The following is a 57,671-nucleotide window of genomic DNA, read 5'->3' on the forward strand; positions in this document are numbered from 1 at the left end:
TCGCTGCTGTCGGTACAGGAAACCGAATCGGTCTGGATGGGCGCGATAAAGGCCCGCGGTGGTGACGTAATACGGAAGGTGGTAGAATCCACGCAGCCACGGGCATCCGTGAGGATGAGGACGTAATTCGTATCCGGCTGTAGGTCGCCGATGAAGTTCGTGTCCACTACCAGGCTATCGAAGGTCATCAGGCTGTCGACCGGGTCGGGCAGGCTGTCGTTGCGGAAGCGAAAGGTGTAGGGGGCCGTACCGCCGCTCGCCACTACCGTCGCCGTTCCGAAGGTGTCCGGGCAGGCGAAGTTGGTGATGATCAGGTCCTCGATGAAGAGGCTATCGGGCTCGACGATCTCGAAGGTATCGGTGGTTACACAAACGGCGGGGTCCTGGTCGCGGACGGTAATGAGGTAGGTACCTTCCGTGAGGTTGTCGTAAACCAGGGGATTACCTACCGGGATGTTCGTAAAGTCTTGAATAACCGTACCATCTAACGAGGACAGCCGCGATTCGAACGGCGGCGTAGCACCCCGCGTACCTACCACGCTTCCGCTCACGGATAAACGGCCGTCTACCTCACCAAAGCAGCTAATGTTGCTGACGTCGACGACCGGAACGATTTCCTTATCGGTCTGAATTACGAATTCCCCCTCCAAAGCGCTCGAGGAGCAGCCCACGGAGTCGGTGGCGATTACGGTATAGGTTCCGGGTTCCAGGTCGGCCCGGTTGACGGTCCGGCCGGTAAGGGTTACGCCGTCAGAGAATTCGAAAGTGTATCCGGCCGCTCCGGGTACGCCGCCACGGGCTTCCAGCGTAACGGTACCATCGGCTGAACCCCGACACGAAGCGTCGTCGGTGGCCGGGGTACCGGCAATGATCACCTCACTGCGTGCTACCAGGCGGAACGATTCCGAAGGTTCCTGGCAGTTCGTGGTGTTGTTGGTAACCGTGACCGAATAGAGGTCGCCCGGCGTAACGTTGCGAATGGTATCGCCCGTCTCGCCGGTGCTCCATAGCACCGTGTAGCCATTTTCGGTGGGGTTCGTGATGATGCTCGAACCGGCGTTGATGTTGATCCGCACGGTGAGGGCATAATCGATACCACCGGCACACGATCCGTCGGTCACGTCCACGATGAAGGGAATGAATTGGTCGTCCTCATCAACGAATAAAAGCCGGGGGTTGGAGTTGACGACGGTGCCGCTAGCGTCCGTGGCCTCGATCTGGTAATTGCCGCCGGCGAGGTTGTCAAAAACGATGGCACCACCGTCGGTGGCCACCGTCAGGGTTTGCAGGAGGTTGCCGCCGCCGGAAATCAGGCGAACGGTGTAGGGAGCGGTCCCGCCGCTCACCGAAGCGGTCAGCATGCCGTCGGCCTCTCCGGGGCAGCTCACGGCCGTAATCTGTACCGTGCCCACAGTCAGCGAATTGGATGGCGGGGGCGTGGTACAGGCGGCGGTGTGATTAACCGTCTCCAAAACACCGCAGCCGATGCCGTCCTCGATGATGATGTCGTATATGCCGGGCTCGGGTACGCTATAGGTTACGGCGTCTCCGTTTGCTGGATTGCCGGAAGTGATGCTACCGGTTGCCCCGGATACCTGATTTTCAATCCTGATATTGTACTCCCGTGTAGCCCGCAATTCGCTGATGCCGCCGGATATATCGAAGCTTCCGAAGCAGTCGGTAGTGCTCTGAACGGCGTTTTGGACTTCGATTGGATTGAGGAATCCGAGCGCGACGTACTGATCCGTGCGGACATTCAGGCACTGTTCGCCGGTACCGGGCGTGTTTTCAAATAGGTACGATCCGTCCGGCCGAATGCCATTTACGGCTATCGGTGCCACATAAACCACCACCGGACCCGGGTCGCCACTCGGGGTGGGGAAATTTTCCTGTACGAACGGGGGATTAATGTTTTCAACTCGGAGATCGTAGTTGCCACCCGCAAAATCGACCGGGTTTGCTATCAGGGTAGTATCGCCGTTGAAGGGGGGCAGTCCGTTATCGAAGTTGCTTGGGTCACTGTAGAGATCGGCCACCGTTGGGCCGCTTTCGGTGGGGGGGGCCTTGTACAAGGCCCAAGCAACACCCGGAGGAGTGGCCGGATTGGGATCGTCGGGCACGATGACCGCCGAACTTTCATCGTGGTCTATCGTCAGTTCATCGCCGCGGCAAAGAAAAATGGTGTCGGAAGGAGAGGCCGTATAGGGAGCGGTTCCGCCAGGGGCAACCCCACCTAGACTATTATTCGCTAAATTGACGTTAGTGAAGCCAGCAATGTTCCCCGCGTCCGAGTTACAGGCGGCCTTGGCTAGCGCGGTCTTTCCCGCTGCGTTTCCGTCCTGGACAATTGGCGCGAGACGAAACTGAGCGGAGACCGAGTTACTTGCCGTCATCACGCCTCCTACCATCAAAATGACGTAAAGGAAGCGTTGCAGGCGTGTTGGTGTGATGTTCATAAGCATAGAAAGGGTAAAGCCGCCGGGGGCATCTGGCGGGTGCAACTCCGTAGCAACGTCGGTTTTTGGGAAATCATTGCACCTGCGCACCGCCGCAATTGATTAATGTCGCCAATAGGCGAATGGGCTAAAACATGATGCCCAGGATAATCACGATGTTTTTGAGCTTGGCGCTGCTGCTGTCCTCACCCGCCGAACGGCCGCTGCGCATAACCTCCGTGTTTTTGTCGGTGGTCACGTCCAGGAAGCCGGACTGGAAGCCGATCCCGCCAACCAGCGAAGAAGTCGTCGAGATGGCGTACTCGACACCACCGGCGAATCCCCAGCTCAAATTCAGCGGGTTGACCTCGGATCCGATCTTGAAGTTTTCACTGCGGTCGATACCGGGCACGCCTTCCAGGCTGCCCTTGGAACTGGTGTTGATGCCCAGCGCAAGGGAGGGGCGTACGAAGTAGCGGATGTAGCCGAACTCCCGGGTACGCAGCGTGAGTCCCAGGGGAATCTCGACGTACTGCAAGGAATAGTCGAAGGTCGCGCCCGTCAGGCTTTCGCGGCTCGGGGGGGTGGGGAAGGTTTCGTCCAGCGATTCCCGCCAGATGTCCACGTAGTCGAAGCCGTTGTCGCTGTCATCGTACCGTAGCGCTCCGCCGGAGCCGAAGTGAATGTTCAGGCCCGTATGAATGCTGTAGTTGTCCTGAAAGTAGTATTCGGCCATCAGGCCCAATTTTAGCCCCAGATTCGTACCGTCGCTCTCGATCAGGTTGTTGTCGGTGGTAAGGTAGCTGAAGGTCGGGCTCAGCTGAATACCCAGTTGGATGGGATTGTACTGGGCCGCGGCGGTCAGGGATGACAACAGGAAGAGGCAAGAGAGGATACGCTTATTCATTCGGTAATAATTGGGTATGCTAATCGTTGTCAAACGAGCGTGTTCACCCGGTGTTTATATATTCGATGAAAGTTAGCCTCACCTCCGTCCTTCTTTACTGCTTGGTCTGCTTCCTGTCAGCTTGTACCCCCGATGAGCCGCCTCCCCCCGACGTCAGCGATATTTCCGTCGATCTTGAGGTCCTCCGCTTCGACCGGGAGATCGCCGAATTGGATACTACCCGGCTCGGGGAGGAGCTACAGCGGCTCGACCAATCTTACGGGAGCTTCTCCGACGTCTACTTCACCCACCTGGTGCCCGTGCGGCGTGGGGATTTCAGTCCGGCGGAGGGCGAGCGCGTCCTGCAGGCCTACCTCGAGTACCCGCTCACCCACTTCGTGGATTCCCTCGTGGCCGAGCGATTTCCGGCGGGACAGGCGGGCGGCGGCGCGCAGGTAAAGGAGATGATCGGGAACCTGGAACAGTCGCTGCGCTACTACCAACATTACCTCCCTGACGCCCCCGTACCCGACACGCTCGTACTGTACGACACCCACTTCGAACTGGCCGCCTTCCTCTACGGCGACGGCGAGCTGGCCGCCGGCCTGGATTTCTTTCTCGGTCCCGACTTTGACTACTCCCAGGTCAACCCCGAAGAACCCATCTTCTCCAACTACCTGGCCGAAAGCTATACGCCCGCCCACTTCACCGGCAAACTGCTGCGCGTCCTCCTCGAGGACCGCTACCCACCGCCCCGCACCGGCCGGATGATCGACTACCTCCTCTACGAAGGCAAGAAACTCTACCTCCTGGAGCACCTGATGCCCGAAACGGACGACCGGATCGTCTACGAGGTCACCGCCGAGCAGATGGACTGGCTGCGGGAAAACGAAACGCCCATCTATGCCTACCTACAGCGCGAGGAGCTGCTGTTCACTACCGACGTCAACATGATCAATAAGTACACCCGTCCGGCACCCTATACGCCGGGCATGCCCCAGGAGTCGCCCGGCGGCGCGGTCAATTACCTGGGCCGGCAGATCGTAGGTGCCTACCTGCAACAGCATCCGGAGGTGACCCTACCCGAGCTGATGGCGATGGAGGACGGGCAGGCTATTCTGCGGGGGGCTCGGTATAAGCCTAGGTAGAAGGGTGATTTACGATTGACAATTCACGAATTACGATTGGGCTGCCGCAAGTGGCAGCTCGCTCCGCTCGTTACGGCTTGCCACGGACACCCTCAACCGGGGTATTCGGCCCTGGAAGGGACGCTTTCAACTGAGCGAGGTCTGTAGGGAGCGCACGCGACCGGAGGGCCTCGCGGGTTGATTTACGATTTGGCTGCCGCAAGTGGCAGCTCGCTCCGCTCGTTACGGCTTGCCAGGGACACCCTCAACCGGGGTATTCGGCCCTGGAAGGGAAGCTTTCAACTGAGCGAGGTCTGTAGGGAGCGCACGCGACCGGAGGGCCTATCGGGTTGATTTACGATTTACGATTGGGCTACCGCACGGGGATGCTCGCCTGTGGCTCGTTTTACACCGCAGAAGTTGCCTGGAGATGAGGGAGTAAACGAATGGGGAAGGGTAAATCTCTGTGGCACCTCTGTGATGCACGCAGTGCCGTCTGAATTCTGCAAGTATTTCAAACAGGTTTCCGCGACAATTGGTGTCCCGCTGTGCCTTTGCGGTTAAGTGATCGTCGCGCAGCGATTCCTGCGCCTACAAATTCACCTAACGGCACCACCCGGTTGCGACGAAAAAGCAAAAACCCCGATTACCCATATACTGTTAGGTGGAAGCAAACTAACCGCAAAATCACAGCTATGTCCGTTTCCGCCTCCCGTACCATACCCCTAGTCAACCTGAGCCAGTTTGAGAAAGGCGATAAAGAACAGCGCCAGGCGTTCGTCCAGGAACTGGGTACGGCCTTCCATAATATCGGTTTTGTAGGGGTGACGGGGCACGGCATCAGTAAAGACCTGATTGATGACTTCTACGTGGCCGCCAAGAAATTCTTCGCGCTGCCCGTGGAAACCAAGCGGAAGTACGAAGTAGAAGGGGCCGCCGGACAGCGGGGCTATACGTCCTTCGGTAAAGAACATGCGAAGCAGTCGCAGGTAGCCGATCTGAAAGAATTTTACCAGATCGGCCAGGAGATCAAGGACCGGAGCAGTAACCTGTTCGTCCCCAACCCGGAAGTGACCGAAGTGCCGGACTTTATGTCGCTCGGTACGCAGCTGTACCGTTCCTTCGAGGCGGCGGGGGGAAGCCTGCTACGGGCCATCGCGCTCTACCTCGGGCGGGAGGAAAAATACTTCGACCAGTTCCTGGAAGATGGTATGAGCATCCTGCGGGCCATTCACTACCCGCCCATCACGCAGGAGCCGAAGAGTGCCATCCGTGCGGAACAGCACGAGGACATCAACCTGATCACGCTGTTGGTCGGCGCCAGTGCCGGCGGGCTTGAGCTACAGAACACCGCGGGGGAATGGCAGGAGATCGTTCCCGAAAACGACGAGATCGTCATCAACGTGGGTGATATGCTGCAGCGATTGACGAATAACTACCTGAAGTCGACGACCCACCGCGTAGTTAACCCACCCCGGGAGCAGTGGCACGAGCCGCGTTTATCTATTCCCTTCTTTTTGCACCCCCGGCCCGATATGCGCCTTGACGTGCTGCCGAGCACGGTGACGGCCGATCGGCCCATCGCCTACGAACCCATTACCGCGGGTGAGTACCTGGACGAGCGGCTGCGGGAGATCGGTTTGAAGAAGTAGCCACCAACCGGTCCGCTTCCGGTGATCGTTGCTTAGGATCCTACTCCGGCGACCTTTCCCGGTTTGCCCTGTCGTTTACTATTCTTTTGCCGCTTAGCCTTTGGGTTCTTCTCTGATGGTGCCCTAGCCGGTTGGCTTTCAGTCTTGGGTGCCTCCGTATCCGCAAGTACGGGTTGTATCTCGCGTGTGGCTACCGGTCGCCCGGCTTTGACTTGCGGCGTCCGTACGGCGAAGATCGCCAGGCCCTTTTCCCTTGCGGAGAGGAAGGGTTCCAGGATGATGGGCTTCAGTAGCTCCTGGGAGGGCAGGTATGTGGGCCAGTCCCAGGTATTCACGTAGAAAAGCACCTGTAGCTGACGGCAAAAGCGATCTAACTCTTCATCCGCCAGAATGAGGTAGTCGGTAGGTTTCTTGTAGAGCAGGTCGGTCAGGCCGCCAAACCATCCTTTCGGTGCGTCTTGCAGACCGTAGCGTCGCCCGTCCCCGGCGAAGGCAGTAAAGATGCTGGAATCCTTGCCGTTACGGTCGAGGTAAAAGCGGAGCAGGTTTTGCCAGTTTTCCGCCGAGCCGGGCGTCTCGCTTTCCGCTTCGGCGGGCATGACGTCGCGGACGTAGAGCCGGACATAGGCGTCCAGTAATTTCCAGTGTTTCTTCGGCAGCGTATTGTAATCGAAGTTGCCTTTAAGGAGAATATCCTGCACCTCGGGGGTCAGCACTTTTCGTTCGGGGCGGTCTCCCTGCGGATCCGAGAGGAAGTTACGCAGTCTACTGACACCGATATGGGGGTCAAAAGCTCCCTTTTCAAAGCGGGCGTAATCGAAGGAGTACAGGGACCAGGAGGTAGTCATGGGCGAAAGTTCGATGGACCGTAGTGCGCGGCAAACACCGCAGCATCCGATCGCGGACACGGAAAGCTTCTATGCAGCTTACCATCAAGATGAAGGGGAGCTGCCCGGGAATAACGCAGAGCGACCGGTGGCTTGGTATCCCAGCGCGACGGAATTCAAAAGGAGGGAGTAGAATTAGCTGGGCGACTAGCGCCACAATATGTGTCAGATGACCAACAAACTGAGTCATAGCGTCTCTCCCCGGGAAAATTTACTTGCAATAACTAAATCGATTTAGTATCTTGTTTAGGCTTTACAGAAACTGGATCAATTTTAGTCGATATGCAAACATCTAATCCCCGTAAGGGGCGCCGTCTGCCCGGGCGGACGCTACCGGAGCGCACCGCTAACTTCCTCAGGCGCACCGCCTGTTGCATCGCTCTCTCCTTTCTCGCATGGCTTCCCCTTTCCGCTCAGGACGGTTCCGGCTTTCCGGTTAGCGGCACGGTAGTGGACGGCGACGGATTGGGCCTGCCGGGCGTCATCGTATATGAGGAGGGGACGAATACCGGTACACAGACCGACATTGACGGAAATTATAGCTTGGAGGTCAGTTCGGAAGACGCTATTCTGGTATTCTCCTTTATAGGAATGGAAACCATCGAGCGAACCGTAGACGGTCAGTCCGTTCTCAACGTCACACTCGCCGAAGGCGTTTCCACGCTTGACGAGGTAGTAGTCGTCGGTTATGGTACCCAGGCGCGCTCCCGGGTGGTGAGCGCGGTAGACCAGGTTTCCGAAAGTGCCTTCGAGGGGCGGCCGGTCTCCAACACGACACAGGCCCTGCAGGGGCAGTCGGCCAGCCTGGTGATCCAGCAGCGCAACTCCGAGCCCGGCGCGGGAATCAACATTAATATTCGCGGCATCAGTACCCTGGGTAACAACAGCCCCCTGGTTGTCATAGACGGCATCGTGGGTGGCGACATCAACTCGCTGAATCCGGCGGACATTGCGAACGTTTCCGTGCTAAAGGATGCGGGCAGCGCCGCCATCTACGGCTCCCGGGCCAGCAACGGCGTCATTCTGATCACGACCAAACGGGGCCGGAAGAATCAACAGCTCTCCATACAGTATAACGGACTGGTGGGTATCAATACACCGACCTACTTCACGGAACCGGTATCTGCCTTCCAGAATGCCCTGCTCCGCAACGAAGCGGCCTTCAACAGCAACGAGAGCGCAGCCGTCTATTCGCCGGAACAGCTACGGGAGATCGCCGAACGCGGCGACCAGGAGTGGTTCGCGAATGAGATAGTACAGGACGCCCTGCAGCAGAATCACACCCTATCCATCAGCGGCGGCAATGCCGCGACTACCTATCTGGTCTCGGCCGGGTACCTCGATCAGGAGAGCAACTTCGTCGGACCGGACCGCGGCGTTCAGCGGTACAACTTCCGCGTCAACCTGTCTACGGAGGTCGATCGCTTCAAACTGGCATCCACCCTGTCCTATGCCAAGCAGCGCATTCGCGACCATTCCTTCAACACGGCCACGCTGATGGTGGATGCCTTCCGCACCCCCCTCTACTACAACCAGAAGGATACGGCCGGGAACTACCTTACGAACGATGTCCTGCAGCAGTTCAGCCCGCTCGGGATTCTCGAGGCCGGCGGCTTTCGGCAGTACGACAATGACGATCTCTTCGGTACCGTATCCGGTGAGCTGGAGGTGGCGCCCGGTTTGCGGCTGCGCGGCGTCTTTGGCGGGCGGCTGTACATCAATAGCCAGTACGCCCGTACCCTGCGGGTAGATTTCCTCCCTAAAGGAGTGTACGGCGAAGACCAGAATACCTACGACGAGGTACGCCGTAACCTGGACCTCAACACCCAGCTAATTGCGGAGTACGGAACCACCTTCGGAGGGAACCACAATCTGGACGTACTGGTGGGCGTATCCAACGAAAACCACCAGGACCGCGGCATCGGCCTCTACCGCCGGTACACCGACCCCGACCTCGGTACGCCGACCACCGCGACGGAGATCGAGGACCGTAGCTACAATTCCAACCAAAGCTCTTCCCGTAACAGCCTGAATTCTGCCTTCGGGCGCCTGTCGTATTCCTTCGGCGAAAAGTACTTCGCGGAGTTCAGCTTCCGCTACGATGGCTCTTCCAAGTTTCGGGAAGACCTCCGCTGGGGCTTCTTTCCTTCCGTATCGCTGGGCTACAACCTTGCCAACGAAATCTTTATGGAGGGCTACCGGGAGCGCTTCGGTAACGTAAAGCTGCGCGCGTCCTATGGCGTACTCGGGAATCAGAACGTGGACAATTTCCAGTATCAGACCACTTATTTCACCTTTCAGAACGCCTACGTCTTCAATAACACCGGCGTTAGCGGGACCGGCTACAACTTTGCCAATCCGGATCTGCTATGGGAAAAAGCCGCCACCCTCAACCTGGGCGCCGACCTTGACTTTTTCGATCGTGGCCTGACCATCTCCGCCGACTACTTCAATAAGGTAACCTCGGATATTCTCGTGCCCCCGGCGGTCCCGGGTGTTTACGGCACCGATCTGCCCGATTTCAATGCGGGCGAAGTCCTGTCCCGCGGTTGGGAAGTAAGCGCGACCTACCGCCGCTTCGGCGATATTTTTCAGCACACCTTTCGCCTCAACCTGGGCGATACCAGAAACGAGGTACTTAATTTCCAGGGCGGCGAACGGCTGATGGGCGTGGAAGAACTGCAGGTGATCCTGCGGGAGGGCCTGCCGTTCAACTCTTACGTCGGCTTGCAGCGGGATGGATACTTCCAGAACGTGCAAGAGATCGAGGAGAGCGCCGTCCCGGAGGGCCTGACTCCGCTACCCGGCGACAATAAATACGTGGACCTGAACGAGGACGGCGTCATCAACGACCAGGATAAGTTCGTATTCGGCAATCCCTTCCCCCGCTTCACCTTCGGCGTGACCTACGCGGTCGAGGTGGCCGGTTTCGACCTGAACGTCTTCGTCCAGGGTGTAGGGAAGCGCACCATGATGATCCGCGGCGAACAGGTGGAGCCGTTCCACTTCAACTACGGGGCGACCATGTACACCCACCAACTCGACTACTGGACGCCCCTGAATACGGATGCACGCTATCCCCGCCTGGCTAACAACGGTACGCAGTCCATCACGAATAATTTCCGCCGCGGCTCCGACATGTACCTCTTCGACGGCGCATACGCTCGGCTGAAAAATCTACAGCTGGGTTACACCATCCCGCAATCCGTCACCCAGCGGATCGGCATGGAACGTTTCCGCGTCTACCTCTCCGGCCAGAACCTGCTCACCTTTTCCAAGGTCGGTTTCGTCGATCCCGAGCTATCGGAATTTGACGGAAACCTCAACAATAACAACGGAGCGAACAGCGGGCGCGCCTATCCCACCCTGGTCTACTACGGTGTAGGCATCGACGCAACCTTTTAAAAGCAAGTCATGAAGATCAAGCTATCCACCTATCCACAGCTTCTGCTCCTGGCTGCCTTCCTGGTAGTGTCGGGCTGCGAAAAGCTGGACCTCATACCGGAAAACACCTTTACGGACACCAGCTACTGGACCAGTACGGAGAAAGCCCAAACCTTTCTTAATACGGCCTATTCCCAGCTATTCAGCAGCGAACATTTCTTCTACAATGAGGCCTTATCCGATAACGCCTACAACGGTCGCGGCGACAATGCGGGCGCGGCCTCCATTGCCTCCGGCACCTACGACGCATCCCTCAACCGGATTCAGAACGAATGGAACGATCGCTACGCGGGCATTAAAACCTGTAACCTCTTTCTGGATAACGTCGATCGGGTTCCCGAGATGGACGAAGCGCTGCGCGAGCGAATGAAGGCGGAGGCCCGCTTTCTCCGGGCCTGGCAACACTTCATGCTGATGACCTGGTTCGGGGATATCCCGCTGCTCGACAGCGACCCTTCGATCGAGGAAGCACAGAATATCACCCGCACGCCCCGTAGTGAGGTGCTGGCCTTCGTGCTCTCGGAAATGAATGCCGCGGCCGATGTGCTGCCCACCAAGGAGGAATACGACGAAGCCGATCGAGGCCGGATCACGGCGGGCGCGGCACTGGCCACGATAGCACGCGTTCATCTGTACGAAGGCAATTGGCAGGAAGTAGTCAACTACACGCAACGGCTAATGAACGGCGAGGCCGGCAATTACACCCTGTTCTCATCCTATCCCGGTCTTTTTCTCCCCCAAAACGAGTACAGTGTCGAGGACATCCTCAGCATCCAGTACGTACCCGAATTACGCACGTGGGGAGAGTTTTTCGACATGGCCCCCCTCTCCGCCGGTGCCCGCCTCAATGCCCTGGCTCCGACGCAAGAACTGGTCGACAGCTACCTCACGCTGAACGGCGAACCCATCGACGATCCCGCCTCCAATTACGATGAGGACGACCCCTATACCAACCGGGACCCCCGCCTGGAAGCCACCATCGTTTATCACGGTTACGAATGGGAAGACAACAGCGGCACCCATACCATCTACATCGAGCCGGGTTCCGATCCGGACAATGCGGTAGATGAATACGCACCGGGATCCTCCGCCACGCCGACCGGCTATTATACCCGCAAATACTTCGACCCGACCTACCAGTCCGGGCTGAGCTCCGGCCTTAACCTCATGCTTATCCGCTACGCGGACGTTCTGCTGATGTACGCGGAGGCAAAAATGGAGCTCGGCGAATTCGATCAGTCGGTATGGGATCAAACCATTCGTCCACTGCGCGAGCGGGCTGGCTTTACCGATGCCCTGGCCCTGAATTACGACGGTTCGCTGGATCAGGTCGCCCTGCGGGACGTGATCCGCAACGAGCGCCGGGTCGAACTGGCAATGGAAGGTCTGCGCATCTTCGATATTCGTCGCTGGCGGATTGCGGAGGAGGTACTTAACGGCTGGGCGCACGGCGCGCGCTTCGGGCCGTCTTCCACTGACGATGGTTACTTGCGGGCCGATCTGCGCACCTTCGACCCCGCCAGGCACTACCTCTGGCCCATCCCCCGGGACGAGCGCCTCATCAACGATAACCTGGGCCAAAACCCCGGCTGGTAGACCGGCCACCCTATTTTATCTCTACAATTAACGATCATGAAACTGACAATACTCAAACTGCTGCTCCTCCTTCCGGTCTTCCTGTTCGTCAGCTGCGACGACGAGGAAAGCTTTACGCTGGCGGAGGTGTCCGAAGTAGCCGATCTCTACGCTCCGGAGGATAACCGGTACTTCAATTTAGGCGCTCAGGGGTCCGCTCTCTTCGAATGGCAGGCCGCCAAGGCGGCGGATAACGGCGTAGTCCTGTACGACGTAGTCTTCGATGAGGAGGGAGGCGATTTCTCCGATCCGCTTTACGTTGTCGCTTCCGACGGCCGCGGCTTCGAAAACCAGCTCACCATGTCCTTTACCGAGCTCAACCAGGTCGCCACCATGGCCGGCATCGAATCGGAGAGCACGGGCCGCCTGATCTGGACGGTGTGGAGCTCGAAGGGGCTTAACGTCAAGCCATCTTCCGTTTTCCGTACGATCGAAGTGGAGCGCCCGGGTGGTTTCCCCACGCCGGACGAGCTCTTCCTATACGGTTCCGCTACGGAGGCCGGGGAAGACATCAACGCTGCCCTGCCGCTCGTGAAGACCGGTGCCACCAGCTATGAAATTTACACCTCGCTCAAACCCGGTACCTACCAATTCGCCACCCGTAAATCGGAAACGGCCGAAACCTACTACATCGACGGCGACGACCTGCGGGCCGACGGCGAAACCACCGTCACGGGCGAAGAACAGGTCTACCGGATCCGGATGGATTTCAGCGACGGATCGGTAAGCATGGCCACGATCGATATGGTCGAAATCTGGTTCCCGCCCCGGGGAGAATACCTTTTCGCCTTCGACTACGTCGGTAACGGTACCTGGGAAGCGGCCGAGGAAACGATCGAGTTCAAGGAAGAATCCTGGGGCCGCGACGAGCGCTACAAGTTCAAGTTCACGGTGACCAGCGGCGGAGACACCAGCGAGGAATGGTACGGCAGTACGAACGCCGACAACCAGCGGCCAGAGGCGGATACCGGTGAGTCCTACTGGTACATGGTGCCCGTGTCCGATGATTACTGGGCCAACAGCTTCAAATTCCCTACGGAAGCCGACGGTGCCACGGCAACCATGCAGATCATCTTCAACGCTGAGGTGCCGGAATACACGCACCGCATCAACGTCCTTTAATCGCCAACCGCCAAATGAAAACCTACCTCCCTATGCCCCTTATCCGTCTTTCCTTTCCTACCCTATTGGCGGGTCTCTTCGTACTCACCCTGGTCGCCTGTGAAAAGGACGAGCCGATCCCCCTGCGGGATCCCGATCGAGGTGGGGAGGCTGCAACCTACGACTGGGCGGCAACGGCCGATTCCGTCCAGGACGCCACGTATACCACCTACCTCGGCGAGCAGGGAACCTTCGTGGAGAATAATCAGGGCAGTAATACTTTCCATTACTGGCCCAATGCCCACGTTCTACACACGCTGGTAGATGCCTACGAACGTACTGGAGACGCGGCTTACCGCAACCGGATGATCGACCTGGTGCGCGGCATTAAAACCCGGAACGGGGGAACGTATTCCAACGTTTTCAACGACGATATGCTCTGGCTGGGGAATGCCAGCGTGCGGGCCTACGAAGCTACCGGCAACGAGGAATACAAGGAAGTGGCGGAGATTCTCTGGAACGACGTCCTCGAAAGCTACAGCGACGTCTTCGGCGGTGGGATCAGCTGGAAAAAAGACACGCCCTACTCTAAGAATGCCGTTTCCAACGGTCCGGCTATCGTGCTGGCCATGCGGCTGTACAATTTGGATCAGGACAGCAGCTACCTGAACTGGGCCAAGGAACTGTACGACTGGCAGCAGGCGAACCTCGTGGATCCTTCTACCGGGCTGGTCTGGGATAATATCTCCGAAGAGAACGGCGAAGTGACCGTCAATAAGGACTGGATATTCACCTATAATCTCGGTACCTGGATCGGAGCCGGACTCCGCCTCTACGATGCCACCGGCGATCAAATGTACCTGGATAAAGCACTACGATCCTGCCGGACCCTGCTCACCAGCCCGAAACTCACCACGGAAGGCGTGCTGCGGGACGAAGGGCAGGGTGACGGCGGGCTCTTCAAGGGTATTCTCGTTCGCTACTTCACCGAGCTGATCATGCACCCCGCTATCAGCGATGCGGACCGGCAGGACTTCGTTGACTTCCTAAGCTTTAACGCCCGGACGCTGTATAACCGCGGGTTGAAGCGTCCGGAAATGCTGGCCGGACCAAACTGGGCCGCCCAACCCGGTGACCGGACCGACCTGACCACCCAGATCAGTGCCGTCATGCTCCTGGAAGCCATGGCCGAACTGGAAGCCGGCGGATATCTGTAGCTTGGTCGCCAGGCAAAACAAACACGATGAAAAGAAGAGCCTTTGTTCAACACTCCGCGCTGGCCGGTAGCTTAGCGTTCTTGCACCCCCTCACCGGTCAGGCCGGTCGTCAGGCGGTGGGCAAGGATTTTCCGGTAGTCCGGGTCGCAAAGGGGCAACGTAACTTCGAAAGCCAGGCCATAGAGTCCGCCATCGAGGAATTCGCTGCGAATGTCAAGGATGAGGAACTGGTATGGTTGTTCAACAACTGCTTCCCCAATACCCTCGACACCACCGTCACCTACACCGAACCGGAAGGCCGTCCGGATACCTACGTCATCACCGGCGATATCGACGCGATGTGGCTGCGGGACAGCTCCGCCCAGGTGTGGCCGTACATGCACTTTGCCGACCGGGATGAAAAACTGCGCAAACTGATCGCCGGCGTTATCAACCGGCAAACCCGCTATGTCCTCAAGGATCCCTACGCGAATGCCTTCTACGACGACCCCGAAAAGCGCGGCGAGTGGGCTTCCGACATGACTGATATGCAGCCCGGCGTGCACGAACGGAAGTACGAGATCGATTCGCTCTGTTACCCGATCCGGCTGGGCTACAACTATTGGAAGACGACCGGCGACAAAAGCCCATTTGACGAAAGCTGGCAGCAGGCCATGCAAAGTATCCTGACCACTTTTCGCGAGCAGCAGCAGAAGGACGGCCCCGGCCCTTACCGCTTCATGCGCACCACGCCCCACGCTACCGACACCCGCTCGCTGCGGGGCTATGGCTACCCCGTCAATCCCGTTGGGCTTATCTGCAGCGCCTTCCGGCCGAGCGACGACGCTACCGTCTTTTCTTTCCTCGTCCCGTCCAATTTCTTCGCGGTGGTCAGCCTGGAGCAGGCCGCCGAGATGTTGGAAGCGATCGCCGGGGACAGCGCTACCGCCGGTGAAATGCGGGACCTGGCCGAAGAGGTTCGTACAGCCCTGCGCGAGCACGCCATCGTCGACCACGTGGAGTACGGCGAGATCTACGCCTTCGAGATCGACGGATTCGGCAACCGCCTCATGATGGACGACGCTAACGTACCCAGCCTGCTTTCCCTGCCTTATCTGGACGCGGTAGCCGTCGACGATCCGGTTTACCAGCGGACCCGCGACTTCGTCTGGTCGACCGACAACCCCTTCTTCTTCAGCGGCGAGGCGGCCGAGGGTATCGGTGGTCCCCACGTAGGTATGGATATGATCTGGCCGATGGCCGTCACCATGCGCGGCCTCACCAGCATCGACGACGAGGAGATCCGCTCCTGCATCCAAAGCCTGAAGGCGACCCACGGCGGCACCGGCTTCATGCACGAATCCTTTCACAAGGACGACCCCGAAAACTTCACGCGCTCCTGGTTCGCCTGGGCGAATACCCTGTTTGGGGAATTCCTGTGGAAAACCTACCGGGAAAAGCCCGGCCTGCTGAGTTAAACTTACATCTATGCCAATGCTGACGACGGAACGATCGGTCATTCATTTACCGGTACTTCCGGCGCTCTTATTACTTCTGCTGGCCATTTCCTGCCGAACCGCGGGCGAGCCATCCGATGACGAGCTAAGCGCGACCGAACCGGGTTACGTGACCGATCCCCTTCCGTACGTCAACCCCTTTCTCGGCACCGCACCGCTGACCGATCCCGACTTCATCGGGTACACGCCGCCGGAGGGATGGCGCGTCTGGGCGGGACTGACCTTCCCCGGCTCCTCCCTGCCGAATGCGATGGTCCAGTTAAGTCCCATCACCGAGTACGGAAGTGGCGCGGGCTACGAATACGAAGACGGGGAGATCATCGGGTTCACCCACACGAATAAGGGCCACTGGAACCTCTGCAACATCCCGGTACTGCCGGTATCGAATGGCGGCGGTCATCCCTTCAGCTCCACCTTCGCCAAGGACTCCGAATCCGCCTCTCCGGCCTACTACGGCGTGACGCTTGAGGACTATGGGGTGGCCGTGAGGCTCACTTCTACGCTGCGCGCCGGTTTCCATGAATACACCTACCAAAACCCGGCCGAACGAAAGGTGCTGTTTGACCTGGGGCGTTCCAATAACCGGGTCCGGGACTGGATCATCACCGAAGCGGGCGACGACCGCGTGGAAGGCTACCAGCAGATGGGACGGGAAAAGATCTTCTTCTCCGCCCGCTTTAGCGAACCTGTCAAATCGATCACCCGGGAGCTCCCCGGAGAGCAGGAAGGCTACGCCATCGTGGATCTCGGTACCGGCAACGAGGTGGTCACCCTTCGGATCGGGCTGTCCTTCGTCAGTGCCGACAATGCCCGCGAAAATCTCGAAGTCGAAATAGGCGATCGGGATTTCGAAAGCGTTCACGCGGCGGGCGAAGAAGTTTGGTCCGAATTGCTCAACCGCGTGCAGGTCGATGGCGGCACCGCCAGGGAGAAGGAGCTGTTCTATTCTTCCCTATACCGCGCCTTCCTCTGGCCCGCCCTCCGCAGCGACGGCAACGGGGAATTCACGGACGAAAGCGGAACCGTTCGCCAGGAGTCCCGCGGCTTTTACACCAACCCATCGCTCTGGGATACCTACCGCAATAAGCTCGTTCTCCTCGGCATGCTTCGTCCCGGGGTGACCGGCGATATTATCCAGAGCATGATTGTCAGGGGGGAAGAGAGCGGCTTTATGCCCACTTTTTTCCACGGCGACCACGCTGCCCCCTTCGTGGCCAACGCCCACGCGCAGGGCATCGACAATTTCGACCTGCAGCGTGCCTACGACCTGCTGCTGAATAACGCCTATAAGGAGGGCGGCACCCGTCCCCACATCCGCGAATACATCGAACGGGGCTACATCTCCGAGCCGGTGGTGGAAAACCCGAAAGTGGAAACCGTGACCAGTGCCGGCGTCTCCAAAACGTTGGAATATGCGCACGACGATTACGCGCTATCTCTGCTCGCCGCTGATTTGGGCGACGGAGCGCAGGTAGAAAAACTTGGCCAACGAGCCGGTAACTACCGCAACGTCTTCGATCCTTCCACCCGCTTCATGCGTGGCCGGCTCGATGACGGGACCTGGGTCACCCCCTTCAACCCCCAGTTCCCCTACTACGAGTATATGTACCGGGAGGCCAACGGCTGGCAGCTATCGTTCTACGCCCCCCACGATATGGAGGGACTGGTCGAACTCTACGGCGGGGCGGAAGCCTTCGAGGAAAAGCTGGACTCCTTCTTCACCGTCCCCTGGAACCCGGAATATATCGCCCGCAATATCTCCAGCTTCATCGGGCAGTATTGCCACGGCAACCAACCCGACCACGAAGCGCCCTACGCCTACTACTTCGCGGACAAACCGGAGAAGTCGCAGGCCATATTGGACACTATCCTGCAGCATTACTATGGCGTTGGCGACGATGGCCTGGCGTTGTGCGGTATGGACGATGCCGGTGAAATGAGTTCCTGGTTCGTATTTGCCGCTGCAGGCATGTATCCCCTGTCTCCGGCCGACAATGAATACCTGGTCAGCATACCGATCTTCGACCGGGTGAAGTGGACACTTCCCGCCGGCAAGGTATTTACCGTCAGCCAGGACGGAAATTCCCGCGAGCTACAATCGCTCGAGCTGAACGGACGGGCAATGGACGGCTATTTTCTTCCCTACCAGGCCATCGTAGACGGCGGAGAATTGCGTATCACTACCTGGTGATCTTAGTACTTCTCCTTCAGTAGCTTGATAAAGTAACCGCCTACCACCGACCGTGCCTTGAAGCCGATCCGGCGGGCGTCTACCGTATCGTGCCAGTCGGTCAGGGGTACCCGATTAGGGGTCGTATTGACGAAGGACCAGACAGGTTCCATAAGTGCGGTAAAGTCATCTTGGTCCTCGGCGATGGCGGCGGTCCAGAGAATCCAGTCGGACTTCGTATAGGTTTCGCGGCTGTCGAGCGGTAGGCCGTAGTCGTTCTGCCGTTGCAGGTAGTAGGCGACCTCCGTGGGGGCGACCTCGTCGGGGAAAATATTCAGGTCCAGCAGGTCATCCCACACCAGGTTGTACTTCTGACTCCACGTTCCCGGCTGCCCGAACGCCAGGGTATAGTGGTCGTTGTCATCGGCCAGTTCCATCCATCTACGGGCCATTTCGCGGGCGGTCCGGGTGTAGCTTTCTTCGGTCGCTTTATCTCCTAGCATGCCGGCCAGCTTACCGTAGCTGGCCAGTCCCATGATGGCTTTCACGGACAGGTTTGCGTTCCGGGCCAGGTGCCCCGAGAAATCGTCGGTGGATAGCTGGTTGGCCGGGTCGAATCCACTTTCCCGCAGAAATTCCGCCCAGGTGGTCAGTACCTCCCAGTGCTCCCGGGCATAGTCCGCCGTCCCTTCCCGGTCGGCGATGGCCGCGGTGAGAATGATCATATTCCCCGCTTCTTCCACCGGCATATCCTCCCCGTAGGTTTGGCCGGTAGCGACCGGATAGGTGCCCAGATCGTGGGCGGGGAAGGGTTTTTCCCACTTGCCACTCTCGCTGTAGTAAAAGATGCCGTTCAGCATGCCTTTGAGCAGGTCGGGATTGTAGATTAGAAAGAGCGGTGCCGACGGATAGGTTACGTCGACCGTATTAATCGAGCCGTTGCTGTTATTCTCTTTCGATAGGAACAGCAACTCTCCTTCAGGTGACTCCACCAGGGTATGCGCGGCAATGGCCTGCCGGTAGGCCAGCACGCAGAGCTCGGCGTATTTAGGGCCACCCACGTCGAGGGCATCGGCGTAGAGTTGCCGGTCGAAGGCCTCCACGCGGCCCATCACCTTGTCGTGCTCCTCCACGGCGGTTGCCAGGAGGTCGACAAAGTCTTCCGATTCCTTTTTGTAGAAGGGTTCCAACGATTCCCCGAAGTAATTAACGGAGCTTAGCTCATCGTACCCGAGTGCCAGCGTATAGGAAGTCGCTTTCGTCACCGATCCCAGTTCGGCTACGCTGCTCAGGGTGATCTCCCGTCCCGTTGCCGGGCTATTGGAAAAATTCTCCTGCCTTACAAAGTTGGACCAGGAAGCATCGGTGGCAGTCACGTCAAGATCAACCTGGGGTTGGGCGGAGGCCAGGTAAAAGTATCCCCAGTCGACGCGCAGATCGTCGCCTTTCTTCTCGAGTACGGGCTGCTCGCTCGTGCCTACCCGTAGGTAGTTAAGGCCATCTTTTCGGCCCCGGCTCGTGCTTAGTTCCTGGGACGGCATATTCCTGGCTATATCGCCCGAGGCTCCTACGTATATGGCAACATCGTGCGCCGCTCCGTCCGTCGGTTCAACGCTAACATCCAGGTAGCTGATCGGCCGGGCGTACAGTTCCAGATCGTCGATGAGCAGGGGGGAGGTGAAGGTCGTGCGGAGTTGCACGCCGCCACAGTCGAAGGTGTACGCCGTTTGGTTGGCGGTAAGCGTGAGGTCGGTTTGCTCCGCTTTAGTGATTTGAGCCTGTTCGGGTAGGGAGACCTTCCGTACGATCCCGGCGTCCAGCCACTGCCCGCCCGCCGTATTGCGGATGTGGATGGCCAGGACGTTGCCGGTAGGCGTTAGGGATTCGGTTGCAGCATCAGGAATCGGCAGGTACTTATAGCTGTGTTGCCAGCCATTGATAGCGGCTATTTCCACGCCGTTCAGGTATACCGTTACATTGTCGTCGTGCCGCAGTTTTAGCAGCAGATCATGCAGCTCCGTTTCCTCTAGGTCGAACGTATTGCGGTACCATAGATCATCCGTGGTCCAGAGAGTGGCCGCCTGCTTCTTGTCTTCGGAGAAAGGAGCGGCACCGCGCTGCCAATGGGCGTCATCGTACGCCACGGATGTCCAGTTTTGACCCGGGTCCGTAAGGGTAAAGGCAACGGGTTGCTCGCTTTCGTCGGACGCAGGTAGGATGGTTTGGTATAGGGTAGGTTCCATGCCCATGAACCGGTACACCTTCTCGTCCACCCGCACCAGCCCCAGTAAGTCGTGATTCGTTTCCGTCCAGTGCTTCGTTGGCGATGTATTCAGCTCATCGCCCATCGACCAGATGCTGAAGTTGGGGTTATGCGTGACCAGGGGGTAGGCGGGCGCCCGTAGCTTATCCTGCGCCCTACCTGCAACGGAGGCCAGTAACAAGAGTGCGATGAGTACACCACGGAATAATAGCGTAAAAAGTATGTTAGTGCGCATGACAACTGATCTGGGAACGATTACTGATAGTGAATAACTACTTAAATAGTAAATCGATTTAGTAAATAATCAAAATAAAAGGTTTAGACGTTCACCTTCGCTAGGGAAGAACCCCTCGGAATAAGCTCAGCGGAGAGCGTTACCTGCATCGTTTCTTCGACGCTGTTCTTCTGTTTGAGCAGATGAAGCATTATGCGCATTAATTCCTGCGCAATTTCCTCCATTGGCTGGGCCACTGCGGATATGGTCGGCGTATTGATGCGGAAGAGTTCGTTATCGTCGAAGGTGACTATACCGAGTTGGAAGATCAGCTTCTCATCGATTTCCTTAATGATCTCCAGCCCGCTACGGGTGAGGTAATTGGTGGAAAAATAGACGGCGTCCAGCTCTTTATTACGGAAGAAGTCTCGCATCAATTCCCGGCCGGAACCGGAATCCGTATCTCCGAAAGGGATTTCCAGTACCGTCGCCTGCAGACCTTCCTGGGCTACGGCGTCCGTATACCCTCGCCTACGGTCCAACATTTGTACTTGCTGCACATCGGTTGTTACGAAAGCGATGTTTTGGTAGCCGTTATCGATCAGGTGCCGGGTCGCCTTGCGCGAGGCGTCGTAATTATCGATCACCACGTAGTGCGTATCGAGATCCGGGAAAAAGCGATCGAAGAGGACTACGGGAATGTCGTTCTTCATGAGCTCCCTAATGTCATCCCGTATGCCGGTCGACGGAATAATAATGAAGCCATCCACCTGCCGCTCGTAAAACAGATTCAGCAGGTCTCGCGACCGCTTATCCTCATTTTCGTTACTGCAGAAGAGTACGCGGTATCCCTTTTCATACGCGATGTCCTCGATGGTCCGCGCAATCTTCGAAAAGAAATGATTGCTGATGTCTTCGACCATGAATACGAGGATCTTCGTCCGACCCGTTCGCAAACTCCGGGCCAGCATATTGGGCTTGTAGTTGATGGATTTCGTGTAAGTCAGTACCCGATTGATTACTTCATCGGATATCTTCTTCTCCTTGCCCTTCCCGTTGAGGACGAACGAAACGGTAGTGGGAGAGACATCCAGGGTTTTGGCAATGTCTTTAATGGAATGTCGCTTGTTTCGCATGATTTTGCTTGAGGTTATGGTATTCGCAAAAGCGAAGAAATACGGTTTCGTAAAATAGCTAATTTTACCAAGAGCCACGGGCTTTCAGCGGTTGCCACCACCAGTTTTCTTCCCGAGGGCAAATCCTTGAAACACTGTCGACCCCCGTGATCAGGTGTCCGGTTGCAAGGGGATCGGGCACTCGTGAATCCCACGAGATAGCGGTGTCATTCGAGGATCTACCTAGCCATATCCTCACCCAGTCGCCGTTCTTTGACTATTCCAAGCCGGGCGGTTTGCGGTGGCCCGTTCCCTGCTCGTAAGCGTACGTAAGTTTGATGAGGGTGGGTTCCGCGTACATCCTACCCAGAAACTGGAGTCCGGCGGGCAGCCCCTCTGCGGTAAAGCCCATCGGTACGGTAAAACCGGGCTGCCCGGTATGGGGCGAGATGATCTGGCTGTTATCTCCCCGGTAATCCTCCTGAAAGCGGTCGATACGCGCGGCGGGATGGTTCCAGCTGGGAAATACGATGGCGTCCAGGTTCAGGCTGTCCATCGTGGATTTGATCGCCTCCCGGAAGGCGATCCGGCGGGGATCGGTGTAGGCATCGCCGCAGGGTTCTTCGGCCTCGCCGTAGCGTCCCTCCGTGGTGCGCGATTCTTTGAGGCCCTCGCGGGCGTAGTCGCTGTCGGTCCCTATCCGGATGATATCTTCCAGGGTAGCGAGGGTATCGTTCCCGACGTAGGTAGCCAGGAAGTTTTCCAGGTCGTTGCGGAAGGTATTGCACCATTGGTTCCGGCGCAGCTCGGCGAAGCGCGGCACCACTACCGGATCGACGACGGTGGCGCCGAGGCGTTCCAGATCGCTTAGCGCCCGCGTAAAGAGCTCCGCGATCTCCGGGTCCGGTTCGTTGTCGCTCAGTTCGCGCAGCACGCCGATGCGGGCACCTTGCAAGCCTTCCCCATCGAGGTAAGTGGTGTAGTCCGCCGCGGCTTTTCCTTGCCCGTAGCTGGTGATCGGGTCAGCGGGATCGACGCCCGTCATCGCGTTCAGTACCCGGGTGGCATCGGCTACCGTGCGGCACATCGGCCCGACAACATCGTTGCGGAGGTACAGCGGCACGATGCCTTCCCGACTGATTAATCCCAGGGTGGTGCGAAAGCCGACCAGGGCGTTGTGCGAGGAGGGACCACGGATGCTGTTGCCCGTATCGGTACCCAGTCCGACAGTGGCCAGGTTGGCGGCGACGGCGGCGGCCGTGCCGCCGCTGGAACCGGCCGGAACGTGGTCCAGCTTATAGGGATTGTGGGTGGTGCCGGCCGTCGTGCTTTCGGTGTGCATCGCACTGAAGGCCCACTCGGCCATATTGGTTTTGGCGATCAGGATGGCTCCGGCCTCGCGAAGTTTCTGGATGATGAAAGCGTCACGCTCCGGAACAAAGTCGGCCAGGGCCCGCGCCCCGGCGGTGGTGGGCATACCGGCGGTGTTGATGTTATCCTTCACCAGCAAGGGAATGCCGTGGAGAGGCAGTAACTCCCCGGTTTCCGCAAACTGTTCGTCCAATTGGCGTGCCGTCACCAGAGCTTCCGGATTGCGGTAGGTGATGGCGTTGAGCTGGCCGTCGAGGATGTCCATCCGCGCGAAGTATTCGCTGACCAGGTCTTCGCTGGTGTAGTCGCCGGCGCGGTAGGCGGCGTGGATCTCGGCGATGGTTATTTCGGTTAGGTCGATGGGGGTGCTGGCGGAGTCGGTGGGGGGATTTGTCGCGCAGGCAAGGAGCAAGAGGGGGAGTAGGCGGAGCATGGGGGTAAGTTAGCTCTTCGGGGGGGAGAGCCCGGCGTTTCACTCCGGGTAACTCGGGTTGGACGGCGCTGCGGTCGTTCATGATGGCTGGGGGAGGAGAGCCCGGAGTTTCACTCCGGGTAATTTGGGTTGGACCGCGCTGCGGTCCGGGGCCAACTGGTTATTCTTCCATTAGGGTGAGGCTGGGGTGCTCCCGAATGATACTACATAGCATCTCGTAGAGTGTCGGGCCGTCTTGCCTTTTGGCGGATTCGAGGCGGGCTAGCGCGATATGCCGGTTATTCGGGTGAAAGGTCCGGACCTTGGTCGCCCAGTATTTTTCGGTCTCCGGCCACCCGAGTACTTGCTGGCTGCGGCCGCTGTGTCGCCAGATCAGGTTCACGGCTTCGTGCGGCTCGTGGACGCCGAAGCCGCCGTACAGGATATCGTTAAAGGCATCCAGGTTGTGGCCGACCCGCCAGTCCAGCCCCGAGGTCAGTTTCCGTTCCACTTCGTTGTAAAAGCCTTCCAGGTCGTCGAAGGCCGTCCCATCCAGTTCGATTGTCCGCATTAGCTTGGCGGAATCCAGCTGACAGCCGGATTCTCGAAGGCAAGCTACCGATTTTGGCGGAGGTACATATTCGAGTTCTACTTATACCACCAATTCCCGTTCACTACCGTCCGGAAGACTTCCTTTTTCCATCGTGGCCGAATTCGCAGCAGGGCAAGCAAGTACGGAATCAGGGCCACCAGCTCGAGGCGAATCCGAATCGTACTGCCCCGCGTCTCCGGGAACAGCGGAAACACGAACATCACCACGCAGCATATCAGGATACCGAGGATCGCATCCGCCAGGCCCAGATCGACCGCCCAGCGCTTCTGGGACCATAGCCCGAAGGCAGGAAGCGGGTATTAAATGCATCGGAAACCAGCATGTACTCCTGTAAAACGAAGGCCCGCGGACCCGGTGTCCGAATTAATCACCTTCATGCCCCATCGCGAAGACGCTACATGATATGCCAGTACGATAAATTAGGCGCCAGGGCATACCGGGAATCCGTGAGAATCCGCGCCCTAGCGAAGCGATCTGTTTTAATCTGTGTGCTAAAAATCTTCAGTCCCGTAGCGGCGGCTTACTTACCTACCGCCACCCGGATTACCGAAAAGGAATAAGCCGGCATCTCATAAGTCATTTCGCCGCCCAGCTCGATCTCGCTCGTAGTCGGGGTGGCGTCGCGGTCGGTGGGTTCGCCCTGGAGGACGTGGAGGGTGGCGGTTCCCTGCAATTCCAGGTCGGCGGGGTCGAGCGTTGCGCTGACGACCACCGGTAGGAGGTTGGCCAGGCGGATGATTACGTCGCCGGTGGCATCGTCGCGGACTACGGAGACGCCTACGCGCTCTCGTACGTCGTCGTTACCGTCAGAGAGCGTCACCTGGCTGGGGATATACTCGTCGCCCGCGTTTTGACCGTATAGCTGCTGGACGTAGTAGTCTACGGTCTTCTTCACCTCGGTATTGTTGAAGTAGATGAGATCGGGGTTCCAGTTGGTGTTGCCTTCCTTGGCCAGCAAGGGGGCGAAGGAGGTCATTTCCACCACGTCGGCGTTGCGCTCCACGGCGGTCAGGTAGAGGGCCTCGGTCAGGGCGGTCTCCACGTTCATGGGCCGGCCGGGAAGGTGGGCGGCGTACTCGCCGAGGTATACCTTCGGACCGTTGCGGTCGTACTTATCGTAGAAGTCCTGGTTGTTGACCATCCAGCCCGGCGGCACGTAGTAGTGCTCGTCGACCATCGGGATGTCCAGTTCGCGGGCCAGTTCCCAGCCCTCCTCGTAGTCGGTACCCATGTAGAAGGGGCCGGTGGTGCCGATGACGGTGATCTCGGGGTAGCGTTCGCCGATGGCCTCGTAGATCATGCGGAAGCGCTCCTCGAAGACGTCGGTGATGAGGTCCTCGTTGCCCACGCCCAGATATTGGAGGTTGAAGGGTTCGGGGTGGCCGGCTTCGGCTCGCTTTTTACCCCATTCGCTGTCCGCGGGACCGTTGGCGTATTCGATCAGGTTAAGGATGCTCTGGGTATAGGCATTCATATCCTCCATCGGGATACCGCACTGCTGGCCGTGGCCACCCACCGCGGAGTTCTGGCAGGGTACGCCGGCCGGTACGACCGGGATCGGCACCGCGTCGATATCCTCACAGAACTGGAAGTATTCGAAGTAGCCCAGCCCCGCCGATTGGTGGTAGTTCCAGATGTTGCGCTGGGGTACGCGGGCCTCGAGGGGGCCGATGGTGTTTTCCCAGCGGTACATATTACCGAGTCCGTCGCCGTGGGCCACGCAACCGCCGGGGAAGCGGACGAATTTCGGCTTCAGGTCGGCAATCGTCTGTGCCAGATCCTTGCGCAGGCCGTTCTTCCGCCCCATGAAGGTTTCTTGGGGAAAGAGGGAGATCATGTCCAGGTCGTAAGCCCCGGATTTATCAAAACTTAGCTCCAGGGACGCACTGTCTATCCTGCGCTCCGCCGCAAAAGTGGTTGTCAGTTTCGTCCAGTTCCGTCCGATCCCGCGTACGCGCTTTTCGGCTATCACGGAGCCGTCGGGAGCTACCAGGCGGGCGGTGATGTTGCCCCGGCCGGAGGGGCGGCGCGCGTAGAAGGACAGATCGTACTTCTCCCCGGCACGCAGCGGAATACCGTCCCAACCTACGTTCCGCAGGGTAGCGCCGTTGCCGGTTACGGCCACCCGGGCGTAGTGCGGGTTGTTTTCGTGAATGGGGGCATCGGTCAGAATTTTCCACTGCGCATCTCCCGCCAGGGACCAGGCGGTTTGGGCGTTCCATTCGGGGTCGTTGTACTTTTTATCCGCTGGCTCGTACTCAAAGTCACGGTTCTGGATCAGCTCGGCGTAGAGCCCGCCGTCGGCCGCGTAGCTGATGTCTTCGAAGAAGATGCCGATCAGCTTGTCGCTGATCGCTTTGCTCCGGTCCGGTTGCAGGGTGATCTCCGCGGTGAGGGGTTCCAGGCCGGCGAAGCGCACCGGGTCTTCGGCCATCGTTTCGGCCCGCTCGGCGTTGTGGTGCTGCATCCACTCGTAGTGCTTGATGAGGTCGTCGACGGTCTCCCAGGCGACGCGGTGGACGTTGCCGAAACGATCGGTGCCCGCTACGTCCACCATCTCCCGGTCGTTGCGGCGGGCGTTTTCCGCGGCGGGTTCGGTGGTGGAGAAGTCACTCCAGTTATCCGTTCGCGCCTGGTACACCCCTTCGGTGCCGGCCCCGTCGCTGCGCCAGGATACTAGGAAGGCCTGGCCGCTCAGGTGAACCTCCGGAGCAGTGACCGTTCCGGGCGCCTCCATTACGAAGGGGTAGGCCTGCCGGTCCCATTCGTAGAGATTGTCGGAGGCCGCGTGGGCGAACTGCTGTATGGTGTCGTTCAGGCTCCAGACGCAGTGCCACCGCCCATCATCCGCGCGCGACAGGTAGGGGTCGAACATGCGTTTCTGCGCCCCCCAGGCCCCGAAGTCGGAATTAAGGAAGGAAAAGCGATCGTCGATCGGGTACCAGTTGTCGTGGTCGACGCTCCAGGCGAAGTGCAGGCCGCCGCGACCGTCTTCGGCCGAATAGCCGATGAGGTAAACGGAATCCGGCTGAACGAAGGTGTCAGCCCGCAGGCCGGAGGCCAGACAGCATCCGAACAGGCAAAGGATTAACGGCAGGAGGGTGTGAAAACGTAGAAGCATGTGAATCGACTTTAACGGCAACAATGATACGAATAATTGTCAATTAGACAATTAAAAGAGAGCCTTTGTTTTGCGGCGGAGCGCAGGTATGAAGTTAGCTCATTCCATTATCGTGTTCCATTTCATCCGGTACACCCTGAATGGCATCCCAGTGCTCGACGATCTTTCCTTGCTCATCAAAGCGGAAGAAATCCATGGTCACGTAGCGATCGTTTGCCGGCCAGACCTGCAGGGTGTGCAGCGCGACCAGGTCCCCCTCCTCCACCGCCCGCAGGAAGTTGATGGACTTTACCGGGTACTCCCGCTGCATCCGTTCGAAGTAGGCGATGAAGCCTTCCTTTCCGTCCGCGACAGCGGGGTTATGCTGAATGTAGCGGTCCCCTACATAACGGTCGACGGCCGAGCGGGGGTCCCCCTCAAAGGCGGTGCGGTAGAAGGCGATGGCGCGTTGCTTGAGGCTATCTTCCATGCCGATAAGGTAGCGGTCATTTTCCGGTATAGCCGGCCTTTTCCACTTCCGTGATGGCATCGACCCGGGTAAGGTATTGATCCAGGAAACCGCTGTCGGCCAGGCTATCCATCCGGTCGAAAGCCAGCCAGAAGCGATCGACGTCGGTGGTGACGAATTGCGCGTCGAGCGGATTGTCGGAGAAATTGTCCTGGTTACGAACCGTGGATGCGAGGGTGGTGAGCCCTATTACGAAGAGGGAAAGGCTTCGCATACGGTCAGTGTTGGTTCTTCCAATTTAGGGCTTTGCCGGGAAAAAGCGCGGGCCGGCACCCTGAGCCCGTTCCGATCGAGCGTACGGGTGATCGGAACTACACGGCGAAGGCGCCAACCCGCGGATAACTACAAATGTCAAGTCTTTGAGGAAGCCGTTTTCCGGATAGACGAACCGAGAACCGCGTGCGTTGGTGGAACGCCAAGATTTTTATCAATTGGGCTGCGCCCCTCAGCTGGGAAAGGCCGTGAGAAAGATCACTAGCGAAAGACTGAGCGCCAGTAGGAGGGCCAGGAACAGCAGCCGCCAGGTGATATCCCAGCGGCCGATCACGGGTAGACTCTCCGTAAGCAGGTCGAATTCGTGCAGTTTGCCGAAGGCATTCGGGTCGGCCAGGCCATCCGCCAGTATCCCCTCCGCGGCCAGTATTTCCACGGCCTGCGGATAATCACTTTCCACTACTTCGATAATGGCCCCGCGGCTACCCCCCAGGAGGTAGCTACCTACGTGAAGACTGTACTCGAAGAGAACGCGGTAGCGAATGCGCTCCCGGTCGAGGGACAGCTTAAGCAAGCTCAGGGTCTGTAACTGCAGGACCTCGGTGAGGCGGACGTAACGCAAGCGGGGGGAAGTGATGAAGGAAGATGCCAAATTACACCCGGTAACAGCTAGCGGATGTCTATCGGGCGTCATACCCGCCGGCCACCCACCGATAACCTACACCTTCACTCGGTATTGAAGGATCATCTGACGCGGTTGCAAGTGGCGGCCGCGTACAGATTTTAGTTTGCGTCCGTCGCTGCCGGTACGCCGAGTCGCTGCAGCAGTTCGACCAGTCGATCGATATCCGCGCGCGTGGTCGCGTAGTTGGTGATACCCGCCCGCAGGTGATCCGTTCCCTTGATCGGATAGACCGATAGCCAGGCCTCTCCGGAATCCACCACCCGCTGGCATACCGTCCGCGCGTAGTTGCCCGGATCATCCACCCCGGGCCAGGTAAAGCAGACGACCGGTAGCGGCGTGTCATTCACGATTTGCCAACCCCGCTCGGCGAGGCGGTCACGTAAGTAATGGCCTATTTCCACGTGGTGACGGATGGTATCGGCGTAGCCTTCCCAGCCAAAGACCAGCAGCGACAGGTACATCCGTAACCCCAGGAAGCGGCGCGACCACTGGATCGTATGGGTATACGGATCGACGATGGAGAGTTCCTTGCCCTCCCGGGGCATGTATTCCGCCGGGGTATTGAAGGTCTTGTTCAGCATATCCGGGTGGCGGGTAAGCAGCATGCCGGTGCCCATGGGAACGGAAAGCCACTTGTGGATGTCGGTGGTGATCGAGTCGGCCAGTTCGATGCCCGCCAGCCACGGACGGTATTCTTCGTTCAGGATGGCAGCCCCACCGAAGGCCGCATCGACGTGAAACCAGCAGCTGTATTTCTGGCACAGTTCCGCGATGGCGGGTAATTGATCGATGGCTGCGGTACCCGTAGTACCGGCGGTCGCGATGACGAGCACCGGCCGGTTGCCGGCCGTTGTATCCGCGAGCAAATGATCGCGTAAGGAATCGACGGACATCCGCTGCCCCTCGTCCGTCGGAATGGATACCACGGCGTTCAGGCCCAGCCCCGCCACCCGGGCCGCCTTGACCACCGAATGGTGCGCCTGATCGGAGCTGTAGATGACCGGCTCCCGGTCGAAGGCCCGGTAGCCCAGGTGGGCGTAATCCGGGTAGGCGTGATTCAGCGCGCAGAGCAGGCCGGTCAGGTTCGCTTCCGCCCCCCCGCTGGTGAAGGTCCCATCGACGGAATCGCGGTCGTAACCGAAACGGGCCCCGTACTCCCGTACCAGGTAGTTTTCCACTTCCGCCGCGTAGGGCGAATGACTCCAGGCGGCCAGCTGTGGGTTAAAGTAGGCCGCGATCAGGTCCGCCAGGATGGAGGGGAAGTTGGTCCGCGGGTTGTACAGGCCGTAGTACATCGGGTGGGGCACGTGTACCTGGTACTTCAGCAGGTTGTCTACCACGCTGTCGAGGGCTTCATCGGGCGGCAGGCCCGTGGTCAGGTCGGTACCGGCAAGGAGTTCCCGCAGCTTTTCCTTGTCGAGCTGTGGGGCTACGCGTAGATCGCGGGTATTGGCGTAGTATTCTTCCAGGCGGGGAAGGAGGTTCTCGAGGAGCTGCTTCCGTTGGTCGGCGGTTAGGTCGAAGTGCATGGGTTGAATGTACGGAGGGTTGGGTGGAGACCATGAAATAGTAGCGTCGCCGATTCGCGAGTCGGACCGGAGGTCCCCCCCCGTGTTTTCCCACGAGCCGCAGGCGAGCTACCCCTACGCGGCAGCCAAATCGTAAATCGTAAATCGGCTATCGTAAATCGTAAATCCTAAACCACCCCCTCCTCGACCAGCACCGCAAACGCATCCTCCATAGTCGTCTTCAGGGGGCGGAAGTCGATGCCCAACTCCTTCCGGATCTTCGAGTTGTCGACATTAAAGGCAATCCCGACATTATTCTTTACGAATCGACGCGACAGCGTCTTATTCACCAGGGGACCCACCAGCATGACCAGCCACTTTGGAAGGACACGGGTGGGAATGGGATAATCGGCTCCGTACCTGGGTTGCAGGGCTTCGGCCAACTCGGGGAAGGAAGTATTGTGAGCGCAGGTAATGTAGCGACCGTGGGCCTCGGGGGTGAAGCCCGCCAAGTAGTGAGCGTCGGCAACGTCACGCACGTCGACCAGGCCGATGTTGACGCGGGGGACGCCGGCGCGCAGGGTGCCGTCGCCGAGTTGCTTGAGCAAGTTCAGGCTTTCGGAGGTGGTCCCGCCGGGATTGAGAGTGGGCCCCATGACGAGGCACGGGTTGATGGTGACCAGGTCCCAGCGATCCTGGGCATTGGAGATGTCCCAGGCGGTTTTTTCAGCCAGGGTTTTGGATAGGGAGTAAGGTTGATATTCCAGAGACGCCGTGGTATTCCAATCCGCTTCGGTGAGAACGCCGCCGGGGGCATTCTGGCAATCCGTGGCATCGGTATAGATGGCGGCGCAGCTGCTGGTGAGGACCACGCGCTTGACGCTATCCACTTTGTTGGCACTGTTCAGTACGTTCTTCGTGCCCTTCACGGCCGGCTCGATCAGTTCCTTTTCGGGGTGGTCGACGTTCGGATTGAAGGGGGAAGCGGTGTGGAAAACCAGTTCACAACCCTCCATGGCCTCCGTGTAGGAGCCTTCGTCCAGCAGGTCGGCGGAAAAGTACTTGATGGTTCCGGGGGTACCCTCGGCCAGCCGGTCCAGGTGGGCCACCTTGTCCTTGTTACCGGGCTGCCGTACGGGGGCGTGAATGGTAAAGCCCTCCAGGAGTAATTTCTTGACCAGCCAGCCGGCTACGTAGCCGGTCGCGCCGGTGATCATGATGGGTTTGCTGCGGTCGATGGTTGTCATACCCTCACAACGCGGCGACTGGGTCCGGGTGCGGTGCGTTCCCGGTTACTGACTTGTACTCGGTTTCAGCGGGGGCAGGCCTGCCTCTGTCTGGGTGGAGGAGCTCCAGCTCCGCAGGTATGCTGGAAATTCCCAGCCTCTATAGGTGGCTGGGAAAATAAACCGGGTACTATTTGGGGTGGTCATAAGAAAGCTCACAAACCGTTACCGACGAGCCGCAGGCGAGCTGTCACACCAGCAAATTGGTGTATAATCCGTGCCGAAATCCGTGAAATCTGTGTTGAACTACCCCACGAGCCGCAGGCGAGCAACCCCGTGCGGCAGCCAATCAAAACTCCCCTATAAATATCCGCAAATCCACCCACCCACGCGCCGCAGGCGAGCTATCTCTACTCCCAGCGACCGCGAGCAAAGCTCGCCACCACTAATTAGACAGCGAAAACGGATACGCCGAAGCCTCCGTACCCCATTCCCGGTTCGGCTCGGGACCCATCTCGAACTCCAGGGTACCGCCTTCCATCAGCGCCTCATGGCTAACCCAGTTCTTCTCGTACGCTTCCCCGTTCCAGGTGATGCGCTGGACATAGCGGTTCTCGTCGCTGTTGCCGGGGGCGGAGATGACCAGCGTATTCCCGTTTTCCAGCTCCAGGGTAATACGCTCGAAGAGCGGGGCGCCGAGGACGTACTGGTCGGTAGCCGGGGCTACGGGGTAGAAACCCAGGGCAGAGAAGACGTACCAGGCGGACGTCTGCCCGTTGTCCTCGTCGCCGGCGTAGCCGTCCGGACCGGGGTGGTACATCCGATTCATGGTCTCCCGGACCCAATACTGCGTCTTCCAGGGCTGGCCGGCGTAGTTATACAGGTAGATCATATGCTGGATGGGCTGGTTGCCGTGGGCGTACTGGCCCATATCGGCGATCTGCATCTCGCGGATCTCGTGGATCACCTGCCCGTAATAGCTGTCGTCGAAGACGGGCGGCAGGCTGAATACGCTGTCGAGCTTGGCAACGAAGGCTTCTTCACCGCCCATCAGGTCGATCAGGCCCTGCACATCGTGGAAGACCGACCAGCTGTAGTGCCAGCTGTTGCCCTCGGTGAAGGCATCGCCCCATTTGAAGGGGTTGAAAGGAGCCATGAATTCGCCGTCTTCGTTCTTTCCGCGCATCAGGCCGGTTTCTTCGTCGAAGAGCTTACGGTAGTTGAGACTGCGCTGCCGGTACTTCTCGACTTCTTCCGCCGGTTTGCCCAGCTTTTTCGCCAGTTGGTAAATGGCGAAGTCGTCGTAGGCATACTCCAGCGTGCGGGCGGCACTCTCGTTGATCTCTACGTCGTAGGGTACGTAGCCGAGTTCGGTGTAATAGTCGGCACCGGCGCGGCCTACGGCAGTCAGGGGGCCGGCATTATTGGCGCCGTGTACCAGAGCGTCGTACAGATTCTCGATATCGTAATCGTACACCTCGCCGCTCTTCAGGTAGGCCTCGGCAACCACCGAAGCGGAATTATTCCCCACCATTACGTTGCGCAGACCGGGGCTAGCCCACTCCGGCAACCATCCGCTTTCGTCGTAGGTGTTGGACAGCCCCTCCTGGATATGCCCGTTCAATTCCGGATACATCAGGTTGAGGAAGGGGAAGAGCGCCCGAAAGGTGTCCCAGAAGCCCGTATCGGTAAAGAGGTAGCCGGGGCGCACCTCGCCGTTGTACGGGCTGTAGTGCACCACCTCACCGTCGGCATCGTACTCGTAGAACTTGCGTGGAAACAGCAGCGAGCGGTACAGGCAGCTGTAGAAGGTAGCGACCTGTTCCGGAGTGCCGCCCGCTACTTTGATGCGGCCCAGATCCTCGTTCCATACTTCCCGTCCATCCTCGCGGACGGTGTCGAAGTCATTGTCGCCCAGCTCCTGTAGATTTCGTTGTGCCTGCTCGTGACTGATGAAAGAAGAGGCCACCCGGGCGTGTACCTGCTCATCCTCTTCCGTTTGGAACCCCAGCAATGCGCCGGCGTGGTTCACCTCGGCCTCCAGGCCCTCACTCAGCACGGAGTCCTGGAAGATTTTGGTCCAGGTGAAATCCTTGTCAAACTCGACGACAAAGTAGTTGCGGAAGTTCTCCGGTACGCCTCCGCTGTTGCGGGTCGTGTAACCGACGACCTTCCGCTCTTCCGGGATGATCTTGACGTACGATCCGCGGTCGAAGGCATCTACGACCACGAAGCCGCTGTCGGTTTCGGGGAAGGTGAAGCGGAAGATGGCCGCCCGGTCGGTCGGGGTGATCTCGGCGGTGACATCGTGATCGGCCAGGTAAACGCTGTAATAGTGGGGTTCCACCGTTTCGGCTTTGTGACTGAACCAGCTACGCCGCTCGTCTTCGCCAAAACGGGGGGTGCCTACCACCGGCATCAGCGAAAACTGCCCGTAATCATTCATCCAGGGGGATGGCTGGTGGGTCTGCTTGAAGCCGCGAATGTGGTAGGCATCGTACGTGTACGCCCAGCCGTTGCCCATCTCGCCGGTCTGCGGGGTCCAGAAATTCATGCCCCACGGCCGCGCGATGGCGGGGTACACGTTTCCGTTGCTGAGCCGGTATTCCGAATCGGTCCCCATTAGCGGACGAGCATAGTCGACCGGCTCGTTGTTTTCCCAATCCTGGCCCGATAGGCTCAATGATAGGAGAGCCAGAAGTGTGAAAAGGTAGCGCGGCATAATCAGCGGTTTAGTGCGAAGTTGATAGGGAAGCGTCAAGATAGCGGACGGATGTAAATTGACAAAGTAAATCGATTTAGTTAATGGCGGGGTGGCGGAGCTGTGCGTTAAATGTAGGGGCGTACTACCCGGAGCTCCAGCTCCGCCCAATGGTTAGCCACGCGGTTTGATGGTAGGGGCGTACTGCCCGGAGCTGGAGCTCCGGGACCCTGTAGTCGGGGTGGCGGAGCTCCAGCTCCGCCGAATGGTTCGCCATGCGGTTTGATGGTAGGGGCGTACTACCCGGAGCTGGAGCTCCGGGACCCTGTAGCCGGGGTGGCGGAGCTCCTGCTCCGCCGAATGGTTCGCCACGCGGTTTGATGGTAGGGGCATACTGCCTGTAGCAGGAGCTTCAGGACCCTGAGTCGGGGTGGCGGAGCTCCAGCTCCGCCGAATGGTTCGCCATGCGGTTTAATGGTAGGGGCGTACTGCCTGTAGCAGGAGCTTCAGGACCCTGAGTCGGGGTGGCGGAGCTCCAGCTCCGCCGAATGGTTAGCCACGCGGTTTGATGGCAGGAGCGTACTACCCGGAGCTGGAGCTCCGGGACCCTGTAGTCGGGGTGGCCGAGCTCCAGTTCGGCCGAATGATTAGCCATGCGGTTTGATGGTAGGGGCGTACTACCCGGAGCTGGAGCTCCGGGACCCTGTAGTCGGGGTGGCCGAGCTCCAGTTCGGCCGAATGATTAGCCATGCGGTTAGATGGTAGGGGCGTACTGCTTGTAGCAGGAGCTTCAGGACCCTGAGTCGGGGTGGCGGAGCTCCAGCTCCGCCGAATGATTAGCCATGCGGTTTGATGGTAGGGGCGTACTACCCGGAGCTGGAGCCCCAGGACCCTGAATGCCTCAAACATACCGCCGAACCAGCTCCGCCGAATGGTTAGCCACGCGGTTTGATGGTAGGAGCGTACTACCTGAAGCTGGAGCTCCAGGACCCTGAGTCGGGGTGGCGGAGCTCCAGCTCCGCCGAATGATTAGCCATGCGGTTTGATGGTAGGGGCGTACTACCCGGAGCTGGAGCTCCGGGACCCTGTAGTCGGGGTGGCCGAGTTCCAGCTCCGCCGAATGGTTAGCCATGCGGTTTGATGGTAGGAGCGTACTGCCTGAAGCTGGAGCTTCAGGACCCTGAGTCGGGGTGGCGGAGCTCCAGCTCCGCCGAATGGTTAGCCATGCGGTTTGATGGTAGGGGCGTACTACCCGGAGCTGGAGCTCCGGGACCCTGAATGCCTCAAAGATACCGCCGATCCACCTCCGCCAAATCCTGCGGCACCTTTACCCGCGGCACTTCCCGCCCCGCCTGCTCCCTCAGCCACTCCGCCACCCCTTGCCGCTTCCGCAGCGCGCTATCGCTGCGCCCCGGTACCCAGCCATACACATTGATTTCCCGGTAGCCCTTTTTCGCGTCTCCGAAGCCCCAGCGGATGTTGCCGTAGGTAGAGGCGTCCCGCCCGTCGTAGCTGAAGCGGTCGTTGAGGTAGCAGGCGATGGCGAAGGCTTCCCGCGGGTCCGGCCGCCACCGAATGAGCTGTTTTACCCAGTACATCCGCAGGTTGTTGTTCATCCAGCCGTCGAGGACAAAGGCCTTTTGTGCGGCATTCCAGGTTTGGTCCTCCGTCTCGCCGTGGATGAGGGCTTCCAGGTCGTAGATCCGTTCGCGCGCATCGCCGGCGTGGTCCAGCAGGCTTTTACGCGCCCAGTCTGGCAGTCCGGCCCAGTGGGTAAAGTCCGGTATGTGGCGGCAGCCGTGGTGGAAGTACTCCCGCCAGGTGAGGAGCTCGTCGAAGAACTTATAGCGGGCGGCGGGGTGTACGTCCCCGGCTTCTTCGGCTTGAGATACCGCTAACGCAACCTCCCGGGGAGACAGCACGCCAAAGTGCATATAGGGGGAAAGGTGGGTCGAATCATCCTCAAGGGAAGGATTGTTACGCGTCCATTTGTAGCGCGGCACCACCTCCCGCACGCAATACGCCAGCCGTTCCAGGGCGACGGACCGGCCACCGCCATAATTGGCCATCGCCCGTACCGACATATCTACCCCGCACTTTTCTATCAGCGCATCCAGTTGGTCTATGGTGAGATCGGTGGCATCTTCGGGGCTCAGATCCAGTTCCCCCGCGAAGGGATGGACGGTGGGCGTCTGTTCCAGGTCGGTCTCCAAATGCACCTCGCGCAGGGGCGTATGGGCGGCACGAAACTGTTTGGTGGTCGCCAGGTGGTCGGGGAAGGCGTTCATCGGCACGGCGCAGCAGGCATCCACTCCCCACACGGCGGCGGACAGTCGCTGCGCCAGGTCGTCCGCGTAGGAACGCGTCACGAAGGTGGGCACGTCATCGACAACCACGGCGGCGGCGCGGCGGGCGAGTTTTGCCACGGTATCGACCTCTCCGTCGCCCGCCCGGCGCACCCAGCGTACGAACCTGAGCCCGCGCTCTTCCAGGCCCGCTTGCAGGTCGAGACTGGCTTCCAAAATGAACTTGTGGAGGCGGTGGGATGCGTAGGGATAGCGATTCTCCAGCGCGTGAATGACGACCACCGGTAATTTTAGCTCGTTGCCTAGCAGGATAGCTACGTCTATCGCGGGATTCTCCTTCGCCCGCAAAGCCTGCATCAGCCAGCAAAGTACGTATTCGCGCTTCCCATTTACGGGGTGGGGAGTAAGGGCGCGCGTGCGCTGGCGGAGGATGTCGTGTGCGGTCACCCCCAAACAACCGCGGGCGGATCAAAGGGTTTGTCCCTCCGATCCGCCCGCGGCGAAAGCTAGGTGTGATGACCGTTACCGGGTCACGATCAGGCGTCGGGCCGTTCGTTTGCCCTCGGCGGTGAGGGTAACGATGTAGGCGCCGGGGCGCAGGTTAAGCGCCTGTGCGTTAAGCGGAATGGTTTGGAGACCGTCGGCGTTGCGGCGGGCTACCTCCTTACCTAACTGGTCGTAGATGCGGAGTTCGGCGCGGTTGAGGGCTTCACCCAGGCGGACCGTAAAGCTGCCTCCGGTCGGGTTGGGGAAGATTTCCACGGTAGTGGTGAGTTCCGTTGGTCGGTCGAAGATCGAGCTCGGTGCGCAGTAGGTAAACTCGTTCAGCGGCGGGTTCGGTGCACGCCGCAGGCTATCATTGAGGTACTCGGCCAGCGCGGGGCGCTCGGTTCCGTTACAGGGGTCGAAGAGGTAGGCTTGCTGGGCGGTACGCCACAGGCCGGTGCGGTAGCCCCACAGGGTAATGCCGATGACGGAGGGGTGGTTCCAGAAAAGCCCGAAAACCCGCTCGTACTCCGCCAGCTGGAAAGAGTCGGCGACCGTCTGATTGTCGGTTGGCTGGTAAGAACCATCGGTATTGCCGTCGATCTCCAGTTCGGTGACCATCAGCGGCAGGCCGATCATGGCCAGGCTGTCGAGTTTTCGGGTGAGTACGGCGGTTTGCGCGGCGAAGGTCGAGTCGTTGTAAACGTTGTTGTACACCCGGGTGGAGAAGGCATGTCCCTGGAAACCCAGAACATCGACCAAACCGAGGGAGTCTAGCAGCTCGGCGACTTCGACGTAATCCCGGGTGGTGGTACCCCCGCCGTTCACGACGTTGTACTCGTTCAGCATCAGTTTCGTTTCCTCACAGGGGAAATAGCTGCGCGCTATTTTGAAAGCGTTGACGATCCAGTCGTACTCACCCGGCGTAGTCTGTAACGAATCGTTTAACGACCGGAGGGCGCCGATGTAGTCACCGCTTCCGTTGTCGTTGGCATTCTGCCCCAGGTTGTCGGGCGGCTGGTTGATGAATTCATTGAGTACCTCTACATACTCCAGGGTCGCCCGCGCGTCGCTGCTCCCGTCGAAGTGGTCGGCGACGCCGGAGATCCAATCGATGATCTCGTCTACTTTCTCCTCGTCGGAAAGCGGCTTCAGCCAGGTAGGCTGCTGAGCGCCCCACAGCAGGACGTGGAAGCGGAAGGGAAAATCGTTGCGGGCGGCGAAGGCGCGGATGCTGTCGAGCTGCTGCCAGTCGAAGGTGTCGCGGGTACCCTCCACGCTGCCCCACTTACCGGCGTTCTCCGGGGTGACCTGGTTGAAGTAGTATTCGAAATCGTCCGTCTGGCTACCGCCGTAAACTGAGCCGATAAACTTATTCTTGCCGGCGGCGATGGGGGTCTGGGTGCTGTCCACCGAGAAGGTGTCGATACAGGGGGCGGCCGGGGCGAGCATCTCCGCGGCGTCGAAGTAGAAGGTCGCTACGTCGTAGGCGAGATCCATCGAGATGACGGTCTTCGGTACGTTAGCGACGAAGGTGTAGGAAATCCGGGTCCAATCTGTCGGAATTTCCAGGTCGTCGCCGTACTGGGCCGTGCCCTGACCCGGCTGGGTCGAGAAACGCATGGACCCGCCTTCTTCCTCCGCCTTCGCCCAGATGCTGAAGGTGTAGCTGTTGCCAATGAAGGTCTCTATGGAATCGGTGGTCACCTGTACCTGCCAGGGCTGACTGTCGGAGCCGGGGCTGTTGATCTGCAGGGCCCGGGTACCCTCGTACACGTTGTCACCCTCTGTCGTTTCCACAACGTTCTCCGCGCCGTTCAATACGGCCCAGTTGGTAAAGGTATTCCCCTCGCCCTCCTCGAAGCTCGGGTTGGGAATCAGGTTTTCGTCCTGCGCGAGGAGCAGCGTACCCGGCAGAAGCAGGCAGAGCAAGACGAGAAATAGGTTGGAGTAAAATCTTTGCATTAATCGAGTTTTAGTAAAAAAGCGAAGTGGCCAAACTCGGCCGGCTGTGAATATAGACCGGCAATTCGCTTTTCAAAGCTTTTTACGCATTCGATTGTGTAATTTTTATGCTCATTTTCCGTTTAGGGAGTTTTTTGCCGCGTCAGGGGGCTGAAAAGAGCCTATCGATCCGCCGTCAGGGTCACTACATCCCCCGCGGAGGTGGTCACGTCGTATTCGTACACCCGTGGGGCGCGGGCATCGGCTCGATATGACTCCGGCCGTATCACCGGCGGCGCTACCGTAGGTACCGCGAAGAGCGGATTCGGATTGTCGCCGCTGGCCTCCCGCAGCGCGGCACCGGTCAGCGGCACGTAAGTCCGGATCCGCAGGTTGCCCCCCAATGCCGACCGTACCGTCACCGTATCCACCGCGCCGTTCGTCCACCGCAGGCCCACTTCGAAGCCGCCCCGTGCCCGTAGCCCCGTGACGGAACCTTCGGACCACGCCGTCGGCAGGGCGGGCAGTATATGCACGGCACCGTCGTGACTCTGCAGTAGCATCTCCGCGATCCCGCTCGTACAACCGAAGTTACCGTCGATCTGGAAGGGCGGGTGGGCGTCGAAGAGGTTGTTGTAGGTACCGCCCCGCTCACCAAATCCGTCGCCGGTGGCCGGCTTCAGCTGGTCGCGAATGAGCTCCAGGGCGTGATCGCCGTCGAGGAAGCGCGCCCAGAGGTTGACCTTCCAACCCATCGACCAACCGGTGCTTTCGTCGCCGCGGGCCTCCAGCGAGGTGCGGGCGGCGGTAAGCAGTTCAGGAGTGCGATAGGGGGAAATCTGGTTGGAGGGGTACAGGCCGTACAGGTGGGAGACGTGGCGGTGTCGGTCGTCCTGCCGGTCCCAGTCGTGCATCCACTCCTGCAGCTGGCCCCACCGGCCGATCTGCATGGGCGCCAGCTGGGGCATCAGCTGCGCCAGGCTGTCGGCAAACTCACCGTCGGTACCCAGCGCCGCGGAGGCCTGGATCACGTTGGCGAAAACGTCGTGAACCAATTGGTTATCCATTGTCGTGCCCGCCGCGATGCTCACCCCGTCGTGGTGGGCGTTTTCGGGCGACATCGACGGACTGATCACCCGCCACCCATGCTCCGGCTCCGTCTGTAGGTTGTCCTTATAAAAGAGCGCCGCCCCCTTCAGTATCGGGTAATACTCGCGTAGAAAGGCCGTATCTCCGCTATAGAGGTAGTGCTGCCAAAGGTGTTGGCTCAGCCAGGCACCGCCGCTCGGCCACAGTCCGTAGAAGGCCCCGTCCACGACCCCCGCGATACGCCAGGCGTCGGTATTGTGGTGAATGTTCCAGCCGCGGGCGGCGTACATGCTGTCGGCGGAGGCCCGTCCCGAACGGGAGATATCGCGCACCATCCCGAAGAGCGGTTCGTGCAGTTCGCTCAGGTTGGTCGGCTCCGCAGGCCAGTAGTTCATCTCCGCATTGATGTTGACGGTGTACTTGCTGTCCCAGGGCGGGGTCAGCTGCCGGTTCCAGATGCCCTGCAGGTTGGCCGGCTGGGTGCCGGGTTGGGAGCTGGAAATGAGCAGGTAGCGGCCGAACTGAAAGTACAGCGCCGCCAGCTGGGGGTCGTCGGCTTCCCCAAAGGCCGCCAGCCGCTCGTCGGTGGGGGCGGTGACCGCTTCGGTGCTGCCGAGGTCCAGTTGTACGCGGTCGAAGTAGTTGGCGTAGGCGGCGCGGTGATGCTCCTTAAGCGTATCGAAGGGCTGGGCGTAGGCGGCATCGAGGGCACTATCCGCCCGGTCGTCGGGCTTGGCCGTCAGGTGCTGGTAATCGAAGAAGTTGGTGCCGGTCGAAACGAAGAGCACGACCGTATCCGCGGCCGTGACCACCAGTGAGCTATCCGTCGCTTCCATCCGGCCACCCGTCAATTTGGCCGCTACGCGGGTAGTGAAGTCGACCCGTCCGGTTTTGCTCTCGAAGTCGCTCGAGGTGCCGCGCAGCGCCAGGCGATCTTCTTCCACCTCCACGCTGCCCGAAGGATGCGGGCTATCCAGTTCCACCCGGAAGCTCAGGCTGGCGTGTTGGTCCGCGGTCAGCTCCATCACGATTACGTTGTCCGTCAGCGAGGCGAAGGTTTCCCGCTTGTAGTTGACGCCCCCGCGCCGGTAGCTGACGGTGCTCAGGGCACGGGCGATATCGAGCTCGCGGTAGTAGTCGTCCAGCGGCGTATCGTTGGCGAAGATGACCCGCAGGTCGCCCACCGTCTGATAGGGCATGCCGTAGTTGTTACCCTTCTGCAAATCCCACGGCAGGACGGAATTAGCCAGCTCCTGGGCCGCTTTGTGCTCGTCCGCGAAGATCAGCCGGCGGATTTCCGGGAGTACGTCCAGCAGTTCCGGCACGATATTATTGCCCGGCTCTCCGGCCCACACCGTTTCCACGTTCAGCTGCAGCACGGCCGTATCGATACCGCCGTAGACCATCGCGCCGAGTCGTCCGTTACCGAGGGGCAGGGCTTCGTTCCAGTTGGCGGCCGGGGCCGTGTACCAGAGGGCCATCGGGTTTTCGGCGTTTCCCTGCTCCTGGCTGTGCAGGGCATAGGAGCAAACAAGCAGGATGGCCAGGGCGGCGGTCCGGAGGCGAAGCGTACGTAGATACATGATCATAAAGGTCAAATTGCGGCACCGCAAAGTAAATCGCCGTGCGCTTCCCGATCCCCGCCACTGGGATACAATATACCAACGCCTCCGAACGGCCGACACTTCCGGCGGCCTTTTCGCGGGTTTCCCGCCGCCGTTGCCCGATTTGGGCGGCGGAGCGCAGGTAAAGACCTTATCGCTAATCCTGGATGTGGATTCGGCCATCCCGCATCACAAAGACGAGCCCGTCCTGGAGCGTAGCCGCAAAAGCGCCCTCCAGATCGCCACGGAAGGCGACCAGGTCCGCCAGTGCACCGGCCCGGACGACACCCAGGTCATCGCGGCCAAGCGCGCGGGCCCCGTTCCGCGTAGCGTACTGCAACACATCGACGGTAGGGATACCCGCTTCGGCGTAGCTGACCAGCCCCGTCACGGCGGCCCATCCCGGCGGGTCGGTGCTCTCCAGGTACATATCCGACCCCCATACGATCTCCACGCCGGCGGCAATCGCGCGACGGAGGCGGTCCTGGCTGCTGGCCACCCAGTTGCGGACGTTTTCCTCGCTGATCTCTATATCAGGGCCGGCCTCGAAAATGTGGATGTAGCCCTCGGCGGTTCCGTCGGTCGGCACCAGGTACACTCCGGAATCCGCCATCATGCGCAGGGTTTCGTCGTTCACCGAGTAGCCGTGCTCGATACCGTCCACGCCGGCCCTTACCGCGTCGCGGATCACGTCGTCGTAGGTTGCGTGGGCCGTGACCCGAAGACCGTGACGCCGGGCTTCCTCCACCATGGCGGTCATTTCCTCCACCGACAGCGTCAGGCCGTGGTCGTTGGTCGCGCAGATCTTGATTACGTCCACCCCGGCGGCGGCGTGGTCGGCTACTTCCCGGCGGGCTTCCTCCACGGTGCGTACGATGGCGTATTCCTTAGCCACGATGGGTTCGTGGTAGTAAGGAAGGTCATCGAACTGCCCACCCGGCGGACTGATGATCGGTCCGGAAGCAAACAACCGGGGGCCGTCGATCCAGCCCTCCTGCAGGGCCTTGCGCAGCGGTATATCCAGGTACGTTCCGGAATTGCCCAGGTCGCGCACGGTGGTCACCCCGGCTTCCAGCCACGTGCGGGCGCGCTCGGCGCCGCGCAGGATCCGCTCGTGGTCGGTGTGCTGGATGATGTCCTGCTCCATCGGAACGTTAGACCGCTGCATGAAGAGCAGGTGGGTATGGGCGTCGATCAGGCCGGGCGTCACGGTCGCGTCGCTCAGGTCGATGCGGGTGTAGCCGGCGTGCTCGTCCCCGTCCGCGTCGGTGACCGCCTCGATGCGGTCGTTGACCACGAAGACGAAGCGATTTTCCAGGAAGGCCGCGCTCTCGGCGTCGAAGAGCCGACCGGCGTGAATGAGGTAGCGGGTAGTATCCTGGGCGCCGACCGTGCCGGAGAACAACAGGATGAGGAGCGGGAAAGCCTTGTAAATCATGTGTGGAGTGGTTTATCGGCTGCCCAGATCGTCGAGCATGACGTCAACGGCCCGCTCCAGTTGCTGGTCGCGGCCGGTGGCGATCACCGCCGGTTCGTTTTTCACTTTTATCTGGGGCTCGGTCTGGTTGTTTTCCATCCAGTCGCCGTCGATGTCGCGGGCACTCACGGGCACCACGCCCCACACGATGCCGTTGGGCAAGCGTTCCCAGCCGGCGAAGCTGCATGTACCGGGAGTGGGCATACCTACCGTCTTGCCGATCTTCAGGTCGGAGTAACCGGCGGCGAAGCAGTGGCCGTCGCTGTACTGGGCCTCGTTGATAAGGGCCAGCGTCGGCTTCGTCCAGCGGGAGGTCGGTTCGCCGCCCACCACTTTAGCTTCGGTCGCGTAGGTGATGAAGGGGACGCCGGTGAAGAACATCGCCAGGTCGGCTACCAGGTCACCTCCCCCGTTGAAGCGGGTGTCGATGATCATGCCTTCCCGCTCGAAGTACTTACCCATCATATCCTGGTAAATACTCCGGTAGGGTTCGTCGCTCATGCCGGGAATGTGTACGTAGCCCAATCGGCCCTGGCTCCGCTCGTTCACTTCCTCCTCGTTCCGCTCGACCCACCGCTTGTACAGCAGCCGGGATTCCTCCCCCTGGCTGATGGGCTTTACGGTGATGGTGGTCCGTTCGTCCGATGTGGTATCGACCAGCTCCAGCAGGGTGAAGTCCCCTTCCAGGCGGTTCAGGTAGGCGGCCCAGTCACGATCGGCGGAGACGACCTCGCCGTTGATGCGCTCGATCAGCATGCCCGGCTTCAGATCGAAGGCCGCGCGGTCCAGTGGGCCGCCATCGAGTATCTCCTCGATCAGGATGCCGTCACCGGTGTGGCCGTAGTCCGCGAATATGCCCAGGGCGGCCGTTTCGTCGGGATTGTCCCCACCGCTCGGGCGATAGCGGGCTCCGGCGTGGGATACGTTCAATTCCCCGAGCATTTCGGAGAGCAGTTCGACCAGCTCGAAGTCATTGCCGATGGAGGGCAGGTGCTTGGCGTATACGGTGCGCAGCGAATCCCAGTTCGCGCCGTGAAAATCGGAGCGATAGAAGATCGCGTCCGTCCGCTGCCAGACGTGGTCGAAGATGGCGGTCCGCTCGGCTACCTCATCGAAGGGGATCTCGCCCTGCAGTTTTACCGGCGTCTTTTTCTCCTTGTCAACGTCCAGTTTGGTGATCTTACCGCTGCTGAGGAGGTAGAGGTTTTCCTGCTTTTTATCCCACTGGAGGCTACCCCCACCGGCGCCCAGTTCCAGGGCCATCTTGGTATCGCGGGTGCGCAGATTGGTGACCCACAGGTTCATCTTGTCCTCGAAGCTGCTGAGGTAATACAGTTTCTCGCCGTCCTTGGAGAGCACCGCGTCGCCCAGGCGGGAGGAATGGATGGTGAGGCGCTTGGTACGGTCGTGCAGGCCGTCCCAGTCGAAGGTGAGCGGTTCGACCTTCGTGCTGTCCGTCTTGGTTTCTTCCTTCTTTTTCTTGTCCTTCCCCTTATCGTCGGCCTTCTCTTCTTTGTCATCCGCCTTATTGGCTTTCTCGATGGCTTGCTGGAGTTTGTATTCCTCCTCGCTCAGGTTGAACTCATCCCAAGCAGCCTGGGTGAAGAACATGGCGTAGACATCCTGTTCGCTTTGCCCGCTGGTGGCGTAGGACTTCAGTCCGTCGCGGTTGCTGAACCAGATCATGGCCTTTCCCTTATCCACCCACTTCGGGCGGGAATCGTAGTAGCCGCTCTCGGTCAGGTTAACGCGTTTGCCGCCGTCGGCCTTCAGCAGTAAGACCTCGCTGTTGTTCAGCAGGACGTCGTGTTCGACCAGTAACCACTCGCTATCGGGGCTCCACGTAAAGTATTTGTCGCCGTCGCGCATGTGGAAAAGCTCATCGGCACCGAGCAGGGTGGTGTCCTTTCCGGTGGCGATATCGCGGACTTTCAGCGTGCGCCGGTCCTCGATCCAGGCCAGGCGCTTGCCATCCGGGGAGTATTCGGCCAGGTAGTTATCCTGACCGTTTTCCAAGACGGGCGTTTCTTTCAGCAGGGTAGCGGCGTAGAAGAAGGGCTCCTCTTCGCGGACCTTTTCGGATTTGAAAGTGCTCCACTTGCCGTCGCGTTCGCTGGCGTAGACCACCGATTTTCCCTCCGGCCCCCAGCTCACGAAGCGTTCCCGTTCGGGCGTGGTGGTGATGCGCTTGGTGAAGGATTCGTCCGTCGAGGTCACGAAGACCTCACCGCGAGCCACGAAGGCGATCTCTTTACCGTCGGGCGAGACGGCCATCTCTTCGATGTCGCCGTCCACGCTCACGAAGCGGTCGGTATTGCTGCCGGCCTGGGTGACGATGTTCACCTTTACTTTTTGTGGTTCGCCGCCCTCGCGCAGGGTGTAGAGTTCGCCGTCGTAACCGAAGCTGAGGAGATCGCCCCCCCGGCTCAGGAAGCGTACGGGGTGGGGCCCCAGGTCGGTCAGCTGTTCGTCGTTTTCGCCGGACAGGTCACGCTTGTACACGTTGAAATTGCCGACCCGCTCGCTCAGGTAGTAGAAGCCATCACCGTCAGCGGTGAAGACGGGCTGCCGCTCCTCGGCGGCGTTGTTCGTCAGCTGTCGGTGGGTTCCCGTTGCCATATCGTAGGCCCAGATGTCGCGGGTGATGGCGGAGGTATGGTGCTTGCGGTATTCGTTCTCGCCGCCCTTCTTGTCGTGGTAGAGCAGCGTCTTGCCGTCGGGGCTTACCTGGGCGTACTCGGCCGGTACGGTCAGCAGCTGGCCGACGCGTCCGCCCGTCGCGGGTATGGTGTAGAGTTCGGGCTGGCTGCCGGTAGGAAACTGCCGGTGTTCGGCCGCGTCCTGCCGCTGACCGCCGAAGATGACGGTGCTGTCACTCGCGCCAAAAGCGAAGGGCATCTCATCGGCACTGTGGTAGGTGAGTCGGGTGGCATCCCCCCCGGTGGCGGGCATCACGAACACATCGAAGTTGCCGTAGCGGTTTGAGGCGAAGGCGATGCGCTGGCCGTCCGCGCTCCAGGTGGCCATGTAGTCGTGGGCATCGTGGTAGGTCAGGCGATTGGCGTCACCACCGACGGCCGGTACCGTGTACAGATCGCCGCGGTAGGTGAAGGCAATGCGGGAACCGTCGGGGGAAATAGCCGCGTGGCGCAACCAGTTCGGTGACGATTGGGCGGTCAGGCCGAGGGTGGCTATAAGGAGGGGGAGAATTAGTTTCACGGTCAGGGGGGATTGTACAGCCGGTAAATATCCGCAAAACGACGTCGAATTCCGCCTTTCGGTTGCAAGTATTCTACCTGCGCTCCGCCGCCCAAATGGTATGCGGGAATCTTTTAATACTTTTCGTACCGGCCAATTCCTCTACCGTGCGCTACCTGCTTTCCCTCATTTGTCCGCTGATGACCGCTCTCCCCCTGGCGGCCCAGCAGGACTATCCCATCACGCCGGTCTCCTTTTCGGAGGTGCGTATCCAGGATGATTTCTGGCAACCGAAAATCCGGACGAACCACGAAGTAACCATCGCCATTGCGAAGAGCCAGGAGTCGGGGCGCATCGATAATTTCCGGATGGCGGCCGGTCGCATGGAGGGGGCGTTTTGTACGGAATACCCCTTTGACGACAGCGATATCTACAAGATCATCGAGGCGGCCAGCTACTCCCTGCAGACCTTTCCGGACGCAGGCATGGAGGCGCAGGTTGACAGCCTAATCGAACTGGTTGCCGCCGCCCAGGAGCCGGACGGTTACCTCTACACCACCCGCACCATCGGCGAGAACGTCCACCCCTGGGCCGGAAACGAACGCTGGGAACTGGTCCACGAGCTCAGCCACGAACTGTACAATCTCGGCCACCTCTACGAAGCCGCCGTCGCCCACTACCGCGCCACCGGAAAACGGAGCCTGCTGGACGTCGCGATCAAGAGCGCGGATCTGGTCGACGCCACCTTCGGCGCGAAAAAACTTCGCGACTACCCCGGCCACCAGGAAGTGGAGCTGGGCCTGGTCAAGCTTTTCCGCGTCACCGGCGAGCAGCGCTACCTCGACCTGGCGAAGTTCTTTTTAGACGTCCGCGGCCGCCCCGGCGTGGGGAACCCCAAGCAGTACGATCAGTCGCACCTGCCGGTTACGGAGCAGTCCGCCGCGGTGGGGCACGCCGTACGCGGTGCCTATATGTGGACCGCCATGGCCGACGTGGCCGCCATCACGGGCGATAGCGCCTACCGCCGCGCCATCGACCGGATCTGGCACGATATCGTCGACTCCAAGTATTACCTCAACGGGGGCATCGGCGCCACGGGTAGCGGGGAGGCCTTCGGGGACGCCTACGAACTGCCGAATATGACCGCCTACGCCGAAACCTGCGCCGGCGTGGGCGTGGTGCGTTGGAACCACCGGCTCTTCCTGATGACCGGCGAGAGTAAGTACATCGACGTACTGGAGCGGTCACTTTATAACAATGTATTGGACGGCGTATCGCTCTCCGGCGACCATTTCTTCTACCCCAATCCGCTCGCTTCCATGGGGCAGCACGAGCGGCGGGAATGGTTCGGTTGCGCCTGCTGTCCACCGAACGTGGCGCGTACGTTGCCCTCCATGCCGGAGTACATCTACGCCTTCCGGGACGAGGATATCTACGTGAATATGTACGTTTCTTCCGAAACGGAGGTAAAAGTGGAGGGTACGCCAATCCGCCTGCAACAGGAAAGCGGCTTTCCGTGGGAGGGTACCGTCCGCCTGAGCGTCGATCCGGAGTCTCCGGTGCAGGCCCGGCTACGGCTGCGGGTGCCGGGCTACGTGCGCAACGCCCCTACACCCGGTGATCTGTATCGCTACGCCGATCCCGAACTGCCGGCCTTTACCGTCACGGTTAACGGCTCGATCGTACCGGTAACAACGGACGATACCGGCTACCTCACCCTCGACCGCACCTGGCGGCCCGGCGACCGGGTGGAGGTCGACCTCCCCTTCGCGGTTCATGCCGTGCGGGCCGACGATCGCGTATCCGCCGATAGCGGTCGGGTGGCTTACGAACGGGGACCGCTGGTATACGCGGCGGAGTGGGCCGATAACGACGGGGAAGTCCTCAACCTGATCGTTGACGAAAGCACCCCGGTACGCGCGGAGAAATCCGGTGAACTGGGCGGCGTCTACGTACTGCGCGGTCAGGCCAAATCGGTCGCCCGCCAACTCGACGGCACCCTGACGACCTCCGCTGCCAAACCCCTGACCTTGATCCCCTACCACCTCTGGAACAACCGCGGACCGGGCGAAATGGCCGTCTGGCTGCCGACCACCGTGGAAAGCGCCCAGCCCGCCCCGGCGCCTACCCTGACGTACACCAGTACGATCACCTCTTCGCTGGACGACGCAAAACCCCTGATCGCCCTCCGCGACCAATTGCTCCCCAAGCATTCCAACGATCATTCCATCCCCTACTTTCACTGGTGGCCCCGTAAGGATAGCCGGGAGTGGATACAGCTGGATTTTCCCGCCCTGGCCAACGTATCGAAGGTCAGCGTCTATTGGTTCGACGATGGCCCCGACGGCGGCTGTCGCATTCCGGCCGACTGGCACGTCGAATACCGCACCGGTGACGGCTGGTCTCCGGTCGAGGCGAACGGCGACTACCCCATCGCCAAGGACGAACTCAATACCGTCACCTTCTCCACCGTACAGACGGACGGCATCCGCCTGCTCGTGGACCTGCCGGAGGATTTTGCTGCGGGTTTGTATGAGGTTATTTTGGAATAGCATTAGTCGTCCGCCCAGCGTAGCTGGTCTGCCGACGGGTCGAGTGGTTTCCTCTCCCCCCGGCCCCCTCTCCAGAGTAGAGGGGGTGAACCCGCTGACCTTTTTTTGGTAGTTTGCGCTATTACACCTATAGTAAGAGCCAATCCTATTTTCCGGGGGCACCGCTGATTATTGAAGCGTCAGCGGGTGCATACCTCTCTCGGCAATGACACCTCTCTTCAAAGTAGAGGGGTGGACCTGCTAACCTTCTTCCGGCGAACACGGGTCGCGGGGGAAGGACTGAATTAGTGAGGGACTGAATTCGTTAATGGGCGGGGATGCTCGCTTCGCTCTTGGAGTCGCTAGTCGCGCCTTCGCTCGCCTTCGGCTTGCTCTTATAGGGTCAAACACAGATTGCACAGAGATCGGGCACGGATTAACCACAGATTGGCTGCGCCGCTCCTTCGTAGATTTTCACAGCGCGTTCAAAATACGCATGCCGCGAAAGCACCGCCCGTATCCATCCGGAGCGCCGCAGGCAAATCAGTGTAAAATCTGTGCCAATAATCGGTGCAATCGGTGTTGCCTCTAACACGCAAGCCGCAGGCGAGCAAAAAACCTCCCTAGCGCGAAGCGCATCCCCCGTGGCCCTACCACTCCGTACCTTACTACCTCCACCCATCCACCATGCGCCAGCTACTCCCAATTTGTCTGCTGCTATGCCTCACTTGCTGCCTGAAGGCACAAAGCACGGCACCACAGGACCGCACCCCCGTTGACCCCTTCCCCCTCCACCAGGTCACCCTCCTCGACGGCCCCTTCCACCACGCCACCGAACTGAACGAGGCCTCTTTGCTGAGCTACAACCCCGACCGCCTCCTCGCCCGCTTCCGCATGCAGGCCGGGCTGGAACCGAAGGCCGAAGCCTACGGCGGCTGGGAAGCGGAATCGCTGGCCGGCCACAGCCTGGGCCATCACCTGAGCGCGCTGGCGCTGATGTACCAGACGACCGGCCGGGATACGTTCAAGCGCCGCGCAGCGTACATCGTGGATCAGCTGACCGAAATACAGCGGGCCAACGGCGGACAGTACCTCGGTGCCTTTGACAACGGGAAGGAGGTCTTCGAGAACGAGGTGGCCAAGGGGGACATCCGCTCGCAGGGTTTCGACCTCAACGGCATCTGGGCGCCCTTCTACACCCACCATAAGGTGATGGCCGGACTGCGCGACGCCTACCAGTTACTAGGCATCAAGCAGGCTCTGGAGGTGGAAAAGAACTTCGCCGACTGGATCGGCGGCATCGTCCTGGGACTGAGCGAGGAGGAAGTACAGCATATGCTCGACTGCGAATTCGGCGGGGTGCAGGAAACCCTGGCCGACCTCTACGCCGATACCGGGGAGGAGAAATACCTGGAGATCGCGCGGGTCTTTCATGACGAATCCATCATCGACAGCCTGGCCATGGGCGAGGATATCCTGCCCGGTAAGCACGGCAATACCCAGATCCCGAAACTGATCGCCTCCTCCCGCCTCTACGAGATCACCGGCGAGGAGTCCGACCGCAAACCCGCGGAATTCTTTTGGGACCGCGTCGTCCACCACCACTCCTACGTGACGGGCGGCCACGGCAACTGGGAATACTTCGGCGCGCCCGATCGGCTCACCAACCGGTTGAGCGAGGGCACCACCGAGACCTGTAACGTCTACAATATGCTCAAGCTCTCCCGCCACCTCTTCCTCTGGGAGCCGCGGGCGGAAGTGGCCGACTACTACGAGCGGGCGTTGTTCAATCAGATCCTCTCCTCCCAGGACCCCACGGACGGCCGGGTAGTCTACAACCTATCCCTCGAGATGGGCGGCCACAAGGCCTTCCAGGACCCGGAGTGGTTCACCTGCTGCATCGGCACGGGTATGGAAAACCACAGCAAGTACGGCGCCAATATTTATTACCACGACGATGACGCGCTCTACGTGACGCAATTCATCGCCTCCGAGCTGGCATGGGCGGAGCGCGGGCTCACCCTGACCCAACAAACGAACTTCCCGGAGGCGCAGAGCACCGAACTCACACTCTCGCTGGATATTCCCCAAACCTTTACGCTTCACCTGCGGCATCCCTTTTGGGCGGCGAGCGCAGGTATAAAGATCAACGGCGAACCCCAATCTTCTTCCTCTACTCCCGGCACTTTCATCGCCCTGACCCGCGAGTGGTCCGACGGCGACGTAGTCACTCTCGACCTGCCCTTCCACCTGCGGCTGGAGGCCATGCCCGACGACACCAACCGAATTGCCGTCTTTTACGGACCGCTGGCCCTCGCCGCCGACCTCGGCCCGGTAAACGACCCCGAAGCGGAAGCGCGTGATTACGTACCGGTACTGATGTCGGAAAGCCGGGACCCGGCGGAGTGGCTGGAACCGGTCGCCGGCCAGGTCAATACCTTTCGCACCACCGGTATCGGTGAACCCCGTGACGTGGAATTGCGGCCCTTCTACCGCGTGAACGACCGCACCTACACCGTCTACCTGGACCTCTTCAACGACGAGCAGTGGGCGCGGCGGCAGGCGACCTACGATACCGAACGGGAGCGGAAGCGCCGCTTGGAAGCCATCACCTTCGATCGCTTCCAACCGGGGGAGATGCAACCCGAGCGCGACCACCAGTTCACCGGCGACAAGCTGAACCTGGAAGAAGACTTCCGCGGCCGGAAGGCCCGCGGTTCGGAACGCGGCGGTTGGCTGTCCTTCACCATGAAAACCCCGACGACCGGCCAGATCGGCCTCGTATTAGAATACTGGGGCGGCTACACCGGCTCCAAGACCTTCGACATCCTCGTCAACGGGGAAAAGATCGCCACCGAAAATATCTCCGGCAAGGCCGACGGTAAATTCATCGACGTGCGCTACGAAATCCCGCAGTCCCTGACGCTGGGCCGGGAGGAAATCACCGTCAAATTGCTGCCGCATACGGGGCACCGGGCGGGGCCGTTCTTCTTCGCGCGTACGGTGACAGGAGAGGAGTAGCCAGAGAAGTAGAAGGACGCAAAGGAAAAACGCGGAGCAGCGACCCGTCGGCGGACCAGCTACGTTGGGCAGCCGACTATTGACCGACGAGCGTAGCGAGCATCCCCGGCCATTCAAAAATTCAGTCCCTCAAGCATTCACTCCATTTTAAGCGGGTCCCACTCTACCACCTTGCGACCGAAATAGCTTTCATTAGCCGCCAGCGAGGGCGCAGCAGCCCGGAAGCCGAAGGCCCCGTCTTCCACCACCATCCCGTCGTTCCGGATCGCATCGAACCAGTTGCCGAAGTGGTGCACGTGATCGCTGTAGCCCTCCGGTGCGCGGTAGGTCCATTCGTTCGGTCCCTCCACGGCGGGCGGCGCGGGAGGATACTCCTTCCCGTACCACTCCTCAAACTCCGCCCGCTGGGCCGCCGGGAAGGTGTTGTAACTGTCCCACCCGCCGTAGCCGGGTGCCGCGGGCAGGGTTTTGCGGCGCAGGGTGATGGAACTTCCCGTCACTTCCAGGCTGCCCTCCGTGCCCACGAAGCGGGTACGCGAGCCACCGCCGCCCCCGTCGACGAAGTTGACCCGCAGCTGCATGTTGAAGGCCGGGTGACTTTCCTGCTCGCCGTAGTCGCAGCTGGCGATGAAGACGTCGGGTACGTCGCGGCCGTCGGTCCAGTAGCGGAGGCCACCGGTGGCGTAGACGCGCTCGGGACCGAGTGAGTCGAGAATGCGGTGGGCACCCGAGAAGAGGTGCACGAAGAGGTCGCCCGCCACGCCCGTTCCGTAGTCGCGGTAGTTTCGCCAGCGGAAGAAGCGTTCGGCGTCGAAAGGGCGGTCGCCCGTGTCCTTGAGGAAGATGTCCCAGTCCACGGTCTCGGGGGAGGCATCGCGGGGGATGGAGTACTGCCAGGCACCCAGCGCGCTGAAGCGGTCGTTGAAGGTTTCGACCAGTACTAGCTGGCCCAGGTCGCCGCGACGGTACAGCTCGCGGGCCTGCTCCGTCAGGATGGAACTGACGCGCTGACTGCCCACGATCAGTATGCCCGGATTGCGGGCTTCGGCTTCGAGTACGGCCCTGCCTTCGTCTAGTTGTTGCACGAGGGGTTTCTCGCAGTAGACGTGTTTGCCCGCATCCAGCGCCTCGATGGTTATGGTGTCGTGCCAGTGATCAGGCGTGGCTACGATGACGGCGTCTATGTCGGGGCGGGCCAGGATCTCCCGGTAATCGCGCGTCAGGAAAAGCTCGCTCCCGTACAGCTCGCGGGCGCGCTCGAGATGACCGGTGTACAGGTCACAGCCTGCCACCAGTTTCACCCCGGGGTGTTGTAGGGCCGCGGCCAGGTCGTTGAAACCCTGGATACCGAGACCGATGCAGGCCAGGTTGATCCGGTCATTGGGACCTACGTGGGCCCCGGGGGCGGCGAGCGTTTTACCCGTTACCGAAGTAGGCAGCAGGGGGGCAGCCAGCAGGCCGGTAGAAAGTTGCCGGAGAAAGCGGCGGCGGGTGCGGGTAGACATGTCGAGGCAGCGTTTAGGGGCGGTAGGCCAAGAAACGGCTCTTAACCGACATCACCGCTCACTTGTCGATACACGTCCTTCCCATCATCGCGGCCCCAATGTTTTTCGACCGGCGGAACACGGGTGCGGGACTCCGCATCTAAAAACCGCTATCTTCCCGGAGATCGATAAAATCACCCATGAGCGACGAACTGAAAAATATCCGCCAGGCCCTTAAATCAGAGGGAATCACCGTGGAAAAAGAAAAGGATAAACAGGTCCATCTCGCCCACGGTACCTCGGTCGAAGTGATCGGTCCGGGGCGCTATCGGGTCCTGAGCGACGGCGAACCAATCTCCCCCTTCGACAGCGCCGAGGAGACGGCCGGCTTCATCAAGATGGACTGGGCGCAGCGGGGGCTGAAGCGGTAAGCGCTACCTTGGGCGACATGCCCTACTCTTTCTTGCTGCACGCGTTTCTGTATTCGCTGATCTGGCTACCTGCCTTGCTGACCGGGCAGTCGGAAGCAGACTACGTACGTGCCCTGGCTGCGGAGCTGGACGGCCAAATGGAGGTGAACGTGACCAGTGGCCGGGTGGACATCGTTACGGAAGACTATGCCATCGAGGTCGACTGGGCAAACAAGTGGAAGGAAAGCATCGGGCAATCACTCTGGTACGGATTGCAGACCAACCGGCGCGCGGGGATCATTCTTATCCTGCGCTCCGACGCCGATTATAAATACTTCGTTCAACTCAATTCCGCCCTGGCGCACGGGGAATTGGAAGGCAAAATCCGGACCTGGGTATACCCAAACGACTTCCCTGGGCTGTCCCCGGCTTCCGCCCCGGCGCCGCCACCATCAGCCGGCACGGTGACCGATTACTGGTTGAGCACCAACAGCAACAAGCGCCATCGCAAAAGCTGCCGCTGGTATGCCGAGTCCAAAGGACGCTACTGTACGGTGGACGAGGGGGTAGCGGCGGGCTGCTGTCACTGAAGTGCCACGGAATCGGAAGTTTATGTGCGTTTGGCGATTAGGAGGCCCCGGGAGAGAGTAGGAAAACGGATTTGGTGCCCCTCGCTATTCGGCTTCGATTAAATAGGGAATAGGTGCGGCAAGTTGGAGATCGGGTGGCGTTTTTCCTTGCGTTCGGAAGCTTAATCCATCGACCAAAATTCCCTGCCCGGGAAATGTGGTCTTCTCAAAAATTTCCCATTTATCAGAACATGAAACAACCGGCATTAGGTGATGAGGACTCTTTGGCCTACACTAAATACCCTTTCATGCGATTCACCTTTACGCTCTTATGTCTTTGCCTGTCGCTTTTTGCCTTCTCCCAGATTCAGCGGGGCGACCACATCATCACCCTTAGCGGCCCCGGGGCCAGCAGCTACGGAGCGCAATCGTCGACGGCCGGCGATCTGGGCGGAATACTTTTTGACTTCGATACCGAAGTCAGCCAGTTCTCTCTGCAGCCAACCTACGGTTATGCACTGACCGACCGATGGGTAGTGGGCGGCGCCTTGGGTATTACAAGCTCTCGCTACCCCGCCTCGGCCGGCTCCGGTGACCTCAACTACTGGGACGTCCGGCTTAACCCTTACGTCCGTTACTACGCCGTCAACCACGAGCGGTTCGGCCTCTTCGGGCAGATCGGTACCGGCTTGGGGGCCAACAAGAACGGTGTGTACGGTCTGGAGGAACTGAACTTGCGCGGGGGACTGCAATTCCCCCTGTTGGCGGGTATACGGGTCGGACCGACGCTTGATTACACGATACGCAACCGAAACAATTACCTGACACTGGGAGGTACGATTGAGATTGTCCTCAATCGCGCGTCCGGCGAAGAAGGCAAGCCCACCGCCGGCTTCAAGGCCGGATCTATCATGCTGGGCAGTCAGCTCCTGCAGGCTACCTCTACCCGCAGCATCCTAACCGGCGCGGTAAATGTCGGCGGGCACTACTTCCTGACCGATCGCTTCGCGGCGGGCCTCTCCGTGGGGGCGGGTGGTGGCCGCTATGACCTTGGCACGGCGGCCAATGACCGTTCCTTCCGCACCTCCCAGATGTCCGCCTCGCTGAGCGGCCGCTATTACTTTACCACCAACCGAAATTTGGTCTGGTACGGAGAAGCAGGTATCGGAGTAGGCCGTTTGGCTTACCGATCCGACGTGGCACTCGGTGACCTGCCCATTGACCGGAACGATTTTTCCGTCTTCGGAGGCGTGGGGGCACAGTGGTTCCTAAGGGAGAACCTCGCGCTGGAAACGGGCGTAAAAATCAACCGGAACCTGGTTAACGATAGCTGGGGTACGGCGGTCAGCGTACCGGTGGGCGTCCGTTTCTTTTTGCGGTAGTCCTTTCCTGTCAGGCTTCCCGCCGTAATCGAAATACCGTGATCTCCGGCCGCACGTTAAAGCGCAGCGGCCATAAATGCCCCAGCGCCCGGTTGATGTACAGGCTGCGCCCGTCGTACAGGTCAAAAGCCCCGGCCGTATACCGTTCGTTTTTCACCGGTAGCAGGGGCGGGGGCAGAAAGGGCGGCTTGCACTGCCCGCCGTGGGTATGGCCGGAAAGGATCCAGCCCCGGTAGCCGTTCCAGACGTCGAGGTCGCAGACGTCGGGGTTGTGGCAAAGGGCTACGGTGGGGGCATCGGAATCGAGATCGTTGGTAGCCAGGCGGGGCGCAAAATTGGGGCTGTAGTAATCGTCAATACCGAGGAAGGTGAGGCCGCCGACGGTGGTACGTTCGTTACGTAGGACGGTAATGCCGGCTTTATGTAACTGATCCGTGATGCGGGTAGCAACGTCCAGTTCAGACCAGTTCTTTCCGTAGTCGTGGTTGCCGAGAATCCCCACGGTACCCAGTTTGCCGGTGACGGTGTGTGCGAGTACCTCGTCCAACTGGCGGTGCTGCTCCGGGCTTTCGTAGCTGACGTAGTCGCCGGTGTAAGCGACAAAGTCGGGTTCCAGGGCTTTCGCCTTGCGGAAGGATTCGATCAGGTAGCCGTAATCGAAGCGGTTGCCGACGTGGATGTCGCTGATCTGCATCAGGGTCTTGCCTTCCAGTGCCGGGGGCAGGTTGCGCACCGGCATGTCGCGGTGCACGAATTCCAGCCAGAAGGGCTCGATCCGCCAGGCGTACAGGCCACCGGCGACACCTACGCCGGCAGTAGTGAGGGCCGCGGTTTTGAGGAAGGATCTTCGCTTCATGGGATAGGCTAAAATAAGGAGTCGTTACTACAGGTAACCGTAGATGCTGCCCGTATGGGTTCTGGGCGGCGGAGCGCAGGAAAGATGACCGTCAATTGCGCCGCGGTTATCACAAAGCATCTAACCTGCGCACCGTCGCAAAAATGTACAAGGCCGGCTCCATCGGCCCGGTAGGGTATTTAACAGGATAATTACCTCCCATCCTTTAAGAATAAAATCTAAGCCTACCAGCAATTCCTGTCACTCCGCGTGGGCAGCAAGAGTCGTCCGAGAAATAAGTTGGTTGGCGGCGATTAATTCGTTGCTCGCTGTTCAGCCGGAGCGTAATTTAGATTGTGGCTTAGCCCATACTTAACACCCAATTATGCGTAGCACCTTTACCCTTCTCTGTTTCTGCCTCTCCTTATTCGCCCACGCGCAGATCCAGCGCGGCGACCAAATCATCACGCTGCAAGAACCTTCCTCGACTACGGGACCGGCTCCGATCTTCAATGCGTACGATTTCGGGGAATCGTCTTACGTCCCCTCGCAGGATTACGGACAATTCTACCTGAGCCCCACCTTCGGCTATGCACTGACCGACCGACTTGTAGTGGGGGGCACCGTCCTTACTCTACTGGATATATACGACAGGGGTTGGATTTGGGAAATCGGTCTGAATCCCTACCTGCGCTACTACGCGATCAACGGCAAAAAACTGGGGCTTTATGGCCAGGTGAGTACCGTAATGGGGGTAGTAGGCGGGCGGGTGCCCGACGTGATCATAGCCGGCAAGGGATTCTACGGCTTCGAAACCGCCACCCTCCGCGCGGGCTTGCAACTGCCCCTGGCGACTGACGTCCGTTTCGGGCCCGTGCTCGACTACCAGATTGAACCCGGCCGTAACCTGCTTGCTCTGAGTGCGCAGATCGAAATCGTCTTACGCCGTGGCGGGGAAGCGGAAGCCACCCCCGTCAGCACCTTTCGTGCCGGATCGGTGATGCTCGGCGGGCAGCTGGCGGGAGTGGGCCTCAGGAAGAACTTGGTTTTCGGAAACTTCCGAATAGGAGGGCATTATTTTCTGACGAATCGTTTGGCGGCGGGCTTGTCTCTGGGGGCCAGTAGTACGCGGTTCGGCGTTCAAACCATTTGGAAGGGGGTCACGCTGTCGACGGACGTGAGCGCCCGCTATTATGTGAGTACCGGGAAGCGACTGGTGTGGTACGCCGAGGCCGGCGGGGGATACTATACCGGCCGGCAGTGGAACGACGACCAGTTTGATTCGCCGAACTACCGAGGAGACTATTTTTCCGTCACCGGCGCGGTAGGCGGCCA

The 57,671-nt window shown here is 59.9% G+C and carries 35 protein-coding genes (2 of these 35 only partly in view); 14 read left to right on the forward strand and 21 right to left on the reverse strand.

Annotation, left to right across the window (positions count from 1 at the left end; genetic code table 11):
- Nucleotides 1-2,456, reverse strand: partial view of a gliding motility-associated C-terminal domain-containing protein gene (locus DRW39_RS19525; protein ID WP_198664952.1) — the 5' portion only. 1,999 nt of this gene lie to the left of the window's left edge; the window shows 2,456 of its 4,455 coding nt (coding positions 1-2,456); it begins with the start codon at nt 2,454-2,456; the stop codon falls past the left edge of the window.
- Nucleotides 2,457-2,583: 127 nt separating this feature from the next.
- Complete coding sequence (locus DRW39_RS19530; RefSeq protein WP_116108772.1) at nt 2,584-3,342, reverse strand: porin family protein; 759 nt, start codon at nt 3,340-3,342, stop codon at nt 2,584-2,586.
- 65 nt (nt 3,343-3,407) lie between these two features.
- Between DRW39_RS19530 and DRW39_RS19535 the strand changes: the two genes are divergently transcribed.
- Nucleotides 3,408-4,469 (forward strand): hypothetical protein, encoded by a 1,062-nt coding sequence (locus tag DRW39_RS19535; RefSeq protein ID WP_116108773.1) that lies wholly within the window; start codon nt 3,408-3,410, stop codon nt 4,467-4,469.
- Between the two features lie 674 nt (nt 4,470-5,143).
- Nucleotides 5,144-6,100, forward strand: a complete 957-nt coding sequence (locus DRW39_RS19540) for an isopenicillin N synthase family dioxygenase (RefSeq protein WP_116108774.1) — start codon at nt 5,144-5,146, stop codon at nt 6,098-6,100.
- 32 nt (nt 6,101-6,132) lie between these two features.
- Here the strand turns inward: DRW39_RS19540 and DRW39_RS19545 are convergent, their stop codons facing one another.
- On the reverse strand, nt 6,133-6,948 hold the full coding sequence (locus DRW39_RS19545) for a hypothetical protein (RefSeq protein ID WP_116108775.1): 816 nt from the start codon (nt 6,946-6,948) through the stop codon (nt 6,133-6,135).
- Nucleotides 6,949-7,269: 321 nt separating this feature from the next.
- Between DRW39_RS19545 and DRW39_RS19550 the strand changes: the two genes are divergently transcribed.
- Genes DRW39_RS19550 through DRW39_RS19575 form a run of 6 tightly spaced genes read left to right on the forward strand, consistent with a single transcriptional unit; the run spans nt 7,270 to nt 18,071 of the window.
- Nucleotides 7,270-10,392, forward strand: a complete 3,123-nt coding sequence (locus DRW39_RS19550; RefSeq protein ID WP_116108776.1) for a SusC/RagA family TonB-linked outer membrane protein — start codon at nt 7,270-7,272, stop codon at nt 10,390-10,392.
- A 9-nt stretch (nt 10,393-10,401) separates the two neighbouring features.
- A complete protein-coding gene (locus DRW39_RS19555) occupies nt 10,402-12,027 on the forward strand; it encodes a RagB/SusD family nutrient uptake outer membrane protein (RefSeq protein ID WP_116108777.1) in 1,626 nt (541 codons plus the stop codon).
- Between the two features lie 36 nt (nt 12,028-12,063).
- Nucleotides 12,064-13,188 (forward strand): SusE domain-containing protein, encoded by a 1,125-nt coding sequence (locus tag DRW39_RS19560; RefSeq protein WP_116108778.1) that lies wholly within the window; start codon nt 12,064-12,066, stop codon nt 13,186-13,188.
- 32 nt (nt 13,189-13,220) lie between these two features.
- Nucleotides 13,221-14,384: a glycoside hydrolase family 76 protein gene (locus tag DRW39_RS19565; RefSeq protein ID WP_157976235.1), complete on the forward strand. Its 1,164-nt coding sequence runs from the start codon at nt 13,221-13,223 to the stop codon at nt 14,382-14,384.
- Between the two features lie 26 nt (nt 14,385-14,410).
- Complete coding sequence (locus DRW39_RS19570) at nt 14,411-15,841, forward strand: glycoside hydrolase family 125 protein (protein ID WP_116108780.1); 1,431 nt, start codon at nt 14,411-14,413, stop codon at nt 15,839-15,841.
- 10 nt (nt 15,842-15,851) lie between these two features.
- Nucleotides 15,852-18,071, forward strand: coding sequence for a GH92 family glycosyl hydrolase (locus DRW39_RS19575; RefSeq protein ID WP_198664953.1), 2,220 nt, complete (start codon nt 15,852-15,854; stop codon nt 18,069-18,071).
- A gap of 2 nt (nt 18,072-18,073) precedes the next feature.
- Here the strand turns inward: DRW39_RS19575 and DRW39_RS19580 are convergent, their stop codons facing one another.
- The 16 genes from DRW39_RS19580 to DRW39_RS19655 form a co-directional block, all read right to left on the reverse strand.
- Nucleotides 18,074-20,548: a glutaminase family protein gene (locus DRW39_RS19580; RefSeq protein WP_116108782.1), complete on the reverse strand. Its 2,475-nt coding sequence runs from the start codon at nt 20,546-20,548 to the stop codon at nt 18,074-18,076.
- An 83-nt stretch (nt 20,549-20,631) separates the two neighbouring features.
- The gene (locus DRW39_RS19585) at nt 20,632-21,663 is read right to left on the reverse strand and encodes a LacI family DNA-binding transcriptional regulator (RefSeq protein ID WP_116108783.1); all 1,032 of its coding nucleotides are present in this window, start codon (nt 21,661-21,663) and stop codon (nt 20,632-20,634) included.
- Between the two features lie 256 nt (nt 21,664-21,919).
- The gene (locus tag DRW39_RS19590) at nt 21,920-23,446 is read right to left on the reverse strand and encodes an amidase (RefSeq protein WP_116108784.1); all 1,527 of its coding nucleotides are present in this window, start codon (nt 23,444-23,446) and stop codon (nt 21,920-21,922) included.
- Nucleotides 23,447-23,606: 160 nt separating this feature from the next.
- Entirely contained in the window at nt 23,607-23,996 is a 390-nt protein-coding gene (locus DRW39_RS19595; RefSeq protein ID WP_116108785.1) for a barstar family protein, read from the reverse strand.
- A 562-nt stretch (nt 23,997-24,558) separates the two neighbouring features.
- Complete coding sequence (locus tag DRW39_RS19600) at nt 24,559-27,159, reverse strand: alpha-L-arabinofuranosidase C-terminal domain-containing protein (protein ID WP_116108786.1); 2,601 nt, start codon at nt 27,157-27,159, stop codon at nt 24,559-24,561.
- A gap of 94 nt (nt 27,160-27,253) precedes the next feature.
- Complete coding sequence (locus tag DRW39_RS19605) at nt 27,254-27,628, reverse strand: nuclear transport factor 2 family protein (RefSeq protein WP_116108787.1); 375 nt, start codon at nt 27,626-27,628, stop codon at nt 27,254-27,256.
- Between the two features lie 16 nt (nt 27,629-27,644).
- The gene (locus DRW39_RS19610; protein WP_116108788.1) at nt 27,645-27,881 is read right to left on the reverse strand and encodes a hypothetical protein; all 237 of its coding nucleotides are present in this window, start codon (nt 27,879-27,881) and stop codon (nt 27,645-27,647) included.
- Between the two features lie 231 nt (nt 27,882-28,112).
- Entirely contained in the window at nt 28,113-28,532 is a 420-nt protein-coding gene (locus tag DRW39_RS19615) for a hypothetical protein (protein WP_157976236.1), read from the reverse strand.
- A 131-nt stretch (nt 28,533-28,663) separates the two neighbouring features.
- Nucleotides 28,664-30,094, reverse strand: coding sequence for a pyridoxal phosphate-dependent decarboxylase family protein (locus tag DRW39_RS19620; protein WP_116108790.1), 1,431 nt, complete (start codon nt 30,092-30,094; stop codon nt 28,664-28,666).
- A gap of 167 nt (nt 30,095-30,261) precedes the next feature.
- Nucleotides 30,262-31,320, reverse strand: a complete 1,059-nt coding sequence (locus DRW39_RS19625) for an NAD-dependent epimerase/dehydratase family protein (RefSeq protein ID WP_116108791.1) — start codon at nt 31,318-31,320, stop codon at nt 30,262-30,264.
- Nucleotides 31,321-31,744: 424 nt separating this feature from the next.
- A complete protein-coding gene (locus DRW39_RS19630; protein WP_116108818.1) occupies nt 31,745-34,021 on the reverse strand; it encodes a GH92 family glycosyl hydrolase in 2,277 nt (758 codons plus the stop codon).
- 1,262 nt (nt 34,022-35,283) lie between these two features.
- Entirely contained in the window at nt 35,284-36,753 is a 1,470-nt protein-coding gene (locus DRW39_RS19635) for a deoxyribodipyrimidine photo-lyase (protein WP_157976237.1), read from the reverse strand.
- A gap of 75 nt (nt 36,754-36,828) precedes the next feature.
- A complete protein-coding gene (locus DRW39_RS19640) occupies nt 36,829-38,757 on the reverse strand; it encodes an endo-1,4-beta-xylanase (protein ID WP_116108793.1) in 1,929 nt (642 codons plus the stop codon).
- A gap of 161 nt (nt 38,758-38,918) precedes the next feature.
- Entirely contained in the window at nt 38,919-41,408 is a 2,490-nt protein-coding gene (locus tag DRW39_RS19645; RefSeq protein ID WP_410503605.1) for a glycosyl hydrolase family 95 catalytic domain-containing protein, read from the reverse strand.
- A gap of 178 nt (nt 41,409-41,586) precedes the next feature.
- Complete coding sequence (locus DRW39_RS19650; RefSeq protein ID WP_116108794.1) at nt 41,587-42,867, reverse strand: metal-dependent hydrolase family protein; 1,281 nt, start codon at nt 42,865-42,867, stop codon at nt 41,587-41,589.
- Between the two features lie 12 nt (nt 42,868-42,879).
- Complete coding sequence (locus DRW39_RS19655) at nt 42,880-46,125, reverse strand: S41 family peptidase (protein WP_198664955.1); 3,246 nt, start codon at nt 46,123-46,125, stop codon at nt 42,880-42,882.
- 146 nt (nt 46,126-46,271) lie between these two features.
- Here DRW39_RS19655 and DRW39_RS19660 point away from each other — a divergent pair, with 146 nt between their 5' ends.
- Together DRW39_RS19660 and DRW39_RS19665 are read left to right on the forward strand one after the other, a co-directional pair.
- Nucleotides 46,272-48,656, forward strand: coding sequence for a glycoside hydrolase family 127 protein (locus DRW39_RS19660; RefSeq protein ID WP_198664956.1), 2,385 nt, complete (start codon nt 46,272-46,274; stop codon nt 48,654-48,656).
- A 666-nt stretch (nt 48,657-49,322) separates the two neighbouring features.
- Complete coding sequence (locus DRW39_RS19665; protein ID WP_116108796.1) at nt 49,323-51,656, forward strand: glycoside hydrolase family 127 protein; 2,334 nt, start codon at nt 49,323-49,325, stop codon at nt 51,654-51,656.
- A gap of 137 nt (nt 51,657-51,793) precedes the next feature.
- Here DRW39_RS19665 and DRW39_RS19670 read toward each other — a convergent pair whose 3' ends face one another.
- Nucleotides 51,794-53,161: a Gfo/Idh/MocA family protein gene (locus DRW39_RS19670; protein ID WP_116108797.1), complete on the reverse strand. Its 1,368-nt coding sequence runs from the start codon at nt 53,159-53,161 to the stop codon at nt 51,794-51,796.
- 179 nt (nt 53,162-53,340) lie between these two features.
- Here DRW39_RS19670 and DRW39_RS19675 point away from each other — a divergent pair, with 179 nt between their 5' ends.
- The 3 genes from DRW39_RS19675 (at nt 53,341) to DRW39_RS19685 (ending at nt 55,501) form a co-directional block, all read left to right on the forward strand.
- Nucleotides 53,341-53,571, forward strand: a complete 231-nt coding sequence (locus tag DRW39_RS19675; protein ID WP_116108798.1) for a hypothetical protein — start codon at nt 53,341-53,343, stop codon at nt 53,569-53,571.
- Between the two features lie 17 nt (nt 53,572-53,588).
- Nucleotides 53,589-54,140, forward strand: coding sequence for a hypothetical protein (locus tag DRW39_RS19680; protein ID WP_116108799.1), 552 nt, complete (start codon nt 53,589-53,591; stop codon nt 54,138-54,140).
- Between the two features lie 287 nt (nt 54,141-54,427).
- Nucleotides 54,428-55,501, forward strand: coding sequence for an outer membrane beta-barrel protein (locus DRW39_RS19685; protein ID WP_157976238.1), 1,074 nt, complete (start codon nt 54,428-54,430; stop codon nt 55,499-55,501).
- 10 nt (nt 55,502-55,511) lie between these two features.
- Here DRW39_RS19685 and DRW39_RS19690 read toward each other — a convergent pair whose 3' ends face one another.
- Nucleotides 55,512-56,357: a metallophosphoesterase gene (locus DRW39_RS19690; protein ID WP_116108801.1), complete on the reverse strand. Its 846-nt coding sequence runs from the start codon at nt 56,355-56,357 to the stop codon at nt 55,512-55,514.
- A 364-nt stretch (nt 56,358-56,721) separates the two neighbouring features.
- On the opposite strand from DRW39_RS19690, the gene DRW39_RS19695 reads away from it, so the two are divergent.
- Nucleotides 56,722-57,671 carry the 5' portion of an outer membrane beta-barrel protein gene (locus tag DRW39_RS19695; RefSeq protein ID WP_116108802.1) on the forward strand. The gene runs 121 nt beyond the window's last position, so the window shows 950 of its 1,071 coding nt (coding positions 1-950); it begins with the start codon at nt 56,722-56,724; its stop codon lies off the right edge, out of view.

The organism is Lewinella sp. IMCC34191 (assembly GCF_003390935.1).
Lineage (GTDB): Bacteria > Bacteroidota > Bacteroidia > Chitinophagales > Saprospiraceae > Neolewinella.

Bases quoted from the DNA above. Each gene is read 5' to 3' on its own strand.
- DRW39_RS19530 (WP_116108772.1), bottom strand. From the start codon at position 3,342: ATGAATAAGCGTATCCTCTCTTGCCTCTTCCTGTTGTCATCCCTGACC.
- DRW39_RS19535 (WP_116108773.1), top strand. From the start codon at position 3,408: ATGAAAGTTAGCCTCACCTCCGTCCTTCTTTACTGCTTGGTCTGCTTC.
- DRW39_RS19540 (WP_116108774.1), top strand. From the start codon at position 5,144: ATGTCCGTTTCCGCCTCCCGTACCATACCCCTAGTCAACCTGAGCCAG.
- DRW39_RS19545 (WP_116108775.1), bottom strand. From the start codon at position 6,948: ATGACTACCTCCTGGTCCCTGTACTCCTTCGATTACGCCCGCTTTGAA.
- DRW39_RS19550 (WP_116108776.1), top strand. From the start codon at position 7,270: ATGCAAACATCTAATCCCCGTAAGGGGCGCCGTCTGCCCGGGCGGACG.
- DRW39_RS19555 (WP_116108777.1), top strand. From the start codon at position 10,402: ATGAAGATCAAGCTATCCACCTATCCACAGCTTCTGCTCCTGGCTGCC.
- DRW39_RS19560 (WP_116108778.1), top strand. From the start codon at position 12,064: ATGAAACTGACAATACTCAAACTGCTGCTCCTCCTTCCGGTCTTCCTG.
- DRW39_RS19565 (WP_157976235.1), top strand. From the start codon at position 13,221: ATGCCCCTTATCCGTCTTTCCTTTCCTACCCTATTGGCGGGTCTCTTC.
- DRW39_RS19570 (WP_116108780.1), top strand. From the start codon at position 14,411: ATGAAAAGAAGAGCCTTTGTTCAACACTCCGCGCTGGCCGGTAGCTTA.
- DRW39_RS19575 (WP_198664953.1), top strand. From the start codon at position 15,852: ATGCCAATGCTGACGACGGAACGATCGGTCATTCATTTACCGGTACTT.
- DRW39_RS19580 (WP_116108782.1), bottom strand. From the start codon at position 20,548: ATGCGCACTAACATACTTTTTACGCTATTATTCCGTGGTGTACTCATC.
- DRW39_RS19585 (WP_116108783.1), bottom strand. From the start codon at position 21,663: ATGCGAAACAAGCGACATTCCATTAAAGACATTGCCAAAACCCTGGAT.
- DRW39_RS19590 (WP_116108784.1), bottom strand. From the start codon at position 23,446: ATGCTCCGCCTACTCCCCCTCTTGCTCCTTGCCTGCGCGACAAATCCC.
- DRW39_RS19595 (WP_116108785.1), bottom strand. From the start codon at position 23,996: ATGCGGACAATCGAACTGGATGGGACGGCCTTCGACGACCTGGAAGGC.
- DRW39_RS19600 (WP_116108786.1), bottom strand. From the start codon at position 27,159: ATGCTTCTACGTTTTCACACCCTCCTGCCGTTAATCCTTTGCCTGTTC.
- DRW39_RS19605 (WP_116108787.1), bottom strand. From the start codon at position 27,628: ATGGAAGATAGCCTCAAGCAACGCGCCATCGCCTTCTACCGCACCGCC.
- DRW39_RS19610 (WP_116108788.1), bottom strand. From the start codon at position 27,881: ATGCGAAGCCTTTCCCTCTTCGTAATAGGGCTCACCACCCTCGCATCC.
- DRW39_RS19620 (WP_116108790.1), bottom strand. From the start codon at position 30,094: ATGCACTTCGACCTAACCGCCGACCAACGGAAGCAGCTCCTCGAGAAC.
- DRW39_RS19625 (WP_116108791.1), bottom strand. From the start codon at position 31,320: ATGACAACCATCGACCGCAGCAAACCCATCATGATCACCGGCGCGACC.
- DRW39_RS19630 (WP_116108818.1), bottom strand. From the start codon at position 34,021: ATGCCGCGCTACCTTTTCACACTTCTGGCTCTCCTATCATTGAGCCTA.
- DRW39_RS19640 (WP_116108793.1), bottom strand. From the start codon at position 38,757: ATGCAAAGATTTTACTCCAACCTATTTCTCGTCTTGCTCTGCCTGCTT.
- DRW39_RS19645 (WP_410503605.1), bottom strand. From the start codon at position 41,408: ATGTATCTACGTACGCTTCGCCTCCGGACCGCCGCCCTGGCCATCCTG.
- DRW39_RS19650 (WP_116108794.1), bottom strand. From the start codon at position 42,867: ATGATTTACAAGGCTTTCCCGCTCCTCATCCTGTTGTTCTCCGGCACG.
- DRW39_RS19665 (WP_116108796.1), top strand. From the start codon at position 49,323: ATGCGCCAGCTACTCCCAATTTGTCTGCTGCTATGCCTCACTTGCTGC.
- DRW39_RS19670 (WP_116108797.1), bottom strand. From the start codon at position 53,161: ATGTCTACCCGCACCCGCCGCCGCTTTCTCCGGCAACTTTCTACCGGC.
- DRW39_RS19675 (WP_116108798.1), top strand. From the start codon at position 53,341: ATGAGCGACGAACTGAAAAATATCCGCCAGGCCCTTAAATCAGAGGGA.
- DRW39_RS19680 (WP_116108799.1), top strand. From the start codon at position 53,589: ATGCCCTACTCTTTCTTGCTGCACGCGTTTCTGTATTCGCTGATCTGG.
- DRW39_RS19685 (WP_157976238.1), top strand. From the start codon at position 54,428: ATGCGATTCACCTTTACGCTCTTATGTCTTTGCCTGTCGCTTTTTGCC.
- DRW39_RS19690 (WP_116108801.1), bottom strand. From the start codon at position 56,357: ATGAAGCGAAGATCCTTCCTCAAAACCGCGGCCCTCACTACTGCCGGC.